The 57,024-nt window shown below is 71.5% G+C and carries 49 protein-coding genes, 5 tRNA genes and 1 pseudogene (2 of these 55 only partly in view); 15 read left to right on the plus strand and 40 right to left on the minus strand.

The window, feature by feature from the left end:
• Positions 1 to 964 carry the 5' portion of a proline--tRNA ligase gene (gene proS, locus OOK31_RS09345; protein WP_267011967.1) on the minus strand. 449 nt of this gene lie to the left of the window's left edge, so the window shows 964 of its 1,413 coding nt (coding positions 1-964); its start codon is at positions 962 to 964; its stop codon lies off the left edge, out of view.
• A gap of 131 nt (positions 965 to 1,095) precedes the next feature.
• Between proS and OOK31_RS09350 the strand changes: the two genes are divergently transcribed.
• The gene (locus OOK31_RS09350) at positions 1,096 to 1,776 is read left to right on the plus strand and encodes a methyltransferase type 11 (protein ID WP_267011968.1); all 681 of its coding nucleotides are present in this window, start codon (positions 1,096 to 1,098) and stop codon (positions 1,774 to 1,776) included.
• A gap of 25 nt (positions 1,777 to 1,801) precedes the next feature.
• On the opposite strand, the gene ftsH is transcribed toward OOK31_RS09350, so the two are convergent.
• From ftsH to OOK31_RS09380, 6 genes are all read right to left on the minus strand, one after another.
• Positions 1,802 to 3,721, minus strand: a complete 1,920-nt coding sequence (gene ftsH, locus OOK31_RS09355; RefSeq protein WP_267011969.1) for an ATP-dependent zinc metalloprotease FtsH — start codon at positions 3,719 to 3,721, stop codon at positions 1,802 to 1,804.
• A gap of 136 nt (positions 3,722 to 3,857) precedes the next feature.
• A complete protein-coding gene (ffh, locus tag OOK31_RS09360; RefSeq protein ID WP_267011970.1) occupies positions 3,858 to 5,432 on the minus strand; it encodes a signal recognition particle protein in 1,575 nt (524 codons plus the stop codon).
• Between the two features lie 225 nt (positions 5,433 to 5,657).
• Positions 5,658 to 8,096, minus strand: a complete 2,439-nt coding sequence (locus tag OOK31_RS09365; RefSeq protein ID WP_267011971.1) for a [protein-PII] uridylyltransferase — start codon at positions 8,094 to 8,096, stop codon at positions 5,658 to 5,660.
• A 17-nt stretch (positions 8,097 to 8,113) separates the two neighbouring features.
• Entirely contained in the window at positions 8,114 to 8,452 is a 339-nt protein-coding gene (locus OOK31_RS09370) for a P-II family nitrogen regulator (protein ID WP_267011972.1), read from the minus strand.
• Positions 8,449 to 9,795: an ammonium transporter gene (locus OOK31_RS09375; RefSeq protein ID WP_267011973.1), complete on the minus strand. Its 1,347-nt coding sequence runs from the start codon at positions 9,793 to 9,795 to the stop codon at positions 8,449 to 8,451. Before OOK31_RS09375 ends, OOK31_RS09370 begins: the two co-directional genes overlap by 4 nt.
• 229 nt (positions 9,796 to 10,024) lie before the next feature.
• Positions 10,025 to 11,518 (minus strand): hypothetical protein, encoded by a 1,494-nt coding sequence (locus OOK31_RS09380; RefSeq protein ID WP_267011974.1) that lies wholly within the window; start codon positions 11,516 to 11,518, stop codon positions 10,025 to 10,027.
• A 408-nt stretch (positions 11,519 to 11,926) separates the two neighbouring features.
• On the opposite strand from OOK31_RS09380, the gene OOK31_RS09385 reads away from it, so the two are divergent.
• Positions 11,927 to 12,595, plus strand: coding sequence for a bifunctional DNA primase/polymerase (locus tag OOK31_RS09385; RefSeq protein WP_267011975.1), 669 nt, complete (start codon positions 11,927 to 11,929; stop codon positions 12,593 to 12,595).
• Between the two features lie 83 nt (positions 12,596 to 12,678).
• Here the strand turns inward: OOK31_RS09385 and ftsY are convergent, their stop codons facing one another.
• Positions 12,679 to 13,884: a signal recognition particle-docking protein FtsY gene (ftsY, locus tag OOK31_RS09390; RefSeq protein ID WP_267011976.1), complete on the minus strand. Its 1,206-nt coding sequence runs from the start codon at positions 13,882 to 13,884 to the stop codon at positions 12,679 to 12,681.
• 132 nt (positions 13,885 to 14,016) lie between these two features.
• Between ftsY and OOK31_RS09395 the strand changes: the two genes are divergently transcribed.
• Both OOK31_RS09395 and OOK31_RS09400 read left to right on the plus strand, forming a co-directional pair.
• Positions 14,017 to 15,486: a cytosine permease gene (locus OOK31_RS09395; RefSeq protein WP_267011977.1), complete on the plus strand. Its 1,470-nt coding sequence runs from the start codon at positions 14,017 to 14,019 to the stop codon at positions 15,484 to 15,486.
• A 62-nt stretch (positions 15,487 to 15,548) separates the two neighbouring features.
• On the plus strand, positions 15,549 to 16,535 hold the full coding sequence (locus OOK31_RS09400; RefSeq protein ID WP_267011978.1) for an LLM class flavin-dependent oxidoreductase: 987 nt from the start codon (positions 15,549 to 15,551) through the stop codon (positions 16,533 to 16,535).
• A gap of 46 nt (positions 16,536 to 16,581) precedes the next feature.
• Here the strand turns inward: OOK31_RS09400 and OOK31_RS09405 are convergent, their stop codons facing one another.
• The 4 genes from OOK31_RS09405 to OOK31_RS09420 form a co-directional block, all read right to left on the minus strand.
• Positions 16,582 to 18,015 carry a sugar porter family MFS transporter gene (locus OOK31_RS09405; RefSeq protein ID WP_267011979.1) on the minus strand — a complete coding sequence of 478 codons (1,434 nt, stop codon included), beginning with the start codon at positions 18,013 to 18,015 and terminating at the stop codon, positions 16,582 to 16,584.
• 185 nt (positions 18,016 to 18,200) lie between these two features.
• Positions 18,201 to 22,067, minus strand: a complete 3,867-nt coding sequence (locus tag OOK31_RS09410; protein WP_267011980.1) for an AAA family ATPase — start codon at positions 22,065 to 22,067, stop codon at positions 18,201 to 18,203.
• Between the two features lie 227 nt (positions 22,068 to 22,294).
• A complete protein-coding gene (locus tag OOK31_RS09415; protein ID WP_030227372.1) occupies positions 22,295 to 22,510 on the minus strand; it encodes a hypothetical protein in 216 nt (71 codons plus the stop codon).
• Between the two features lie 349 nt (positions 22,511 to 22,859).
• On the minus strand, positions 22,860 to 23,141 hold the full coding sequence (locus OOK31_RS09420; RefSeq protein ID WP_267011981.1) for an acylphosphatase: 282 nt from the start codon (positions 23,139 to 23,141) through the stop codon (positions 22,860 to 22,862).
• 128 nt (positions 23,142 to 23,269) lie between these two features.
• On the opposite strand from OOK31_RS09420, the gene OOK31_RS09425 reads away from it, so the two are divergent.
• Entirely contained in the window at positions 23,270 to 24,133 is an 864-nt protein-coding gene (locus OOK31_RS09425; protein WP_267011982.1) for a CAP domain-containing protein, read from the plus strand.
• An 82-nt stretch (positions 24,134 to 24,215) separates the two neighbouring features.
• Complete coding sequence (locus tag OOK31_RS09430; RefSeq protein WP_267011983.1) at positions 24,216 to 24,620, plus strand: helix-turn-helix domain-containing protein; 405 nt, start codon at positions 24,216 to 24,218, stop codon at positions 24,618 to 24,620.
• Here the strand turns inward: OOK31_RS09430 and mutM are convergent.
• The 9 genes from mutM to OOK31_RS09475 all read right to left on the minus strand — a co-directional run bounded on the left by mutM (position 24,593) and on the right by OOK31_RS09475 (position 34,633).
• Positions 24,593 to 25,462, minus strand: a complete 870-nt coding sequence (gene mutM, locus OOK31_RS09435) for a bifunctional DNA-formamidopyrimidine glycosylase/DNA-(apurinic or apyrimidinic site) lyase (protein ID WP_267011984.1) — start codon at positions 25,460 to 25,462, stop codon at positions 24,593 to 24,595. The genes OOK31_RS09430 and mutM overlap by 28 nt on opposite strands.
• A gap of 84 nt (positions 25,463 to 25,546) precedes the next feature.
• A complete protein-coding gene (gene rnc / locus OOK31_RS09440; RefSeq protein ID WP_267011985.1) occupies positions 25,547 to 26,371 on the minus strand; it encodes a ribonuclease III in 825 nt (274 codons plus the stop codon).
• Positions 26,372 to 26,390: 19 nt separating this feature from the next.
• Complete coding sequence (gene rpmF, locus OOK31_RS09445) at positions 26,391 to 26,564, minus strand: 50S ribosomal protein L32 (protein ID WP_053675094.1); 174 nt, start codon at positions 26,562 to 26,564, stop codon at positions 26,391 to 26,393.
• A gap of 2 nt (positions 26,565 to 26,566) precedes the next feature.
• Complete coding sequence (locus OOK31_RS09450; RefSeq protein WP_267012825.1) at positions 26,567 to 27,211, minus strand: DUF177 domain-containing protein; 645 nt, start codon at positions 27,209 to 27,211, stop codon at positions 26,567 to 26,569.
• A gap of 142 nt (positions 27,212 to 27,353) precedes the next feature.
• Positions 27,354 to 28,415, minus strand: coding sequence for an ATP synthase F0 subunit B (locus OOK31_RS09455; protein WP_267011986.1), 1,062 nt, complete (start codon positions 28,413 to 28,415; stop codon positions 27,354 to 27,356).
• Between the two features lie 126 nt (positions 28,416 to 28,541).
• Positions 28,542 to 29,021, minus strand: coding sequence for a pantetheine-phosphate adenylyltransferase (coaD, locus tag OOK31_RS09460; RefSeq protein ID WP_267011987.1), 480 nt, complete (start codon positions 29,019 to 29,021; stop codon positions 28,542 to 28,544).
• A 29-nt stretch (positions 29,022 to 29,050) separates the two neighbouring features.
• A complete protein-coding gene (gene rsmD / locus OOK31_RS09465; RefSeq protein ID WP_267011988.1) occupies positions 29,051 to 29,629 on the minus strand; it encodes a 16S rRNA (guanine(966)-N(2))-methyltransferase RsmD in 579 nt (192 codons plus the stop codon).
• Positions 29,630 to 29,714: 85 nt separating this feature from the next.
• On the minus strand, positions 29,715 to 32,927 hold the full coding sequence (locus OOK31_RS09470) for a helicase-related protein (protein WP_267011989.1): 3,213 nt from the start codon (positions 32,925 to 32,927) through the stop codon (positions 29,715 to 29,717).
• A 26-nt stretch (positions 32,928 to 32,953) separates the two neighbouring features.
• Positions 32,954 to 34,633: a DAK2 domain-containing protein gene (locus OOK31_RS09475; protein ID WP_267011990.1), complete on the minus strand. Its 1,680-nt coding sequence runs from the start codon at positions 34,631 to 34,633 to the stop codon at positions 32,954 to 32,956.
• 242 nt (positions 34,634 to 34,875) lie between these two features.
• Here OOK31_RS09475 and rpmB point away from each other — a divergent pair, with 242 nt between their 5' ends.
• On the plus strand, positions 34,876 to 35,061 hold the full coding sequence (gene rpmB, locus OOK31_RS09480; RefSeq protein ID WP_007266795.1) for a 50S ribosomal protein L28: 186 nt from the start codon (positions 34,876 to 34,878) through the stop codon (positions 35,059 to 35,061).
• Between the two features lie 143 nt (positions 35,062 to 35,204).
• Here the strand turns inward: rpmB and thiD are convergent, their stop codons facing one another.
• Positions 35,205 to 36,014: a bifunctional hydroxymethylpyrimidine kinase/phosphomethylpyrimidine kinase gene (thiD, locus tag OOK31_RS09485; RefSeq protein WP_267011991.1), complete on the minus strand. Its 810-nt coding sequence runs from the start codon at positions 36,012 to 36,014 to the stop codon at positions 35,205 to 35,207.
• Positions 36,011 to 36,994, minus strand: a complete 984-nt coding sequence (locus OOK31_RS09490) for a thiamine-phosphate kinase (RefSeq protein ID WP_267011992.1) — start codon at positions 36,992 to 36,994, stop codon at positions 36,011 to 36,013. The genes thiD and OOK31_RS09490 overlap by 4 nt, the downstream gene beginning before the upstream one ends.
• A gap of 245 nt (positions 36,995 to 37,239) precedes the next feature.
• Between OOK31_RS09490 and OOK31_RS09495 the strand changes: the two genes are divergently transcribed.
• Positions 37,240 to 37,473 carry an Lrp/AsnC ligand binding domain-containing protein gene (locus OOK31_RS09495; protein ID WP_267011993.1) on the plus strand — a complete coding sequence of 78 codons (234 nt, stop codon included), beginning with the start codon at positions 37,240 to 37,242 and terminating at the stop codon, positions 37,471 to 37,473.
• Between the two features lie 23 nt (positions 37,474 to 37,496).
• Entirely contained in the window at positions 37,497 to 37,988 is a 492-nt protein-coding gene (locus OOK31_RS09500) for a DUF3515 domain-containing protein (protein ID WP_267011994.1), read from the plus strand.
• 116 nt (positions 37,989 to 38,104) lie between these two features.
• Here the strand turns inward: OOK31_RS09500 and OOK31_RS09505 are convergent, their stop codons facing one another.
• The 3 genes from OOK31_RS09505 to OOK31_RS09515 are packed head-to-tail and all read right to left on the minus strand — an operon-like array spanning position 38,105 to position 41,061.
• The gene (locus OOK31_RS09505; RefSeq protein ID WP_267011995.1) at positions 38,105 to 39,262 is read right to left on the minus strand and encodes a D-alanine--D-alanine ligase family protein; all 1,158 of its coding nucleotides are present in this window, start codon (positions 39,260 to 39,262) and stop codon (positions 38,105 to 38,107) included.
• A gap of 39 nt (positions 39,263 to 39,301) precedes the next feature.
• Positions 39,302 to 40,312, minus strand: a complete 1,011-nt coding sequence (locus OOK31_RS09510; RefSeq protein WP_267011996.1) for an NAD(P)H-dependent glycerol-3-phosphate dehydrogenase — start codon at positions 40,310 to 40,312, stop codon at positions 39,302 to 39,304.
• Positions 40,309 to 41,061 carry a 1-acyl-sn-glycerol-3-phosphate acyltransferase gene (locus tag OOK31_RS09515; RefSeq protein ID WP_267011997.1) on the minus strand — a complete coding sequence of 251 codons (753 nt, stop codon included), beginning with the start codon at positions 41,059 to 41,061 and terminating at the stop codon, positions 40,309 to 40,311. Before OOK31_RS09515 ends, OOK31_RS09510 begins: the two co-directional genes overlap by 4 nt.
• Before the next feature lie 189 nt (positions 41,062 to 41,250).
• On the opposite strand from OOK31_RS09515, the pseudogene cofC reads away from it, so the two are divergent.
• Positions 41,251 to 41,907 (plus strand): annotated as a pseudogene (cofC, locus tag OOK31_RS09520) (2-phospho-L-lactate guanylyltransferase); the annotation flags it as partial.
• Positions 41,908 to 42,206: 299 nt separating this feature from the next.
• Here the strand turns inward: cofC and OOK31_RS09525 are convergent.
• The 4 genes from OOK31_RS09525 to leuC form a co-directional block, all read right to left on the minus strand.
• The gene (locus OOK31_RS09525; protein ID WP_267011998.1) at positions 42,207 to 42,899 is read right to left on the minus strand and encodes an HU family DNA-binding protein; all 693 of its coding nucleotides are present in this window, start codon (positions 42,897 to 42,899) and stop codon (positions 42,207 to 42,209) included.
• A gap of 144 nt (positions 42,900 to 43,043) precedes the next feature.
• Positions 43,044 to 43,271: a hypothetical protein gene (locus OOK31_RS09530; protein ID WP_267011999.1), complete on the minus strand. Its 228-nt coding sequence runs from the start codon at positions 43,269 to 43,271 to the stop codon at positions 43,044 to 43,046.
• Positions 43,272 to 43,408: 137 nt separating this feature from the next.
• On the minus strand, positions 43,409 to 44,002 hold the full coding sequence (gene leuD, locus OOK31_RS09535; protein ID WP_267012000.1) for a 3-isopropylmalate dehydratase small subunit: 594 nt from the start codon (positions 44,000 to 44,002) through the stop codon (positions 43,409 to 43,411).
• Positions 44,003 to 44,005: 3 nt separating this feature from the next.
• The gene (gene leuC, locus OOK31_RS09540; protein WP_267012001.1) at positions 44,006 to 45,430 is read right to left on the minus strand and encodes a 3-isopropylmalate dehydratase large subunit; all 1,425 of its coding nucleotides are present in this window, start codon (positions 45,428 to 45,430) and stop codon (positions 44,006 to 44,008) included.
• A 184-nt stretch (positions 45,431 to 45,614) separates the two neighbouring features.
• Here leuC and ndgR point away from each other — a divergent pair, with 184 nt between their 5' ends.
• Positions 45,615 to 46,331 (plus strand): IclR family transcriptional regulator NdgR, encoded by a 717-nt coding sequence (gene ndgR / locus OOK31_RS09545; protein ID WP_007266782.1) that lies wholly within the window; start codon positions 45,615 to 45,617, stop codon positions 46,329 to 46,331.
• Between the two features lie 183 nt (positions 46,332 to 46,514).
• On the opposite strand, the gene OOK31_RS09550 is transcribed toward ndgR, so the two are convergent.
• From OOK31_RS09550 to OOK31_RS09595, 10 genes are all read right to left on the minus strand, one after another.
• Positions 46,515 to 46,587 (minus strand) — tRNA-Glu (locus OOK31_RS09550).
• Between the two features lie 21 nt (positions 46,588 to 46,608).
• Positions 46,609 to 46,680: transfer RNA gene (locus tag OOK31_RS09555), tRNA-Gln, on the minus strand.
• Positions 46,681 to 46,704: 24 nt separating this feature from the next.
• Positions 46,705 to 46,777 (minus strand) — tRNA-Glu (locus OOK31_RS09560).
• 63 nt (positions 46,778 to 46,840) lie between these two features.
• A tRNA-Glu gene (locus OOK31_RS09565) sits at positions 46,841 to 46,913 on the minus strand.
• Positions 46,914 to 46,940: 27 nt separating this feature from the next.
• Positions 46,941 to 47,012 (minus strand) — tRNA-Gln (locus tag OOK31_RS09570).
• Positions 47,013 to 47,099: 87 nt separating this feature from the next.
• Positions 47,100 to 47,828, minus strand: coding sequence for an HAD family hydrolase (locus tag OOK31_RS09575; protein WP_267012002.1), 729 nt, complete (start codon positions 47,826 to 47,828; stop codon positions 47,100 to 47,102).
• Positions 47,829 to 47,838: 10 nt separating this feature from the next.
• Positions 47,839 to 48,510, minus strand: coding sequence for a DUF4241 domain-containing protein (locus tag OOK31_RS09580; protein ID WP_267012003.1), 672 nt, complete (start codon positions 48,508 to 48,510; stop codon positions 47,839 to 47,841).
• A 111-nt stretch (positions 48,511 to 48,621) separates the two neighbouring features.
• A complete protein-coding gene (gene gltX / locus OOK31_RS09585; protein ID WP_267012004.1) occupies positions 48,622 to 50,097 on the minus strand; it encodes a glutamate--tRNA ligase in 1,476 nt (491 codons plus the stop codon).
• Entirely contained in the window at positions 50,090 to 50,878 is a 789-nt protein-coding gene (locus tag OOK31_RS09590; protein ID WP_267012005.1) for a fumarylacetoacetate hydrolase family protein, read from the minus strand. Before OOK31_RS09590 ends, gltX begins: the two co-directional genes overlap by 8 nt.
• Before the next feature lie 100 nt (positions 50,879 to 50,978).
• Positions 50,979 to 51,164 carry a hypothetical protein gene (locus OOK31_RS09595; RefSeq protein WP_267012006.1) on the minus strand — a complete coding sequence of 62 codons (186 nt, stop codon included), beginning with the start codon at positions 51,162 to 51,164 and terminating at the stop codon, positions 50,979 to 50,981.
• 592 nt (positions 51,165 to 51,756) lie between these two features.
• On the opposite strand from OOK31_RS09595, the gene OOK31_RS09600 reads away from it, so the two are divergent.
• The 4 genes from OOK31_RS09600 to OOK31_RS09615 form a co-directional block, all read left to right on the plus strand.
• The gene (locus OOK31_RS09600) at positions 51,757 to 55,524 is read left to right on the plus strand and encodes a nitrate- and nitrite sensing domain-containing protein (protein ID WP_267012007.1); all 3,768 of its coding nucleotides are present in this window, start codon (positions 51,757 to 51,759) and stop codon (positions 55,522 to 55,524) included.
• Between the two features lie 9 nt (positions 55,525 to 55,533).
• Positions 55,534 to 55,947 (plus strand): roadblock/LC7 domain-containing protein, encoded by a 414-nt coding sequence (locus OOK31_RS09605; protein ID WP_008739864.1) that lies wholly within the window; start codon positions 55,534 to 55,536, stop codon positions 55,945 to 55,947.
• A 151-nt stretch (positions 55,948 to 56,098) separates the two neighbouring features.
• Entirely contained in the window at positions 56,099 to 56,491 is a 393-nt protein-coding gene (locus OOK31_RS09610) for a DUF742 domain-containing protein (RefSeq protein ID WP_267012008.1), read from the plus strand.
• A protein-coding gene (locus OOK31_RS09615; RefSeq protein ID WP_266573764.1) for an ATP/GTP-binding protein crosses the window boundary here: on the plus strand, positions 56,472 to 57,024 show its 5' portion. It continues 32 nt past the right edge of the window; the window shows 553 of its 585 coding nt (coding positions 1-553); its start codon is at positions 56,472 to 56,474; its stop codon lies beyond the right edge, outside the window. The genes OOK31_RS09610 and OOK31_RS09615 overlap by 20 nt, the downstream gene beginning before the upstream one ends.

Here is a 57,024-nt window from a genome sequence, read left to right on the forward strand (position 1 = left end):
CGACGTGCACGCGGATGCCGGCGGCCTTGAGCTGGGCGCCCAGCTCGCGGACCTTCGCCACGGCCTCGTCGCCCTTGATCGCCATGACGACGACCTGGACGTGGGCCAGGCGCGGCGGGACGCGCAGGCCGTTGTCGTCGCCGTGGGACATGATCAGGCCGCCGACCATGCGGGTCGAGACGCCCCACGAGGTCTGCCAGACCAGCTCCTGCTTGCCTTCCTTCGACAGGTACTGCGTGTTGAAGGCCTTGGCGAAGTTGGTGCCGAGCTCGTGGCTCGTGCCCAGCTGGAGGGCCTTGCCGTCGCCCATCATGCCCTCGAGGGTGAGGGTGTTGATGGCGCCGGCGAAGCGCTCCTTGGCGGTCTTGCGGCCGAGCACGACGTCGATGCCGAGCACGTTCGTCATGAAGTCGCCGTAGACCTCGGTGTGGATGCGCGCCGCGTAGTCACGGGCGTCCTCGTACGTGGCGTGGGCGGTGTGGCCCTCCTGCCAGAGGAACTCGCTCGTACGGAGGAACACGCGCGGGCGCATCTCCCAGCGGACCACGTTCGCCCACTGGTTGATCAGCAGGGGCAGGTCGCGGTAGCTCTGGACCCACTTGGAGAAGTAGTCGTTGATGATCGTCTCGGACGTGGGCCGGACGACGACCGGCTCCTCCAGCTCCTTGCCGCCGCCGTGCGTGACGACCGCGAGCTCGGGGGCGAAGCCCTCGACGTGCTCCGCCTCCCTCGTCAGGTACGACTGCGGGATGAACAGCGGGAAGTACGCGTTCTGGGCGCCCACGTCCTTGATGCGGGCGTCCATCTCCTGCTGCATCCGCTCCCACAGCCCGTAGCCGTACGGTCGGATGACCATCGTGCCGCGCACCGGGCCGTTGTCGGCCAGCTCGGCCTTGTTGATCAGATCCTGGTACCAGCGGGGGAAATCCTCCGCCTGCGGGGTGAGAACGGGTGCCTTTGCCATGGCGCGAATGGTACGGCGCCGCGCGCGCCGAGCGTGAATCGGGTGGCGCGCTCCTCTGGACGCGGGGGCGAATGGGGAGTTCTCTGGCAACGGGGGCCAGGGGGCGAGACGGAATCAGGAGCGCTCTTTCGATGACACCGACGCCGACGGCGACGCTCGTCGCCCGGGACTGGGCGGAGATCCAGGAACGGATGCTGGTACCGCTGTACGAGGCGGTGTACGACCGGCTGGAGATCGGGCCGGGCGACCGGCTGCTGGGCCTCGACTGCGGGGCCGGGCTGGCCCTGCTGCTGGCCGAGGCGCGGGGAGCCGCCGCCACCGGCGTGGAGGCGGATCCGGCGCGCCGCGCGCTGGCCCGCGAACGGCTGCTGGAGGTGGTGGCGGGGCCCCCGGCGCCCACCGCGCGGCCCTACGACGTCCTGCTGGCCTTCTCGCCCGCCCCGGGCGCCCTGGACGCCGCCCTGCCGGCGGTCCGGCGGGGCGGGGCGGTGGTGCTGGCCGACTGGGGCCCGGCGGAGCGGTGCACGGTACCGGCGGTGCTGGGCGGCGGCCCGGTGGCGCGGGACCTGGACGCGGTGGTGGCGCGGGCCGGGCTGCTGCCGGACGGGTCGGGGCGGGTGTTCTGCCCCTTCGGGTACGCCGACGCGGACAGCGCCGTACGGGGCCTGCTGTCGACGGGGCTCTACGAGGCGGCCGCCGATCCGGCGCTCGCGGAGAAGGAGCTGTCGGAGGCGCTTCACCCGTACGAGCGGACCGACGGCGCCGTCTGGCTGCCGAACATCTTCCGGTACGTGGTGGCCCGGGTGGCCTGAGGCCGGCGCGGCCGGGCGGGGGCCGCTACTTCACCAGGCGGGTGATGCCCGCCGCCCGGTACGCGGCCTGCTCGTCCAGGGTCTCGTTGGCCAGGAGGGCCTCCGCCAGGGCGTCGAGCTTCGGGCGGTGCTCGCGCAGCAGGCGGCAGGCCTCCTCGTAGCACTCGTCGACGATCCGCCGCATCTCGTGGTCGACGGCGTCGAGGGTGGCGGGGGCGGCGGACAGTCCGTAGGGGCTCTGGCCGTCGGAGGGGATGGCGGTCAGGCGGCCGACGCGTTCGCTCATGCCCCAGCGGCCGACCATCCCGCGGACGATGCCGGTGACCTGTTCGAGGTCGCTCTCCGCGCCCGTGGTGATCACCCCGTAGACGGTGTGCTCGGCCGCCATGCCGCCGAGGGCCCCGATGACACGTCCGCGCAGGTACTCCTCGGTGTACGCGTACCGGTCCGCGTCCGGGGTCGACAGGGTGACGCCGAGCGCCCGGCCGCGGGGCACGATGGTGATCTTGCGGACCGGGTCGGCGCCCGGCTGGACCATGCCCAGCAGGGCGTGCCCGCCCTCGTGGTAGGCGGTGCGGCGGCGTTCCTCCTCGGACATCACCAGGGGGCGTTCCGCGCCCAGCTGGACCTTCTCCAGGGCGTCGGAGAGGTCGGCCTGGGTGACGGTGTCCTGCTTGCGCTTGACGGCCAGCAAGGCGGCCTCGTTGGCGAGGTTGGCGAGCTCGGCGCCCGTCATCCCGGGGGTCGTACGGGCCACCTGGGCCAGGTCGACGCCCGGGGCGAGGGGGATGTCCCGGGTGTGGATGCGCAGGATCGCCTCTCGGCCGCCCTTGTCGGGCGGGGAGACGGAGACGGTGCGGTCGAAGCGGCCGGGGCGGGTGAGGGCGGGGTCCAGGACGTCGGCGCGGTTGGTGGCGGCCAGGACGACCACGCCCTCGGAGCCGGAGAAGCCGTCCATCTCGGTGAGGATCTGGTTGAGGGTCTGTTCGCGTTCGTCGTGGCCGCCCATGGCGTTGCCGCCGGCGCGGGCCCGGCCGATGGTGTCGATCTCGTCGATGAAGATGATCGCCGGGGCCACCTTGCGGGCCTCGGAGAAGAGCTCGCGCACCCGGGAGGCTCCGACGCCGACGATCATCTCGATGAACTCGGAGGCGGACGCCGAGAAGAAGGGCACCCCGGCCTCGCCCGCGACGGCGCGGGCCAGCAGGGTCTTGCCGGTGCCGGGAGGGCCGGCCAGCAGGACGCCGCCGGGCATCCGGGCGCCCATGCGGTGGTAGTCCTCGGGGTTCTTGAGGAAGTCGACGACCTCGCTCAGCTCGCCCTCCACCTCGTCGATGCCCGCGACGTCGTCGAAGGTGGTGCGCTTGGCGCCCTCCAGCTCGACCGGCTTGGGCGGCGTCTTGCGTCCGAGCCCGCCGACGCCGCCGCCCATCGCGGATCCCATCCGGCGGGCGATGAGCAGCCAGAGGCCGACGAGGAGCAGCATCGGGGCGAGGGAGAGCAGCAGGTTGGCGAGGAAGCTGCGCTGTTCGACCACCGGGGAGGCGGTGACGGTGACACCCTTGGAGGTGAGGCCGGTCCACAGCTGGTCGTCGGCGAAGGCGGGCCGCTGGGTGACGAACTTGGTGTAGTCGCCCTTGCCTCCGGGGACGGGCTGCCCGGTCTTCAGCTCGCCCTGGATGGCGTCGCCCTTGGAGTAGATCTTGGAGACGTTGCCGTCGGAGACCTGCTTGCTGAACTCCGTGTAGGAGATCGTCGGCTCGTCGCCGTCGTTGAAGAACGACAGGACGACGTTGGTGATCAGGTAGACGATCAGGGCGGCGAGGATCAGGCTCCGCCAGCCGCCGGGCATCTTCTTCTTCGGCGGCGGTGCGGGCGGTGCGCCCTCGGAGCGCCAGGGGGTGTCGGCCCGGTCGCGTGGCGGTGCGGGGGTGGGGCTGGGCACGGGTGCCTCCTTATGCCGTCCTCCCGGCCGACCATAGGCGACAAATCCACCCATTGCCCCCGCAGGTGCGGGCGGGGACGCGGAAGGGCCCCCGCCGGACGTGTCCGGCGGGGGCCCTTCCTTCGGCGCTCGCGCGCTACTTCATGAACTTCTTGAACTCGTCCGGCAGGTCGAAGTCCTGGCCGCTCTGGCCGCCGCCCGCGGGGAGGCCGAACGGGTTGCCGCCCGCCGCCGGCTCGACCGCCTGCGGGCCCGCCTCGCGCCGGGCCGCGGCCGCGGCCTCCTCTTCCCTGCGCTTCATCGGGTTGCCGCTCTTGCGCTTGCCCTTGGCCTGCTTGACCTGCTTCTTCTGCCGGCCGGGGCCGCCGCCCATCCCGGGGATGCCGGGCATGCCCGGCATGCCGCCGCCCTGGGCCATGCGGGACATCATCTTGCGGGCCTCGAAGAAGCGCTCGACGAGCGCCTTCACGGCGCTGACCTCGGTGCCGGAGCCCTTGGCGATACGGGCGCGGCGCGAGCCGTTGATGAGGTGCGGGTCCTGGCGCTCGGCCGGGGTCATCGACTTGATGATCGCGGCGGTGCGGTCGACGTCGCGCTCGTCGATGTTGTTGATCTGGTCCTTGATCTGGCCCATGCCCGGCAGCATGCCGAGGAGCTTGGAGATGGAGCCCATCTTGCGGACCTGCTCCATCTGGGCCAGGAAGTCGTCGAGCGTGAACTCCTTGGGGCCCTTGGCGAGCTTGGCCGCCATCTTCTCGGCCTCGGCCTGCGAGAAGGTCTTCTCGGCCTGCTCGATGAGGGTGAGCATGTCACCCATGTCGAGGATCCGGCCCGCCATGCGGTCCGGGTGGAAGGCGTCGAACTCGTCGAGCTTCTCGCCGTTCGAGGCGAACATGATCTGCTTGCCGGTGACGTGCGCGATGGAGAGCGCGGCACCGCCGCGGGCGTCGCCGTCGAGCTTGGAGAGCACGACGCCGTCGAAGCCGACGCCGTCGCGGAAGGCCTCGGCGGTGTTGACCGCGTCCTGGCCGATCATGGCGTCGACGACGAAAAGGATCTCGTTCGGCGAAATCGCGTCACGGATGTCCGCCGCCTGCTGCATCAGCTCCTGGTCGATGCCCAGACGGCCGGCCGTGTCCACCACTACGACGTCGAACTGCTTGGTGCGCGCGTACTCGATGGAGTCCTTGGCCACCTGGACCGGGTCGCCGACGCCGTTGCCGGGCTGGGGCGCGTAGACCGCGACACCGGCGCGCTCCGCGACCACGGAGAGCTGGTTGACGGCGTTGGGGCGCTGGAGGTCGCAGGCGACGAGCAGCGGGGAATGCCCCTGCCCCTTCAGCCAGAGGCCGAGCTTTCCGGCGAGGGTGGTCTTACCGGCACCCTGGAGGCCGGCCAGCATGATCACGGTGGGCGCGGTCTTGGCGAAGCGCAGCCGGCGGGTCTCGCCGCCGAGGATCGTGACGAGCTCGTCGTTCACGATCTTGAGCACCTGTTGGCCCGGATTCAGCGCCTTGCTGACCTCTTCCCCGCGCGCGCGTTCCTTGACGTTCGCGATGAAGGAGCGGACGACCGGCAGGGCGACGTCCGCCTCAAGGAGAGCGATACGGATTTCCCGGGCCGCCGAGTCGATGTCAGCCTCGGACAGCCGGCCTTTGCCGCGCAGGCCCTTGAAGGTATTCGCCAGGCGGTCGGAGAGAGTATCGAACACGGCGCTCGTTGGTCCTTGGGGTCGGGGGCGGTGGATCGCCCTCCAGAGTATCCGGCCCCGCAAACGAATCGACCTCGCCTGCCGGATCCGGCAGGCGAGGTCGTATCCCCGCAGTGGCGGGGAGCATCATCGGCGACGCCGTCAACCCTGACGACATCCTCGGGTCATCCCCGGATCAGCGGGGAGCACGTCGTGCTCAACGACCTGCTGAGGCGATGGTTACGGTCATCCCAGCGCCACCTGGACCGAGGCCGCCAGCGCCGCCGCGTCCGCCTGCGGCAGGGGTTTGCCGTTGTTGTCGACCACGTACACGGTGTCGACGGCGTTGGCGCCCAGGGTCGAGACGTGCGCGCTGCGCACCCGGACCCCGGCCGATTCCAGGGCGCGGCCGATGCGGTGGAGCAGGCCCACGGCGTCGGGGGCGCGGACCTCCAGGACGGTGGCCAGGGAGGAGACCTCCGGGACGACCGTGACGCGCGGCGGCGGGGGGACGACCCCGCGCCGGCGCGGGTACGCCGCCTCGCGGCCGGCCAGCTTCGCCGGTACGTCGAGCGACCCGTCCAGCGCCCGGATCAGGTCGGTCCGCAGCCGGGCGGCCTGGGGCAGCGCCCCGAACTCGGCGGCCACCCGCCAGCGCAGCACGAGCACCTCCCCGGGCAGGTCGGGCAGCTCCAGGGAGCGCAGGTCGGCCGCCCGTACGGTCAGCCGGTGCAGGGCGAGCACCCCGGCGGCGGCCGGGAGCACCCCGGGCTGGTCGGGTACGGCGACGACGAGCTCGACCCCGACGGCGTCGTCCTCCTCCTGGCGGGCGTGCAGCGCGAGGACGGGTTCCCCGGTGCGCAGCGCCTCCACCGCCAGGCGTTCCTGTTCCGTGGTCGGGATCTCCAGCTCTGCGGCGGGGTGCGGGGCGCCGCGCAGCAGGGCGGCGGCGCGGGCGACGAGGTCGGCGACGAGGGAGGCCCGCCAGGTGCTCCAGGCGGCGGGGCCGGTGGCCAGGGCGTCGGCCTCGGTGAGGGCGTGCAGGAGTTCCAGCGTGCCGGTGGAGCCGACCGCTTCGGCGACCGCTTTGACGGTGGCGGGGTCGTCGAGGTCGCGGCGGGTCGCGGTCTCGACGAGCAGCAGGTGGTGGCGTACGAGCACGCCCAGGACGGTGGTGTCCTGCGCGTCGAAGCCCAGCCGGGCGGCGACGTCGCGGGCGATGGTCTCCCCGGCCACCGAGTGGTCGCCGGGCCAGCCCTTGCCGATGTCGTGCAGCAGGGCCGCCATCAGGAGCAGGTCGGGGCGGCTCACCCGGCGGGTCAGCGCGGAGGCCCGTACGGCCGTCTCGATGAGGTGCCGGTCCACGGTCCAGGTGTGCACGGGGTTGCGCTGCGGCCGGCACCGCACCCGTTCCCAGTCGGGCAGGAGGCGGCTGATCAGGCCTTCGGCCTCCAGGGCCTCCCACACCGCGACGGTCGGCTCGCCCGCGCCGAGCAGGGTGACCAGCTGTTCCCGCGCCTGCGCCGGCCAGGGCACGGGCAGCGGCCCGGCCTGCGCGGCGAGGCGGCGGACGGCGTGCGGGGAGACGGGCAGCCCGGCCTGCGCGGCGGCGGCGGCGAACCGCAGGGGCAGTACGGGGTCCCGGTCGGGCCGGGCGGCCAGGGCGAGGACGGCCTCCCCGTCGGACTCCACCACTCCGTCGGCGAGCGGCGCCCGCTCGGCCGCCGGGGCCCCCCGTGTCCCCAGCAGCCCGCGCAGCCTGGGCCGGGCGGCCCTCGCCCGCAGCACCCGGCCGACCTCGCGCCAGGTGACGTCCCCGGCGTAGGCGACGACGCGCGCGGCCTCGTACACCTCCCGCAGCAGGGCGTCGGCGTCGAGCAGCCCGAGCCGGGCAGCGACCTGGGGCTGTTCCTGGAGGGCGAGCCGGTCGGTCGCCCGGCCCGTGACCAGGTGCAGCGCGTCCCGCGCGTCCAGCAGCCGCCGCCGGGCCTCGGCCAGTCCCTCGCGCGGGGCGTCGGCCAGCCAGGACGCGGCGACGGCCCGCAGGGCGGTGGTGTCGCGGAGCCCGCCGCGGGCCTCCTTGAGGTCGGGCTCCAGCAGGAAGCGCAGTTCCCCGGCGCGCTCGGCGCGCTCCCGGCACAGGGAGTGCAGCTGCGGCAGCCGTTTCACGGCCTGGTTGCGCCAGTCGGCCAGGACGGAGGTGCGCAGTCCGGCGAGCAGTCCGGCGTCGCCGGCGACGAGCCGGGCGTCGAGCAGCCCGAGGTGCGCCTTGAGGTCCTCGGCGGCGGTCCTGCGGGCTTCGCCGGGGGTGCGTACCGAGTGGTCGAGGGCCAGTCCGAGGTCCCAGACGGGGTACCAGAGGCGGTCTGCGAGCGCGGCCAGCGCCTCGGGTTCGGCCCTGCCGTCGTGGAGCAGCAGCAGGTCGAGGTCGCTGCGCGGGGAGAGTTCGCCGCGCCCGTAGCCGCCGACGGCGACGAGGGCGGCGCCGCGGACGCCGGTGTCGCGGGCGGCCTGCCCGTACAGGCCGGCGAGCCACTGGTCGGTCAGTGCGGACAGCGCGGAACGCCGCGAGGGCCCGGACCGCGACTCCTCCTGGAGGAGTCGCAGCCGGGCCGCGGCGTATCCGCTGGGTCCCGGGTCGGCGGGCTCGTGCCCGCCGTCCTTGGTCTCTTCGACGCTCGTCACCCAGCAGCTCCCTTCGCCTAGAGCGCGTCAGCGCCGCGCTCGCCGGTGCGGACCCGGACGGCCGAGTCCACGGGGACGCTCCACACCTTGCCGTCGCCGATCTTGCCGGTGCGGGCGGCCTGCACGATGACGTCGATCAGCTGCTCGGCGTCGTCGTCGTCGACGAGCACCTCGATGCGGATCTTCGGTACGAGGTCCACGGTGTACTCGGCGCCGCGGTAGACCTCGGTGTGGCCGCGCTGGCGTCCGTAGCCGCTGGCCTCGGAGACGGTGAGCCCGTGGACGCCGAAGGCGTGGAGGGCTTCCTTGATCTCGTCCAGCTTGTACGGCTTGACGATCGCGGTGATCAGCTTCATGCGTCGACCTTCTTGCTCGCGGCGGCAACGGGGGCGGTTACGGCGGTGCTGCGCGGGGCGGCGCCGCCGCCGGCCCCGCTGAAGTCGTAGGCGGTCTCGGCGTGCTCGTTCTGGTCGATGCCGGAGACCTCCGCGTCCTCGGTGACGCGCATCCCGATGGTCTTGTCGAGGAGGAGGGCCAGGACGGCGGAGACGACGAGGGAGTAGGCGAGGACGGCGAAGACGCCGATGGCCTGCTTGCCGAGCTGTTCGAGTCCGCCGCCGTAGAAGAGGCCCGCGGCGTCGGACTGGACTCCGCCGGTGGCGAAGAGGCCGACGAGGAGGGAGCCGGCGACGCCGCCGACGAGGTGGACCCCGACGACGTCGAGGGAGTCGTCGTAGCCGAACTTGTACTTGAGGCCGACGGCCATGGCGCACAGCACACCGGCGATGGCACCGACCGCGATGGCGCCGAGCGGGCTGACGCTGCCGCCGGCGGGGGTGATGGCGACGAGGCCGGCGACGGCTCCGGAGGCGGCGCCGAGGGTGGTGAAGGAGCCGTGGCGCAGCTTCTCGTAGCCGAGCCAGGCGAGCATGGCGGCGGCGGTGGCGACCTGGGTGTTGACGAACATGACGGCGCCGACGCCGTCGTCGTTGCCGAGCCAGGATCCGGCGTTGAAGCCGAACCAGCCGAACCACAGCAGGCCGGCGCCGAGCATCACGAGCGGGAGGCTGTGGGGGCGCATCGGGTCCTTCTTGAAGCCGACGCGCTTGCCGATGACGAGGATGACGCCGAGGGCGGCGGCGCCCGCGTTGATGTGGACGGCGGTGCCGCCCGCGAAGTCGATGACGCCGAGCTCGAAGAGCCAGCCGCCGGCGCCCCAGACCCAGTGGGCGACGGGGAAGTAGACGACGGTGACCCACAGGCCGGTGAACAGGACCCAGGCGCTGAACTTGACGCGGTCGGCGAGGGCGCCGCTGATCAGGGCGGGGGTGATGACGGCGAACATCAGCTGGAAGACGGCGAAGACGTAGACGGGGATGGTGTAGCCGTCCCACAGCTCGGTGATCCCGATGCCGCTGAGGCCGACGTAGTCGGAGTTCCAGCCGATGACGGAGCCGGAGTCGGTGCCGAAGGCGAGGCTGAAGCCGTAGAGCACCCACAGGATCGTGACGATCCCGAGGCTGACGAAGCTCATCATCAGCATGTTGAGGCTGCTCTTGACGCGGACCATGCCTCCGTAGAAGAAGGCGAGTCCCGGGGTCATCAGCATGACCAGGGCGGAGCAGATGAGCATGAACCCGGTGTTCGCGGCAGACAGTGTCGGGGCGTCTGCCGCGAGGGTCGTGATGGCTGATGCCATCGGCGTCTCCTCGTCGTCGGTACGTTCGCGTGCGGGCGACCGTGAAAACCTGAGCGGCGCAAGGCGTAGGCCTGGGGGGCGGGCCTGGGGGCTGGCCGGTTATTGGCCCTGAGATTCGCGCAGGCCGGTTTCCGGCGGCGCCGCTGGGTGTTTCGCGCCGATGACGAAGAGGTCGGACGTGTTACGCGTCCATGAACGGGCCGGGTACGGGTCCGGGCCCGGGGGCGCCTCAGACCGCTTCGGCGGCCTCGGGGAGGCGGGAGGCGAGGAGGTCGGTGAGGCGGACCACCTCGGCGACGTCGCCGTACTCGCGGGCGGCGGTGTCGACGGTCTTGCGGAGCCGGGTGTTCACCCGTTCGGAGCGTACTTTTCGCGCCACGTCGAGGGCCTGGTCGACGAGGACGGTGGCCTGCTCGGGCTCGCGCTGGAGGAGGTGGACGGTGGCCATGCCGATGAGGTTCAGGGCGTACGAGCGCTGGTGTTCCTCGTCCTTGGCGAAGAGCTCGACGGCGCGTTCCATGACCGGTTCGGCGAGGGAGGCGTAGGTGGGGCTGCGGCCGGCGACGTAGGCCAGATCCCGGTAGGAGTGGGAGTTCTCGCCGTTGAGTTCCGCCTCGGAGAAGAAGCGGATCCAGTCGGGTTCGGGCTCGCCGCCGAAGCCGACGTCGGAGAAGGTGTCCTCGGCCATCCGTACGGCGCGCTTGCAGCGGCTGGGCTGGCCCATGTTGGCGTAGGCGCGGGCCTCCATCGCATACAGCATGGCCTGGGTGCGCGGTCCGGCGCAGTCGCGGCTGCCGTACTGGGCGAGGTGGATGAGTTCCAGGGCGTCCTCGGGGCGGCCGAGGTGGATCATCTGGCGGCTCATGCTGGAGAGGATGTACGAGCCGAGGGGTTTGTCGCCGCCCTCCTTCGCGGCGTGCAGCGCGAGGACGAAGTACTTCTGGGCGGTGGGGTGCAGGCCGATGTCGTAGCTCATCCAGCCGGCGAGTTCGGCGAGCTCGGCGGCCACCTTGAAGAGCCGTTTCATGACGGGGGCCGGGTGGTTCTCCTGGAGCAGGTCGGTGACCTCGTGGAGCTGTCCGACGACGGCCTTGCGGCGCAGGCCGCCGCCGCACTGGGCGTCCCACTGGCGGAACATCACGGTGGTGGCTTCGAGGAGGTCGAGCTCGGGCTCGGAGAGCCGGGGCGGCCGGTGTCCGCCGAGCGCGCCCGCCGGCCCGCCCTCGGTGCGCGGTCCCGGGTCGGCGGCCGGGACCGGTACGAGCCAGCGCTGCATGGGCTCGATGAGGGCGGGGCCGGCGGAGAGGGCGAGCGAGGTCCCGAGGAAGCCGCGGCGGGCCAGCATGAGGTCGCTGCGGGAGAACTCGCTGAGCAGTTCCACTGTCTGCGGGCCGGCCCAGGGCAGGTCGACGCCGGAGACGGAGGGGGTCTGGTGGGCGGTGCGCAGGCCGAGCTGTTCGATGGCGACGACGGAGCCGAAGCGTTCGGAGAACAGCTCGGAGAGGATGCGGGGCACGGGTTCGCGGGGCTGTTCGCCGTCGAGCCAGCGGCGTACGCGCGAGGTGTCGGTGCTGATGTGGTGGGCGCCCATCTGGCGGGCCCGGCGGTTGACCTGGCGGGCGAGTTCGCCCTTGGACCAGCCACTGCGGACGAACCACGAGGTCAGCTGGTCGTTGCGGTCGGCCGCATCACCGCTCGTTCCGCTTGCGCCACTGCCGCTCACTGGGAACGCCCCCATCCGCATCGCCTCTTCACACGAAACCCTGGCCGGGGTGGCGACCGCGGCCGGGGACCTTCACAGGTCCTCCACGGATTGCCTCCGGCATACCCACGGTCGGGCGCACCTTCCAGGTTCGTGCACCGAAAGTAATCCTACGATCACCCCGTCGGCGAGGTCGATTCCAGAAACGCCACCATTCGCCACCCCTTCGAATGAACTCGCCACCTGCCAGGCGCGATTCACTTGACACGAAGGCGGAACGGAACGGTTGGACGGGAGTGCGCCAGGGGCGCGCGCGGCGAGGAGTGCGCCGGGCGGCCCCGGTGGACGAGGCTCCGCACCCGGCCCCGCGACCGGTCTCGCCGACGTCGTAACCACCGGCGCGTCCGACCCGTTGGAGGGGGCATGGGCATGGGCTTCACGATCGGCGGCAGCCGCAGCACCAAGGAGTTCCGTTCCGGCGTCCGGCGCCGCGGCCGGACCTCGGAGTGCACGGCGGTGGCGGAGTACACCGGACTCTGGGGCTGGGACGCGGTCCCCGGCGCCCGCGCCGCGGCTCCGGCCCGCGACTGCTCCTGCGGTCATACGAACTGCGGTGCGCCGGGGGCGCATCCACTGGACTTCGCTCCGACCGTCCCGGGCGGCGCCACCCTCGACGAGGTCTCCGAGATCTGGGGCGAGTACCCGGGCGCCTCGATCCTCCTCCCCGTCGGCCGCTCCTTCGACGTCATCGAGGTCTCCGAGGAGGCCGGGCGCCGGGCCCTGGTCCGCATGGAGCGGATGGGCCTGCCGCTGGGGCCGGTGACGGCGACCCCGGACGGCCGCGCGCAGTTCTTCGTGGCCCCGGGGGCGGCGGCCGAGCTGCCGCAGCTGCTGTACCGGATGGGCTGGGACGACGCCGATCTGGACCTGCGCGCCCTGGGTCACGGCGCCTTCCTGACGGCCCCGCCCTGCGACCACGCGGGCCTCGGCCCGGCCGGCTGGCTGCGCCGGCCCGCGCTGGACAGTGCCGGCGGCCCCCCGCAGGCCCGGCTGCTGCTCGGCACCCTCGCCTACACCTGCCACCGCTTCCGCCGCTGAGCCCTCCGGACACGGCCGTGCCCCCGGGTCCTGGACGGACGCGGGGGCACGGGTACGCGTAGGGCCTGCTCGGCCGGAGCGTGTCAGTCGCCGATGAGGGCGTCCACGAACGCCTCCGGCTCGAAGGGGGCCAGGTCGTCCGGGCCCTCGCCGAGGCCGACGAGCTTGACCGGGACGCCCAGCTCGCGCTGGACGGCGATGACGATGCCGCCCTTGGCGGTGCCGTCGAGCTTGGTCAGCACGATGCCGGTGATGTCCACGACCTCGGCGAAGACGCGGGCCTGCGTCAGGCCGTTCTGGCCGGTGGTGGCGTCGAGGACGAGCAGGATCTCGTCCAGCGGGCCGTGCTTCTCGACGACGCGCTTGACCTTGCCGAGCTCGTCCATGAGGCCGGTCTTGGTGTGCAGCCGGCCGGCGGTGTCGATGAGGACGACGTCCGCGCCCTCGGCGATGCCCTCCTTGACCGCGTCGTAGGCGATCGAGGCGGGGTCCCCGCCCTCGGGGCCGCGCACGGTGCGGGCGCCGACGCGCTCGCCCCAGGTCTGGAGCTGGTCGGCGGCCGCCGCGCGGAAGGTGTCGGCGGCGCCGAGGACCACGCTGCGGCCGTCGGCGACGAGCACCCGGGCGAGCTTGCCGGTGGTGGTGGTCTTGCCGGTGCCGTTGACGCCGACGACCATCACGACGGCCGGGGTGTCGACGCCGCTCTCGGTCTTCACCGCACGGTCGAAGTCGGTGCCGAGGAGGGCGACCAGCTCCTCCTTCAGCAGGGCGCGCAGATCTGCGGGGGTGCGGGTGCCGAGCACCTTGACCCGCTCGCGGAGGCGGTCCACGAGCTCCTGGGTCGGTGCAACACCGACGTCGGCGATGAGGAGGGTCTCCTCGATCTCCTCCCAGGTGTCCTCGTCGAGGTGCTCGCGCGAGAGCAGCGTGAGCAGCCCCTTGCCGAGCGAGTTCTGGGAACGGGCGAGCCGCGCGCGCAGCCGGACCAGGCGGCCGGCGGTGGGCTCGGGCACCTCGATCTCGGGTGCGGCCGGGGCCTCGGTGACGGGCTCGGCGGCCGGGGCCTGCGCGTCGGGGAGGGTGACCTCCTCGATCGTGCGGCGCGGCTCTTCGACCGTCGGAGCGGCGTCCTCCCCCACCTGCGGTTCGGCGGGCGGGGCAGTGATGGTCGGCGTGCTCGGCGGCGCCGTGGGGGGCAGCTGCTTCTTCTTGCGGCTGCTGACCACGAGCCCGCTGATCGCGCCGACCGCGACCAGGGCGATGACTACAGCAAGGATGAGGATTTCCATAACGCTCCCAGTATCGGCCACCTCCGGGAACCTTTCGGAGGTTGCGGGAGGGCATTAGTCCTCTATTTGTGGTTTTCGGGGCGAATCTACGATGATGGGCGACTCCCCCTCCCCCAGCCCCCGGAGTAGCTCATGCCTGCCGAGCCCGCCGACGGCGCGATAGCCGCCCCGGCCGAGAAAGCCGTCGAGACCCGCGGGCTGGAGCCCGTGCCCGACGGGGAGCGCGGGGGGCGGGTGCGCGAGCTGGTCCCCACGTGGGTGGCCGCGAACATCAGCGTGCTGCTGCTCACCATGGGCGCCGGACTGGTGATCTTCAACAAGCTCAACATCTGGCAGGTGCTCGTCGTCGCGGTGGCCGCGCCGGTGCTCTCGTACGGGATGGTCGGCCTGATCTCCCTCGCGGGCAAGCGCGGCGGGGCGCCCGGCATGGCGCTCTCGCGGGCCGTCTTCGGCCAGCGCGGCAACCTCTTCCCCGGCGCCCTGATCTGGGTGGCCCGCTGGGGCTGGGAGACCATCAACGCGGTCAGCGGGGCCTACGCCGTCCTGACCGTGCTCGACCTGCTCTTCGGGGTGAAGAGCAACACCGCCCTGATCGTGGTCACCCTGCTCTTCTTCGTGGGCTGCACCTTCGTGGTCTCGGGGCTGGGCATCAACGCGCTGCGCGTCTGCTCGAAGTGGTCGACGTACCTCTTCGGCGGCTTCAGCGTGCTGGTCCTGGGCTACCTGGTCCTCACCACCGACTGGTCGGCGGTCCTCGACAAGCCGGCCGGCTCCACGGCGATGATGATCGCGGGCATCGGCACCATCGCGGCGGGCGGCATCAGCTGGGTGCCCTCGGGCCCGGACTTCACCCGCTACCTGCCCCGTACGGCCTCCTCCCGGGGCGTGGTCGGCGCGACGATCGGCGGCGCCGGCGTGGTGGTCCTGCCGATGGTGCTGATGGGCGCCGTGATGGCGGTCGGCACCCCGGACCTGGCGACCGCGCAGGACCCGGTCTCCTTCATCGGCGAGCTGCTGCCGACCTGGATCGCGGTCCCGTACCTGCTCGTCGCGCTCGTCGGCATGCTGCTGATCAACTCGATGTCCATGTACTCCGCCGGCTTCACCGCGCAGACCCTGGGCATCAAGGTGCCGCGCGCCTGGGCGGTCAGCGTCAACGCCGTCATCAGCCTGGTCTTCGGCTTCCTGCTGATGGTGGTGGCGACCAGCTTCTTCGGATCGTTCATCTCCTTCCTGACGCTGCTGGCCGTGGCCTTCTCCGCCTGGATCGGTGTCTTCGGCGTGGACATGCTGCGCCGTGAGACCTACGACGGCCCCGCGCTGCTGGACGCCACGCCGAGCAGCGCCTACTGGTACCGGGGCGGCTTCGCCTGGCAGGCGATGACGGCCTGGGGCGCGGCCCTGGTGGTGGGCACGCTGTTCACCGAGGTGGACTGGTTCAGCGGGCCGCTCGCCTCCACCTGGATCGGGCGCAACGGCCTGGGCTGGGTGGCGGGCATCCTCACCTCCGGCCTGCTGTACGCCGTACTGCCGCGCACGGCGGCGGCGGACGCGCCCGCCCCGGCCCCGGAGCGCGAGACCGCCGGATCCCTGTCCAACTGACGCTGCGTCAGCTAACGTCCCCCTCCGCCCGCCCACCCCATCCGGCGAAGGGGGACTTCTCCATGCCCATCACCGTGGCCCGGTTCAATCTCGTCGACCCGAACGGCACGCCCGAGTCGCTGTCCGCCCGCTACAAGGCGGCGCTGGAGATGGCGAGGTACGCGGACGAGCACGGGGTCGACACCGTCCAGACGGAGGAGCACCACGGCACCGCGAACAACTGGATGCCCTCCCCCTTCGCCTTCGCGGGCGCGGTCTTCGGCGCCACCCGGCGGATCGCGGTCACCGTCTCGGCGATCATCGGCCCGCTCCACGACCCGCTGAAGATCGCCGAGGACATCGCGGTGCTGGACCTGCTGAGCGGCGGCCGGCTGGTCACGGTCGCGGGCATCGGCTACCGGCCCGAGGAGTACGAGCAGCACGGCGTGGAGTGGGGCCGGCGCGGCCGGCTCCAGGACGAGCTGCTGGAGACCCTGCTGAAGGCGTGGACCGGCGAGCCCTTCACCTTCCGCGGCCGGACGGTACGGGTCACCCCGCGCCCCTTCACCCGGCCGCACCCGCTGCTGCTCGTCGGCGGCAGCTCCGAGGCGGCGGCGCGGCGCGCGGCCCGGCTCGGGCTGCCGTTCTTCCCGAGCGCGCACCTGCCGGAGCTGGAGGCGTACTACCAGGCGCGGCTGGCGGAGTACGGGACGGAGGGCTTCTGCATGATGCCCGCCGCGCAGACCCCGCTCCTGCACATCGCCGAGGACCCGGACCGGGCCTGGGCGGAGTACGGCGGGCACTTCCTGCACGAGGCGGGCACGTACGCCTCCTGGCAGTCCAAGGACATCCGCAGCGCGGTGCGCTCGGGCGCCCGCACCGTGGAGGAGCTGCGCGCGGAGGGCGTGTACCGGATCCTGTCCCCGGAGCAGGCGGTGGAGTACGCCCGGGGCGCGGGCGAGGCGGGGAACCTGGTGCTGCACCCGCTGTGCGGGGGGATGCCGTTGGACGAGGGCTGGCGGAGCCTGCGGCTGCTGTGCGAAAAGGTGCTGCCCCGGCTCAGGGACTGAGCCGGGGCAGCACCCGCGGAGGAGAGGGGGTGGTGGCGGGGGATGGTTACCCCATCTCCTCCAACGCCTTGCCCTTGGTCTCCGGCACCCACTTGAGGATGAACGGGATCGAGAGCATGGCGAAGACCGCGTAGATGACGTACGTGCCGGACAGGTTCCAGTCCGACAGCGTCGGGAACGAGACCGTGATGACCCAGTTGGCGATCCACTGGGCCGCGGCGGCCACACCGAGGGCGGCGGCGCGGATGCGGCCCGGGAACATCTCCCCGAGGAGCACCCAGACCACGACGCCCCAGGACAGGGCGAAGAAGAGGACGAAGCAGTTGGCCGCGATCAGGGCCACGAGTCCCTGGGTGTGCGGCAGGGCGATGTCCCCGGCGGCATCGGACTTGTAGGAGAAGGCCCAGGCGGCGAGCGCGAGGGAGATCGTCATGCCGACGGAGCCGATGAGGGCCAGCGGCTTGCGGCCGATCCGGTCCACGAACAGCATCGCGATCACCGTGCCGATGATGTTCACGACGGAGGTCTCGAAGGAGTACAGGAAGGACGAGCTCGGGTCGACGCCGACGGACTGCCACAGCGAGGAGCTGTAGTAGAAGATCACGTTGATGCCGACGAGCTGCTGGAAGACGGAGAGTCCGATGCCGATCCAGACGATCGGCAGGAAGCCGAAGCGGCCGCCGAGCAGGTCCTTGAAGGTGGACTTCTGCTCCGAGTGGATGGCGCTGTCGATCTCGCGGACGCGGGCGTCGGCGTCGATGCCCTCGCCCTCGACCTCGCGCAGGACCGTCTTGGCCTTGTCCATGCGGCCGGCGGAGACCAGGAAGCGCGGGGACTCGGGGATGGCGAGGGTCAGCAGGCCGTAGAGCACGGCCGGGACGACCATGACGCCGAGCATCCACTGCCAGGCTTCCAGGCCGCCGATCTCGCCGCGCTGGTCTCCGTCGGCGAGGTTGAGGATGCCCCAGTTGACCAGCTGCGAGATGGCGATGCCGATGACGATGGCGGCCTGCTGGAAGGAGGCGAGCCGGCCTCGGTAGGCGGGCGGGGAGACCTCGGCGATGTAGGCGGGGCCGATCACCGAGGCCATGCCGATGCCGAAGCCGCCGATGACGCGCCACATGGCGAGGTCCCAGAGGGCGAAGGGCAGGGCCGAGCCGATCGCGCTCGCCGCGAAGAGGACGGCGGCGATCTGCATGCAGCGGATGCGGCCGATCCGGTCGGCGATGCGGCCGGCGGTGGCGGCGCCGAGGGCGCAGCCGATCAGGGCGGCGGCGATCACCTGGGCGAGGGCGGCGGAGCCGACGTCGAAGCGGTCACGGACGGCCTCGACGGCGCCGTTGATGACCGAGCTGTCGTATCCGAAGAGGAAGCCGCCCATCGCTGCGGCCGCGGTGATGAAGATGACGTGCCCGAGGTGGTCGGGCTGCGACGCGCTCGCGCCGCCGGGCGTCGGTGCCTTCGCTGTGCTGCTGGTCAAGGTGTGCTCCGTGGGGGGTTTTGTCCGTTCTCCTAGTGGCGCACAGGTCAAGATCGGGCACCACCTGGAGGCGGGAGACAGCGGAGCGAGCCTATTCGTTCATTTCTTGAAGTCAATAGATGAGACGAAGGTGAGATCAAGCGCCGATCCGACGGCATGAATTCAGGTGTTGAATACCCGAAGCTTCAGCGGAGCCGCTGACTGATGACCTTCGAGACCCCGTCGCCCTGCATGGAGACCCCGTAGAGGGCGTCCGCGACCTCCATCGTCCGCTTCTGGTGCGTGATCACGATCAGCTGCGAGCTCTCCTGGAGCTCCTCCATGATCCGGATCAGCCGCTGGAGGTTGGTGTCGTCCAGCGCCGCCTCGACCTCGTCCATCACATAGAACGGGCTGGGCCGCGCCTTGAAGATGGAGACCAGCAGCGCCACGGCCGTCAGCGAGCGCTCGCCGCCCGACAGCAGCGAGAGCCGCTTGACCTTCTTGCCCGGCGGGCGGGCCTCGACGTCCACCCCGGTCGCCAGCATGTTGTCCGGGTCGGTGAGTACGAGCCGGCCCTCGCCGCCGGGGAACAGCCGCGAGAACACCCCCTCGAACTCGCGGGCGGTGTCCCGGTAGGCCTCGGTGAACACCTGCTCCACCCGCCGGTCCACCTCCTTCACCACTTGAAGGAGATCGGCCCGGGTCTTGCGCAGATCGTCCAGCTGTTCGCCGAGGAACTGGTGCCGCTCCTCCAGCGCCGCGAACTCCTCCAGCGCGAGCGGGTTGACCTTGCCGAGCTGCTGGTAGGCCCGCTCGGCCGCCTTGAGCCGCTTCTCCTGCTGCGCGCGTACGAAGGGGCCCGGCCGGTTGCGGGGGTGCTCCGGGTCCTGCGGCAGCTCCTCCCCCTCGGCCGGCGGGGACGGCGGAACCGGCTGGTCGGGGCCGTACTCCGCGACCAGCGCCGCCGGCTCCACGCCCAGCTCCTCCAGGGTCCGGGTCTCCAACTGCTCGATCCGCAGCCGCTTCTCCGCGCCGAGGACCTCGCCCCGGTGCACCGAGTCCGTCAGCTTGTCCAGCTCGCCCTTCAGGTCGCGCCCCCGGCCGCGGGCCTCGCCGAGCTCGCGCTCGCGCAGCCCCTTGGCGTGCTCGGCCGCCGCCCGCTCCTGCTCGGCCCGGCCGAGCGACACCTCCAGGTGCGCCAGCAGCTGCCGCGCCCCGTCGGCGACGGCCCGGCCCACCTCGGCCTCGTGGCGCAGCCGCTGCCGGCGCCGCTGCGCGCGCGCCCGGGCCTCGCGCTCGGCCCGGGCGGCCCGGTCCAGGCCGTCGGCGCGCCCGGCCAGCCCCTTGACCCGTTCCTCATGGGTCCGCAGCTGGAGCCGGGCCTCCATCTCGGTCTGCCGGGCGTTCGCCCCGTCGGCGGCGAGCCGGTCCCGGGCGGAGGTGTCGGGCTCCGCCTCGACGGGCATGTCCTCCACCGCCGCGAGCCGCTCCGCGCACTCCTCTACGTCGACCCGTGCCCGTTCCAGCGCCTCCCCGGCCTTGGCTGCGGCCAGGGCACTGCGCTCGGCTTCGCCCAGGGCCCCCTTCGCCTGCCCGGCAAGCCGCCCGAGCTGCTGCGCGACCCCGGCCCGGGCCTGCTCACCGGCCCGGCGCCGCCCGTCCAGCTCCTCGGCGAGGGCCGCGGCGTCGGCCCGGCGGACCTGGGCGGCTTCCGCGGCCCCGGCCAGCTCGCGGCACTCACCGTCCAGCCGCTCCAGCTCCGCGGCGGCCTCGTCGACGGCGGCCTGCACCTCGATCAGGCTGGGCGCGCCCGCCGAGCCGCCGGACGCGAAGTGCGCCCCGAGCACGTCCCCGTCGGCGGTCACCGCGACCAGGTCGGGCCGCCCGGCGACCACCACCTCGGCCTCCTCCAGCCCCCCGACCACGACATACCCCCGCAGCACCCACGCCACGGCCCGACACACCGCGTCGTCCCCCACGACGAGCGAACCCACGTCCCGCCACCCCACGACCCCTGCCGCAGCCACACCGCCCGGGCCGGCAGCCGACCCACCCGGCCCCGCCCCGTCCAGCCCCGCCGGCGTTTGAGGCGCGGGGGTCCGGGGGCGGAGCCCACGGTTTCGGGAAGGGGCGGGGTGGGGGAAATCCTCCGGCCCCTGCGCCTGCCCGGGCAGCCCGGCACCACCCGGGGCGGCGCCCGAGGCCGGAACGGGTCCGGGCAGCGGTGCCGGGGCCTGGCCCGGAACCGAGGCCGGGGCCGGAACCGGGGCCGAGGCCGGGGCCGAGGCCGAGGCCGGAACCGAGGCCGGAACCGAGGCCGGAACCGAGGCCGGGGCCGAGGCCGAGGCCGGAACCGGAACCGGGGCCACCAGGAAGGTGGCTCGGCCCGCGTCCGCGTCCCGCAGGTACCGGATCGCCCCGGCCGCCGCCACCGGCGAGGCCACCGCCACCGCATCGGCGGCAGCCCCGAGCGCCGCCGCCACCGCGACCTCGTACCCCGGGGTCACCGTCAGCCGCTCCGCCGCCGGCCCGAGCAGCCCGCCGAGCCGCTCGCGCGCGGCGAGCAGCGCCCCCGTTCCGTCCTTGCGCCGCAGCCCCAGCGCGAGCGCGTCCCGCCGTGCGGCGACGGCCGCGCGGGATCGTTCCGCCGAGGTCAGCGCTTCCCGGGCGGCGCCCAGCGCGGCCTCCGCCTCCTTCAGCCCGGCCCGCGCCGCCTCGTACTCCCCCTCCACCCCGGGGTCGTCGAGCCCGTCGACCTCCTCGGCGAGCGCCTCGTACTCCTCGCGCGCCCCCACAGCCCGGCCCTGCGCCTCGTCCCGGGCCACCACGAGCCGGTCGATCTCCGCCTGCGCGGCGCCCGCCCGCGACCGGGCCGCGCCGAGCCGCCCCGTCAGCCGGGCCAGCTCCTCGCGCCGGTCGGCGATGGCCCGGGCCGCGTCCCGTAGCCGCCGTTCCTCCTCCGCGAGGGCCCGTTCCAGTTCGGCCCGGTGTTCGGCGGTGTCCTCCAGGGCCCGCCCGGCGGCCTCCAGGGCGGCCGTCAGCTCCGCTTCCTGTTCCCGGATCCGGGCGGCCTCGCGCTCCAGGTCCTCGGGGTCGCGGCCGCGCCGCTCCTCCTCGGCGGGCGCGGACGCGCTCCTGACCCGGGCCTCGGCCAGCGACGCCGTCCCACGGACCCGCTCGGCCAGCTGCGAGAGCTCGTACCAGGTCTGCTGCGCCTGCTGGAGCCGCGGCGCGAGCCGCCGTACGGCTTCCTCCAGTTCGGCTTCGCTGCGCATCGCCTCCGCCAGCCGGCGTTCGGCGGACTCCTTGCGCTCCTTCAGGGCGGCTTCGTCCGCGATCTCCGCGTCCAGCGCGGTCCGCAGCGTCACCAGGTCGTCGGCGAGGAGCCGGAGTTTCGCGTCGCGCAGGTCGGCCTGGATGACGGCGGCCCGCCGGGCGACGGCGGCCTGCCGTCCGAGGGGCTTGAGCTGGCGGCGCAGCTCGTCGGTGAGGTCCTGCACCCGCGCGAGGTTGGCCTGCATCGCGTCGAGTTTGCGCAGGGCCTTTTCTTTGCGCTTGCGGTGCTTGAGGACTCCGGCGGCCTCCTCGATGAAGGCGCGGCGGCCCATCGGGTCGGCGTGCAGGACGGAGTCGAGCTGGCCCTGTCCGACGATGACGTGCATCTCGCGGCCGATGCCGGAGTCGGACAGCAGCTCCTGGATGTCGAGGAGCCGGCAGGTGTCCCCGTTGATCTGGTACTCGCTGCTGCCGCCGCGGAACATGATCCGCGTGATGGTGACCTCGGCGTACTCGATCGGCAGGGCGCCGTCGGAGTTGTCGATGGTGAGGGAGACCTCGGCCCGGCCGAGCGGCGGGCGGCCCGTGGTGCCCGCGAAGATGACGTCCTCCATCTTCCCGCCGCGCAGGGATTTGGCTCCCTGTTCCCCCATGACCCACGAGAGCGCGTCCACCACGTTGGACTTGCCCGATCCGTTCGGGCCGACGACGCAGGTGATCCCCGGCTCGAAGCGCAGGGTGGTCGCGGAGGCGAAGGATTTGAAGCCGCGCAGGGTCAGGGACTTGAGGTGCACGCCGCCGCACTCTACCTTTCACGTTCGGTTTCACCCATGAAGGTGCAGGGCACATCAGACGTTAAACGGCGTGGCGGGCGGCACGTGAGACAGACACGTGCGGAAGCGGCATCGCGGGCTCGGGCTCACGACGCCGCAAGGAAAGGCCGAGCGGCAAGAAAGAAGGGACGCCGGAGCGTCCCTTGCAGATCAAGCGGGGCTGGAGTCGAGTGACGAGTGAGCGCGGATCAGGTGAGCGCAGGCTCCGCCTGGGGTACGTCGAGGTCGATGCTGTCCAGCAGCGAGTCTCCGTGCTGAGCGGCGGCCGCGTTCAGTGCGTCGTTCTCGGACTGGATCCGTCCGAGCTCGGACTCGAGGTCCTGGACGCGCTGCTGAAGCCGTCGCATCTCGGCGAGGAGTCGCGGGTCGGAACCGCCGACGTAACCGAGAAGCGCCTTTGCCATGATGGATGGTCCTCCACACTGAGTGACCGACCGAAGCGGTGTGGGTCGTGAGGGAATCGCACCCGCGGATGTCCGGCAGCGACTGACAGTCACTGCGCTTACTACGTCCAACACTGCCAAACAGCTCAGGTGCGCGGGGCTTCCAGCGTCTCACCAAAAAGTTTGACGGTCAACACGATCACGCCCTGTATCGGCGGGCATCCCGGTCCGCACAAGGGGCGCGGAGATCATCCTCGTCTCCGAGCCTTCCACGAATCGAGCGGGACGGCAACGCGTCGGCGATGAATGCGCAGTTCCGACCACGTGCGGGCCGCCTCCCGATCTGATCAGTGCATGATCAGTCGATCGGTCACCGGATCTCGAAGCTCTCGTAGCCACCGCGCGGTGTCCCCCAGATCTCTGTCACCCCGTCCACCCTGCCGGGCGTGTCGGCGGACCGGAGCCAGTCGAGCAGCCGGTGGCAATTCTCACGTTGACCTTCGGCGACCACCTGCACTCGGCCGTCGTCGAGATTGAGCGCGAAGCCGACCACTCCACCGATCTCCAGAGCATTGGCCCTGGTGAACCAGCGGAAGCCCACTCCCTGTACACGACCGCGTACCCACGCGGTCAGGCGGACATCTTCATTCATGCGTGAACGCTAACCGGGCAAACACTTTCCGGGCACATCGCCCCCTTGCATCTTGGGCTACAGTCCCCCACCAGCGACTCACCCGTTCGGGTGAGCAAAGGTCGATCTTGCAAGGAAGGCGAGCCGCGATGGGACGCCACCGACTCCACGCCACGCCGCGCAGCGGCGGCAGGCGACGCACCGCCGTGCGCACCGGCCTGCTGGGCGCGTCCGTGGCCGTGGCTCTCGGCACAGCGGCCGTCACGACCGGTTTCGTGCCGGTCGGGGGCTCCTTCCCCTACGTCGGCACGGGCGCCGGCAGCGACACGCAGACCCAGGCGAAGCCCTCGGCGAGCCCGCGCCCGGTGCCGGAGCAGCAGGGCGGCCTGGCCAACCTGTCCGGCCGCGCCTCCGACGGCCCCTCCGGGAGCGCAGCCACCCCCTCGGCCTCCCCCAGCCCTTCGGCCTCGGCGTCCCCGTCGACCTCGACCTCCCCCTCCCCGTCGACCTCCCCTTCTCCCTCCCCCTCCACGAAGGAGCCGGAGAAGAGTCCGACCACGCAGGCCCCGAAGCCGGCCTCCCCGAAGCCGCCCGCGCCCAAGCCCACCACCGCGCCGCCGGCCCCGGCCGACGGGCACTCCGCCGAGGAGGCGGCCGTGCTCACCCTGGTCAACCAGGAGCGCGCGCAGGCGGGCTGCGTCCCGGTCCGGGCGAACCCGCCGCTGGCCGCGCTGGCCGGAGCCTTCAGCAAGGACATGGCCGTACGGGGCTTCTTCGACCACAGCGACCCGGACGGGAACACCCCGTGGCAGCGGGCCGACAAGGCCGGGATCTCGGGCCTCGGCGGCGAGAACATCGCCCGCGGCCAGGGTGACGCCGCCTCGGTGATGCAGGCCTGGATGAACAGCCCGGGCCACAAGGCGAACATCCTCAACTGCGAGTTCCGCACCCTGGGCGTCGGCATGTACGCCGCTGCGGGCGGCCCCTGGTGGACCCAGGACTTCGGCTTCTGATCCCCTCGCCGCCCCGCCGAAGCACTGACTTTTCGAAAGCGCAAGCAGACAGTTAGCGCTGTCCAGGAGTACGCTCTTCCGCATGGAGACCCCTGTCCGCACCGAAGCACCCGCGTCCGAACTACCGTTCGACGTCTTCGCGCGCGCCTGTCCCTCGCGGGAAACCCTGGAGCACGTCACCGGCCGCTGGGGCAGCCTGACGGTCGGCGCCCTGCGCGAGGGACCCTGCCGCTTCAACGAGCTGCGCCGCCGCGTCGAGGGCGTGAGCGAGAAGATGCTCTCCCAGACCCTGCACGCCCTGGAGCGCGACGGCATCGTCAACCGCGAGGCGCAGCCGACCAACCCGCCGCGCGTCGACTACGAGCTGACCCCCCTCGGCCGCGAGGTCGCCGAGCGCCTGATCGGCCTGATCCACTTCCTGGAGGGCAGCATGGACGAGGTCCTCACCGCCCGGCGGTCCTACGACGCCACGCGCGGCGGCCGCTGACAGCGCGGGCAGAAGTAGCTGGACCGGTTCATCCACGCCCGCCGCCGCATCGGGGTACCGCAGCGGCGGCAGGGCTCGCCCTCGCGCCCGTAGGCGTCGAGGGAGCGGTCGAAGTAGCCCGACTCGCCGTTCACGTTGACGTAGAGGCTGTCGAAGCTGGTGCCGCCGACGGCGAGCGCGGCGTTCATGACCTCCCGGACATGGGTGAGGAGTTCCGCGCTCCGGGGGCGCGTGAGGGTGCCGGTGGGGCGCTCGTAGTGCAGTTTCGCGCGCCACAGCGCCTCGTCGGCGTAGATGTTGCCGACCCCGCTGATCAGCGACTGGTCGAGCAGGGCCCGCTTGACGGTGGTGCGCTTGGCCCGCAGCGCGAGGTGGTAGGCCCCCTCGTCGAACAGGGGGTCCAGGGGGTCGCGGGCGATGTGCGCGATGACGTCGGGCAGTGACTCGGCGCTGCCGGGGACGGTCTCGTGCAGCGAGAGCCCGCCGAAGGTCCGCTGGTCGACGAAGCGCAGCTCGGTCCCGGTCGTGTCGTCGAAGCGCACGCGGATGCGCAGGTGCTTCTCGTCGGGGGCGTCGGCCGGCTGCACCAGCAGTTGCCCGCTCATCCCGAGGTGCCCGAGGACGGAGAGGTCGCGCCCTTCCAGCGGCAGCCACAGGTACTTGCCGCGCCGCATCGGTGTGCCGACGGTCTGCCCGGCCAGGCGGGCCGCGAAGTCGGCGCCTCCCGCCAGGTGGCGGCGTACGGCGCGCGGGTGGAGCACCTCCACCGCCTCGACGGTCCGGCCGGCCACCCAGCGTTCCAGACCGCGCCGCACCACTTCGACTTCGGGCAGCTCGGGCACGGTGTACCTCCGGGTGTGGGACGCGACGTCAACAGGAAACCCCGCCGCACCGGGGTGCGACGGGGTCACTGTAAAAGAAAGCGGTCAGGCGTCCGGCGCCGGGTCGGCGGGCGTCGGTGCCCCGTCGGCCTCGGCCGCGGCGGTGTCGGACGCCGCGGCTGCTGCCGCGATCCGCTCGTCCGCTGCGGCGCGGATCCCGCGCCATGCGGATTCCGCCGCCTGCTGTTCCGCTTCCTTCTTGCTGCGGCCGGTGCCGGTGCCGTACGAGACACCACCGACGCGAGCAGCAGCTGTGAAGGTTTTCTCGTGGTCCGGACCGGTCTCGGTGACCAGATATTCCGGTACACCGAGGCCTTCGGCCGCCGTGAGCTCCTGGAGACTGGTCTTCCAGTCCAGGCCGGCCCCGAGGTTGGAGGACTTCTCGATGAGCGGGTCGAAGAGCCGGTGGACCAGCTCCGAGGCCGCGTCGAGGCCCTGGTCGAGGTAGACCGCGCCGATCACCGCTTCAAGGGTGTCGGCGAGGATGGAGGCCTTGTCCCGGCCGCCCGTGCCCTCTTCGCCCCGGCCGAGCCGGATGAAGGAGCCGAGTTCGAGGCCACGCCCGACCTCCGCCAGCGCACGCGAGTTGACCACCGCGGCCCGCAGTTTGGCCAGCTGGCCTTCCGGCAGATCGGGGTGGGTGGTGTACAGCGTGTCCGTGACCACCAAACCCAGCACGGAGTCCCCGAGGAACTCCAGGCGTTCGTTGGTGGGCAGACCGCCGTTCTCGTACGCGTACGAACGGTGGGTCAGCGCACGCACCAGAAGGGCGGACTCGAGTTGATACCCGAGCCGCCCTTCCAGAAGCGTGTGGGACGAGGCCGCGTTGTTACTGTCTGCCTGCTTCTCAGCGTTGGACAGCTCAGACATTGCGCCTCTCACCAGCCGCTCAGACCTCGAGGACCTGGCGCTTGTTGTAGGTGCCGCAGCTCGGGCACGCAATGTGCTGGAGCTTCGGCTCCTGGCAACGCTCGCACGAAACCAGGTTGGGGACCGCAGCCTTCCACTGCGACCGGCGGTGGCGCGTGTTGCTGCGCGACATCTTCCGCTTCGGAACAGCCACGGCTACTTCTCCTGCTTCTCGGCGGCGCCCTGAACTCCGTCAGAGGCAGTGCCGCTCATGTTGTCCTTCTCGACGCCCTGATCGGTGACGAGTCCCTGCAGTGCCGCCCAACGGATGTCGACGGCGTCATGGTGGTGGTCCGGGTCGTCGTTCAGGCTGAGCCCGCAATCGGGGCACAGTCCGAGACAGTCCTCCCGGCACACCGGCTGCATGGGCAGTGCGAGCACCACCACATCGCGCAGCACGGGTTCGAGGTCGAACAAACCGTCCTCGAGGAAGAGCGTGTCCTCGTCGTCCTCGGCGTCGTCGGCCGGCTCCGCGGAGCGGCTCCGGTCGTCGGCGTCAGGGTACGAGAACATCTCCTGGAAGTCCGCCTTGAGCTCACGCTCGACGGCCTCCAGACACCTTACGCACTCTCCGGCGGCCGATCCACGGACGGTGCCTGTGACAAGCACCCCTTCCATGACCGACTCCAGACGGAGCTTGAGCCTCAGCGGGGTGCCTTCCGGCACTCCGATGACGCCGGCGATACCGAGGTCCGCCGGTGCCGAGATCTCGCGGGACAGCCGCTGCATGGCACCAGGACGCCGACCCAGCTCGTGCGTGTCGAACACGAGGGGGTTGTGGTGGTCGAGGCGGGTGTTCAGGGCCGTTCCTGCTTTCACAGATCGCTGAAGATCGAAGACCTGCCGCGTGAGCGATGACCGCTTACGGGCAGCATGGATCGCGGTGCATACGCGCGACCGAACAGCCAGGATACCCGGCGACGCGCCCTGCGCCCAATCCGGGCTAACGCCCCTGCTCGTACTGGCGCAGCTGGTCCAGATTGATCATGCTCGTGTCGAAGAAGCTCGTCTCGTCGAGCGCGGGCTGCTGCGGCTGGTGCTGGTGGTGAACCTGCTGGTGGGCCTGCTGCTGGTACGCGGCGTACGGGTCGGGCTGCTGCTGGTACACCGCGTAGGGGTCGGGCTGCTGCTGGGCGCCGTAGGGCTGCTGGGCGTACGGGTCCTGGTAGCCGTAGGCGCCCTGCTGGTCGGCGGCGGGCTGCTGGTAGGCGTACGCCTCGTACTGCGGCTCGGGCTGCGCCTGCGCGGGGATCGGGGCGCGCACCGGGGCGGGGCCGGGGTCGGCGAGGCCGGCCAGGAAGTCGGCGTCGGTCGACGGGCGGACGCCCTGGGCTCCGGCGGCGTCCTGGGCGGCCATGTGCGCGCCGAGGTCGTCGGTGGGGACCCGGCCCAGCAGCTTCTGCCGGCCCCGGCCGACGGCCTCCAGGGTCTTGGCGAGCACCGCCTCGAAGGTCGCCAGCTTCGTGTCCACGTACGCGTCGGCCTGCTCGCGCTGGGTCCGCGGGTCGTCGCTGCGCTCGGGGGCGTCGGTGTCGGCGTAGCCCTGCTCGTCCAGGCCCGGTCCGCGGCCCAGCAGTTTCTCGCGGCCGCGGTCCACGGAGCCGATGGTCTTGCTGAGCACGACCTCGAAGTTGGCGAGCTTGCTGTCGACGTAGTCGTCCGCCTCGGCCCGGATCTCCTCGGCCTCCCGGCGGGCGTCCGCCAGGATCCGGTCCGCCTCGGCCTGCGACCGGCGGGCGATCTCGGTGTCGGAGATGAGGGAGCCGCGCTGGGCGTGCGCGGTCTCGATGATCCGGTCCGCCTCCCGGCGGGCCTCCTCGACGAGCTGCTCACGGCCTCCGATGAGCTCGCGCGCCTGGGCGAGGGAGCCGGGCAGTGCCTGGCGCACGTCGTCGAGCTGGGCGAGCAGCTCCGCGCGGTTGATCACGCAGGAGGCCGACATGGGCATCGACCGGGCACCGCCGACGGCCGCCACGATCTCGTCGAGCTTCTTCTGTACGTCCATGGGGGCTCGCGCTCTCTTTGCCTCGGACGGCTGCCGAGACGGACGGGAGGAATGACGAGACGACTGTAGGGCCACCGGGCGGACGGGCGGCGCGGACCGGGTGAACCCGGTCCGGCCGCCGTCGGCTCACTTCGCGCGCAGCCGTTCGACCAGCGCCGCGTGCACGTGTGCAGGCAGCAGGTGGGCGACGTCCCCGCCCCAGGCCGCGACTTCCTTGACCAGGGAGGACGACAGGAAGCTGTAGGTGGGGTTGGTCGGTACGAACAGGGTCTCGACCCCGGACAGTCCCATGTTCATCTGGGCCATCTGGAGCTCGTAGTCGAAGTCGCTGACGGCGCGCAGGCCCTTGACGATGGCCGGGATGTCGCGCTGCTTGCAGAAGTCGACGAGCAGGCCGTGGAAGGACTCCACCTCGACGTTGCCGTAGTCGGCGGTCGCCTCGCGGATCAGCTCGATCCGCTCCTCGACGGTGAACAGGCCCTGCTTGGACTGGTTGATCATCACGGCGACGTGGACGACGTCGTAGAGCCTGGAGGCCCGGCCGATGATGTCCAGGTGTCCGTTGGTGATGGGGTCGAACGACCCCGGACAGACGGCGCGGCGCAACTGAACTCCCTCGCTCTCCCGTGCGGGAATCATGATTCTTCGCGGTCTCGGGCGGCGCGACCGTACCAAAGGGTGCCTTCGCCGTACTTGCGCGAACGCAACGGCTCGAACCCCTCCGGCCACGGGAACGCACCGCTCCTCGTGCTCCGCTCCACGGTGACGAGCGCATCGTCCGTGAGCCAGCCGTTGGACCGGAGTGTGAGCAGGATCTCGCCCAGCTCGGCGTGCTCGACGGCGTACGGCGGGTCCAGGAAGACGATGTCGTACGGGTCCCCGAGCGCGGCGGCGGCCACGATCTGCTCGGCCTTGCCGGCCCGGAACTCGGCGCCGGGCAGGCCCACCGCCTTGATGTTGTCGCGGATCGCCTTGGCGGCCTTCGCGTCGGGCTCGACCAGCAGGGTGTGGCCCGCGCCCCGGGACAGGGACTCCAGGCCGACGGCGCCGGACCCGGCGTACAGGTCGAGCACCCGGGAGCCTTCGACTCCGTGCAGGGACTCCCAGGTGGAGAAGAGCCCTTCGCGCATCCGGTCGGAGGTCGGGCGGGTACCGGTGCCGGGCGGCACGGCCAGCCGCCGCCCGCCGGCGGTGCCGGCGATCACGCGGGTCATCTGGGGTCCTTCTGCTGGGGAGCGGGACGGGGCTGAGGTTCGGTCCCGGGGCCAACGATAGGTCGTCCCGGACGGGGTCCACCGGTCAGCCCTTCTCCAGGTACTGCTCCCGCTCGGTGTCCAGCAGGGCGTCGAGGGCGGTGCGCAGCCCGGGGAGGTGCTCCAGTTCCGGGTCGGCGGCGACCACGCGGGTGGCCTCCTCGCGGGCCTGGGCGATGACCTCCTCGTCCTCGATGACGGCGAGCATGCGCAGCGAGGAGCGGACGCCGGACTGGGCCTGGCCGAGGACGTCGCCCTCGCGCCGCTGTTCGAGGTCGATCCGGGAGAGTTCGAAGCCGTCGAGGGTGGCGGCGACGGCCGCGAGGCGGGCGCGGGCGGGGCTGGCCTCGTGCATCTCGCTGACCAGCAGGCACAGCCCGGGGGCGGAGCCCCGGCCGACGCGGCCGCGGAGCTGGTGGAGCTGGGAGACCCCGAAGCGGTCGGCGTCCATGATCACCATGACGGTGGAGTTGGGGACGTTCACCCCGACCTCGATGACGGTGGTGGCGACCAGCACCTTGACCTCGCCGGTGGCGAAGCGGCGCATGACGTCGTCCTTGTCGGCGGGGTCCATCCGGCCGTGGAGCACCTCGACGGACAGTCCGGCGAGGGGTCCGCGCGTGAGCTGCTCGGCGATCTCCAGGACCGCGAGCGGGGGCCGCTTGTCGCCGTCCTCCTCGGCGGCCTTCTTCTTCTTGGGTTCGTCGTCGCCGTCTCCGATGCGCGGGCAGACGACGTACGCCTGGTGGCCGTTCTCGACCTCCTCGCGGACCCGCTCCCAGGCGCGGGTGAGGAAGTGCGGCTTGTCCTTGGCGGGGACGACGTGGGTGGCGATCGGGGAGCGGCCGGCGGGCAGCTGGTCGAGGACGGAGGTCTCCAGGTCGCCGAAGACGGTCATGGCGACGGTGCGCGGGATGGGGGTGGCCGTCATGACGAGGAGGTGCGGGGGCTGCTTGCCCTTGGACCTGAGCGCGTCGCGCTGTTCGACGCCGAAGCGGTGCTGTTCGTCGACGACGACCAGGCCGAGGTCGTGGAACTGCACCTTGTCCTCGATCAGGGCGTGGGTGCCGATGACGATCCCGCCCTCGCCGGTGACCAGGTCGAGGAGGGCCTGGCGGCGGGCGGGGGTGCCCATGGAGCCGGTGAGCAGCACCACCTTGGTGCCCTGGTCGGAGCCGCCGAGCATGCCTCCTTCGGCGAGCTCGCCCATCATCTCGGTGATCGAGCGGTGGTGCTGCTGGGCGAGGACCTCGGTGGGGGCGAGCATCGCGGCCTGCCCTCCGGAGTCGACGACGGCGAGCATCGCGCGCAGCGCCACCATCGTGTTGTGGGTGACGGTGAAATTGTCGGTCACGTAGGCGTGGCTCGGGTGCTCGACGCTGATGCACTGGACCGGCTTGGCGCCAACGTGCTCCACAGACCGGATGCCGCGCCGGAAGGTGTTGTACTTCGGCCTCGGCCGCATTCGTGCCGCCTTGCGCGACAGCCGGAACGGCTCGAACTCCTCAGGCAAGGCAACGGAGACGTTGAAGGCAGTCCTCTTGGGCAGCACACGAGCACGTCCGCCGAGCGACCGCACGAGCCAGGCCACGTCCTCCGCCAACCGGAGGGAGGCGGAGCAGAAGGAAATGCTCATTCCGTTCGCGTCAAGCGTCCCGTCCGTGTCCATGAGCCCTTGAAGGACCGCCAGACGGTCCTTGACCGATGCGTTCTTGTAGACGTCCGGGACGAACTTGTCGTGTGAGGACGCACCCCACAGCCCCAGGTCGCGCACCGCCTGGATGACGGGATTCCGCCGGGTACCGCCCCTCGGCCCGCTCATCCGGATCGTGTAGTCGCAGCGGGATCCGGGAACCGCGGCCATCTCACGGTCCGGAGCCACTACAGCCTCGACCGCAGCCAGGATCTCCTCGTCCGCGGTGGACAGTCCCAGGTTGTGCCGAAAGGAGCCGTCACCGATGAGGACGCCCATCAGGTAGGGATCAAGTGGTTGTTGGTCACCGTTCCCCAGGTCCACGGGGACTGCTACCGGCAGGTACCACTTGGAAGATCCATTGGCCTCGTGCAAGTCCGATCGGATCTCCCTCGTGGTCATCACCTTGGGCTCCTGGCCCCGGTGCCATCCACAACTGGTGCCGACGATCCACAGGTGTTCGTCGTCGCACTCGACCGCGCTGCCGTCCGAGAGCACCACCCGCCACACATCGCGTACTCCTTGGGGGAAGACGCCCCCGACGAGTGCGATCTCGCCGGTCGGCACCACCACCTCGTCCCCGGCGGCGATGTCTCCCATGGGCCGGAAACCCGCAGGTGTCAGCACCAACGAGTCGAGAGGCTGGGCCTTGCCGGAGCCGACTTCGCCCTGGAGGAGGCGGTGCATGGGGTGGCTGGTGGCGAGGTCGTCGAAGATCTCCTTCGAGACGGTCTGCTGGCCTTCGGTGAGGGTGAAGGGCAGTTTGGCGTCGAAGGAGTCGAGGAGCCCGCCGGGGGTGGGGAGGCGGGGGACGGCCGGGAGCTGGGAGTCGGCGTGCCGGCGGCGGGCCAGGGCCACCTGGAGGACGAAGGCCTCGTCCCACTTGAGGCGCTGGCGGGCGTCCTCGATGTCGGCCTTGGTGGCGGGGCGGTGGATCTTGAGCAGGGCCTCGGTGAGGGGGATCAGGCCCCGGCCCTCGCGCAGGGCGGGCGGCAGCGGGTCCACGGTGTCCTGGGCGCTGGGCAGGACCGCGTCGACGGCCTTGGAGATCTTCCAGGACTCCAGCTTGGCGCAGGCCGGGTAGATCGGGATGAGCTGGCTCGCGAAGGCGGCGGCCGCGTCCCGGTCGGAGGCGTCCGCGCCGAGGAGTTCGTAGGCGGGGTGGGAGAGCTGGAGCTTGCGGTTGAAGATGCCGACCTTGCCCGCGAACATCGCGCGGGTGCCGGGCAGCAGGTCCTTGTGCGGTTTGTGGACCCCGGCGCCGAAGAAGACCAGCTGGAGACGGCCGCTGCCGTCGGTGATGGTGACCTCCAGGCGTTTGCCGCGCCCTCCGTTGAAGGTCAGGACCCGGGCGTCGGCGACCTGGGCGACGACGGTCACGTGCTCGTCGAGCTGGTCGGCGAGCTCGGCCAGCGGGGTCAGCTCGCCGCGCTCCGCGTACCGGCGGGGGTAGTGGTGGAGCAGGTCCAGGGCCGTGTGCAGGCCGAGCTGTTCGGCCAGCACCTTGGCGGTGGCGGGGCCGAGGGTCTTCTTGAGGTCTTCGTCGAGCGCGGGCACGTGTTCCATTGCACACCATGGCGCCGACAAGCCCGCTATTCCACCCCGATGAGCAGCGGCGCGGACCAGCGCCCGCCTCGGTAGGTGACGGTGTCGACGGCCAGGTGCGCCTGCTGGACGTACGCCTCCAGGCGCGCGGCGAGGGTGTCGGGGACCTCGGGGCCGAGGACGAGGGTGACCAGTTCGCCGCCGGAGCCGAGCATCCGCTCCAGGACGGCTTCGGCGGTCTCGGGCAGGCCCGCGCCGATGACGGCGACGTCCCCGTCGATGAGGCCGAGGACGTCCCCGGCCTGGCAGATGCCGGCGGAGGTGAAGGACTGCCGTTCGGCGACGGCGAGTTCCCCGTAGCGGGTGGCTCCGGCGGCGGCGGTCATGGCGACGACGTCCTCGTCGAAGCTGCCCTCGGGGTCGTGCACGGCGAGGGCGGCCAGGCTCTGGACGGCGGAGCGGGTGGGGATGACGGCCACGCGTACGCCGTCGGCGCGGGCGTGTTCGGCGGCGGTGGCCGCGGCGGCGCGCAGTTCGGCGGTGCCGGGCAGCAGGACGACCTCGCGGGCGTGCGCCCGGTGCACGGCGTCGACGAGTTCCGCGCTGGTGGGGGGCTCCCCGGGGCGGGCCAGGACGGTGGTGGCCCCGGCTTCCCCGCAGAGTCCGGCGAGCCCCTCGCCCGGGACGACGGCGACGACGGCCCGCTGGACGCGGGGGGCGCGGGCCCGGCGGCGTTCGTCGCCGAAGTGGGTGATGCGGATCCGGTACGGCCGGCCGGCGACCACTCCGGCCTCGACGGCCGCGCCGGGGTCGTCGACGTGCACGTGGACGTTCCACAGCCCGTCCCCGCCGACGACCACCAGGGAGTCGCCGAGGCCGTCGAGGCCCGCGCGCAGCCCGGCGACGGCCTCGTCCCCGGCCTCCAGCAGGTAGACCACCTCGTAGGCGGGCCCGCCCTGCTCCTCGGCGCAGGGGTCGGAGGCCGACGGCAGGGAGGCGGTCCGGCCGGGTACCGGTCCTTCGGCGGGCTCCTGCCCGGACAGGGCCTGCCACAGGGCCCCGAGTACGGCGACCAGCCCGCAGCCCCCTGCGTCGACGACCCCGGCCCGGTCCAGCACGGCGAGCTGCCCGGGGGTCTCGGCGAGGGCGGCGCGGGCGCCCTCGTAGGCGGCGCGGGCCACCTCGGCGGCGCTGTCGGCGACGGCTCCCGCTGCGGCTCCGGCGAGGGCTCCGGCCCGGGCGGCGGCTCCGGCGACGGTGAGCATGGTGCCCTCGACGGGGTGCGCGACGGCCTGGTAGGCCTCCTCGGCGGCCCGGGTCAGGGCCTGGGCCAGCAGGGGTCCGGCGGCCCGGTCGCGGGGTTCGGCGCCGAGGACGTCGGCGACGCCGCGCAGCAGCTGGGCCAGGATCGTCCCGGAGTTGCCGCGGGCGCCTATGAGCGCGCCGTGCGCGTAGGCCCGTACGGCTTCGGAGAGCGAGGGCGCCGCGGCTGTGCCTTCGGTCACGTCGGCGGTGGCCTCGGGGGTGTCCCCGAAGGCGGCGGCCAGGGCGCGGTCGGCGGACTCGGCGGTCAGGTAGAGGTTGGTGCCGGTGTCGGCGTCGGCGACCGGGTAGACGTTGATCGCGTCGATGTCCTCGCGGGCCCGGCCCAGTGCGGCCAGGGCCAGCGAGCTCCAGGTGCGCACCGCTTCGGCGTCGAGGGTGTGCGGGCCAGGCTCGTGCGCCACCGGGCGTTCCTCCTTGTGCGGGCCAGGGTTCACCGCAGGGTAACGAAGGACGGCCCGCTACCCGGGACCCCGGGGCGGGGCCCGGTCCGGTCATGGTAGTTTTCTTGGACCGAAGCAGTCGTTGTATGCTGCTCAGGTTGCCCGTCGAGAGTCGGGTCATTCGTCCGGCAAGCCACTTCAGATCTCTGATTCCGGTGCGCCGGATTTCACTGTAATTGCATCTGAAGTCTTTGGAGTGACCTGTGGCTGCCAACTGCGACGTTTGCGCCAAGGGGCCGAGCTTCGGCAACAACATCTCCCACTCGCACCGCCGCACCTCGCGTCGCTGGAACCCGAACATCCAGCGCGTCCGTGCCGTGGTCAATGGGACGCCGAAGCGCCTCAACGCCTGCACCTCGTGCATCAAGGCCGGCAAGGTCTCGCGCTGACGCCTCCCGTCGTCGTAGCGCAGCCCTTTCCGGTTGCCAAGAAGGCCGGTTCACCTCTGGTGAACCGGCCTTTTGCCTTGTCCGGTACCGATGGCCGGAGGGCCACCTCCTGACGTCAGGAGGTGGCCCTCCGGCCATCGGTGTCAGCGCCACTGCCAGGCGTGGTCCACCGGGCCGATGCCCCCGCCGAGCGCGAAGCCGGCGGCGATGGCGCCCGTGACGTACGCCTTGGCCCGGGTGACGGCCTCCGGGACGGTCAGGCCCTGGGCCAGGCCCGCCGCGACGGCGCTGGCCAGGGTGCAGCCGGTGCCGTGCGTGTGCCGGTTGTCGTGGCGGGGGGCCCGCAGCCACAGCTCCTCGGAGCCGTCGGTCAGCAGGTCCACGGCCTCGTCCCCGTGGGCGTGGAGGTGGCCGCCCTTGATGAGGGCCCAGCGCGGTCCGTAGCCGAGTACGGCGTCGGCGGCCCGCCGCATGTCGTCCTCGTTCTCCACGCTCACGCCCGTGAGCTGGGCCACCTCGTCGAGGTTGGGCGTGGCGACGGTGGCCCGGGGCAGCAGTTCCCGGCGTACGGCGTCCAGCGCGGAGGCGGCGAGCAGCGCGTCCCCGTGCTTGGAGACTCCTACGGGGTCCACCACGGCCGGGGCGTCGGTGCCGGCCAGCAGGGCGGCCACCGTCTCCACGAGCACGGCGGAGGAGAGCATGCCCGTCTTCACGGCCTGGACGCCGATGTCGTCGACGACGGCGCGGTACTGGGCGGTGACGGCCTCGGCGGGCAGCTCCCAGGCCCCCCGCACGCCGAGGGAGTTCTGGGCGGTCACCGCGGTGATCACGCTCATGCCGTGCACGCCGAGGGCGAGCATGGTCTTGAGGTCCGCCTGGATGCCCGCGCCGCCGCCGGAGTCGGATCCGGCGACGGTCAGGCACAGGGGCGGGTGGTCGGGCGCAGCCGTCACTGCGACGGTCCCTCGGCGGCCGGGTCGGCGCCGAAGTGGTCCCAGCCGCCGGTGCTGGTCCACGGGGCTCCGTCCACGGTGACCTGAGGCAGCGCGGAGCGGTGCTGGACCTCCCCGATGACCTTCCAGCGGGCCGGGAGCTTCACGTCGGGCGGGAACGTCGCCACGATGGCGTGGTCCTCTCCCCCGGTGAGCACCCACTGGAGCGGGTCGACGCCGACGGCCTGGCCGATGTCGTGCATCTGGGTCGGGATGTCCACGGCCCCCGAGCGCACGTCGATGCGTACCTTGCTGGCCTCGGCGATGTGCCCGAGGTCGGCGATCAGGCCGTCGCTGACGTCGGTCATGGCGGTGGCGCCGAGTCCGGCGGCCGCGGGGCCCGCGTGGTACGGGGGCTCGGGGCGGCGGTGCGCCTCGACGAAGGCGCGCGGGGAGCGGAAGCCGCGCGAGAGCACCGCGAAGCCGGCCGCGGACCAGCCGAGCCAGCCGGTGACGGCGACGACGTCGCCGGGCTGGGCGCCGGAGCGCAGCACGGGCTCGTGGTTGCGGAGGTCCCCGAGGGCGGTGATGGCGACGGTGATGGTGTCACCGCGCACGACGTCCCCGCCGACCACGGCGGCCCCCGCGACCTGGCATTCGTCGCGGATGCCGTCCATCAGCTCGGTGGGCCAGGTCACCGGCAGCTCGGCCGGGACGACGAGGCCGAGCAGCAGTGCGGTCGGCACGGCGCCCATGGCGGCGATGTCGGCCAGGTTCTGCGCGGCGGCCTTGCGGCCGACGTCGTAGGCCGTGGACCAGTCGCGCCGGAAGTGCCTGCCTTCCAGCAGGATGTCGGTGCTCGCCACGACCCGCCGGTCGGGGGCCGACACCACCGCGGCGTCGTCGCCCGGCCCGAGCCGGACCGCCGGTGTGGTGGTGAGCCGTGAGGTGAGCTCCCGAATGAGCCCGAACTCCCCCAGCTCGCCCACAGTGCCCTTCATCGCTGTGCCCCTTCTCGGCAAGTCCGCTTGCGGTCGCGAGCCGTCACAGCTCTGGGTACCGTCAACAGATACGTCAACTTCTGCTCTGCGTACGCCCCGCTGTGCGTGGCGCCGGGCCGGGGGGTCTCCCCGCGGCGCACGGCGACGCGGTACCGTGGCGTCCCTTCTTCCCCGGGCCCACCCGTTGTCCCCGGGCCCACCCGAAGATTAGGGGAAATGATCCTCGTGGCCGCCCTGGAGGTTCTGTGGTACAGGCGTACATCCTCATCCAGACAGAGGTGGGCAAGGCGTCGTTCGTCGCCGAGTCCATCAGCAAGATCGCGGGGGTGATCCAGGCCGAGGACGTGACGGGCCCGTACGACGTGATCGTGCGCGCCCAGGCCGACACCGTGGACGACCTCGGCCGCATGGTCGTCGCCAAGGTCCAGCAGGTGGAGGGCATCACCCGCACCTTGACCTGCCCGGTGGTCCATCTGTAGCCCCCGTCTACTCTTGGCCGGTGATGTCACTGCACCGTCGGCCGTTCCGTCTGCTGGCCATGTCCGCCGTCTCGGCCCTCGTGGCCCTCGTGGGCTGCGCTCCGGGGGATTCCGGTGCGCGGGTGGATCCGCCGCCCGCTCCGCCCGCCGACGTCGCGGGGCTCTGTGCGGCACTGCACAAGGAGCTCCCGGAGACGGTGGCAGGGCTGGCGCGGACCACCACCGAACCGGTGTCGGATCTGACCGCCGCGTGGGGCGGCTCGGCGATCGTACTGCGGTGCGGTATCCCCAAGCCCCCCAAGATGGCGGATCCGAAGCAGGAGGGCGTGGAGGTGAACGGCGTCGGCTGGCTGCTGGAGAAGACGTCCGACGGCGGCTTCCGCTTCACCACCGGGTCCCGCCTGGCGTACACGGAGGTGCAGGTCGACAAGGAGCATGCCACGGACGCGGGGATGCTGGTCGGTCTGTCCGCCGCGGTGGCCGAGGCCGTCCCCGTCGGCATCTCGTCCTACTGATCTCCGCGGGCCCCCTGCCGGGGTCCCGCGGAGCTCGCCTCGCTCACACCGCCGCCCGTCGGCCGCGCCCCTGGGGGCGGGCCGGCGGGCGGTCGGCTGTACGGGGCCGGGCTGCTCTAGCGCAGCCCGGTGGAGCGGCGCAGGGCCGCCTGGATCAGGAGGTCCACCAGCTCCTGGTACTCGATGCCCGACTCCTGCCACATGCGCGGGTACATGGAGATGGGGGTGAAGCCCGGCATGGTGTTGATCTCGTTGATCACGAACTCGCCGTCCTCCGTGAGGAAGAAGTCGGCGCGCACCAGACCCTCGCAGGAGGCGGCCTCGAAGGCCTCGACCGCGAGCTTCTGGACCTCGGCGGTCTGCTCCGCGGTGAGCGGGGCGGGCACGAGTCCGGCGGCGGAGTCGATGTACTTCGCCTCGAAGTCGTAGAAGTCGTGGCTGGAGACCGGGGGGATCTCGGCGGGCGCGCTGGCGCGCGGTCCGTCCTCGAACTCCAGGACGCCGCACTCGATCTCGCGGCCGCGCAGCAGCGCCTCCACGATGATCTTCGGGTCGTGGCGGCGGGCCTCGCGGACCGCGGCCTCCAGGCCGGAGGCGTCGTCCACCTTGGTGATGCCGATGGAGGAGCCGGCCCGGGCGGGCTTGATGAACAGCGGCCAGCCGTGCTCGCCGGCGAAGTCCAGGATCTTCGCGGTGGCGGCGGCCTGGTCGGCCTCCCACTCGCGGGGGCGGATGGTCACGTACGGGCCGACCTTCAGCCCGAAGGAGGTGAACACCCGCTTCATGTAGTCCTTGTCCTGGCCGACGGCCGAGGCGAGGACGCCCGAGCCGACGTACGGGATCCCGGACAGCTCCAGGAGGCCCTGGAGGGTGCCGTCCTCGCCGTAGGGGCCGTGCAGCACGGGGAAGACGACGTCGACCTCGCCCAGGGCCTTGGGAACGGCGCCCGGTTCGGTGTAGACGACCTCGCGGCTGGCGGGGTCCACGGACAGGACGACGCTGCCTTCCGGGGAGTCCGTGAGGGACTCCACGTCGGGCAGGGACCGGTCGCTGATGGCCATGCGCTCGGGCTCGTCGGCCGTCAGGGCCCACCGGCCGTCCGTGGTGATGCCGATGGGCAGCACCTCGTACTTGGCGCGGTCGATGGAGCGCAGCACGGCGCCCGCGGTGACGACCGAGATGGCGTGTTCCGAGCTGCGGCCGCCGAACACGACGGCCACGCGGGGCTTGCGGCCCTGCTGCTCAGGGGTCTGGGGGAGGTTCTCGCTGCTCATATCGCCACGAGGGTACCCGCTCAAGCGTCCGGAAAGGACTCAGCGGCGTTCCGGTTTGGCGCTGCGCCCCATCAGTTCCTTCAGGGCGACCAGCGTGGGCTTGCCGTGGTGGACGATGTCGACGACCGTGTCGGTGATCGGCATGTCCACGCCGTGGCGGCGCGCCAGATCCGCCACGGACTGGCAGGACTTGACGCCCTCGGCGGTCTGCTTGGTGACCGCGATGGTCTCCTCCAGGGTCATCCCGCGGCCCAGGTTCGTGCCGAACGTGTGGTTGCGGGAGAGCGGCGAGGAGCAGGTGGCGACCAGGTCGCCGAGGCCCGCGAGGCCGGAGAAGGTGAGCGGGTCGGCGCCCATCGCGAGGCCCAGGCGGGTGGCTTCGGCCAGGCCCCGGGTGATGAGCGAGCCCTTGGTGTTGTCGCCCAGTCCCATGCCGTCCGCGATGCCGACGGCGAGGCCGATGACGTTCTTGACGGCGCCGCCGAGCTCGCAGCCGATGACGTCGGTGCTCGTGTACGGGCGGAAGTACGGGGTGTGGCAGGCGGCCTGGAGGCGCTGGGCCACGGCCTCGTCCACGCAGGCGACGACGGACGCGGCGGGCTGGCGGGCGACGATCTCACGGGCCAGGTTGGGGCCGGTGACCACGGCGACGCGCTCGGCGGGGACCTTGGCCACCTCCTCGATGACCTCGCTCATCCGCTTGGCGGTGCCGAGTTCGATGCCCTTCATCAGGGAGACGAGCACGGCGTCGGCGGGCAGCAGCGGGGCCCACTCCGCCAGGTTGGCGCGCAGGGTCTGCGAGGGGATGGCGAGGACCGCGAAGTCGGCTCCGCGGGCGGCCTCGGCCGCGTCCGTGGTGGCCCGGATGTTCGCGGGCAGTTCGACGTCGGGGAAGTAGTCCGGGTTGGTCCGGCCGGTGTTGATGGCGTCGACCAGCTCCTGGCGGCGGCCCCACAGGGTCACCTCGCAGCCGGCGTCGGCGAGCACCATCCCGAAGGCGGTGCCCCACGATCCGGTTCCGAAGACGACGGCCTTCACGGGACGTGTCACTTCTTGCCCTCCCCCGCGGCGTTGCGCCGCTGCTGCGCCCTGGCCTTGCGGTGGTCGTACGGCTGCGCGGGAGCACTCTCGCCGCGCAGTTCCTCCAGGAGCCCGGTGATGGCCGCCATGATGACCTCCGTGGCCTCCTTGAGGACCTCCGGAGTGGGTTCGCGGTCGTAGTACGCCGAGAGGTCCACGGGCGGTCCTGCGAGCACCTGGAGGGTCTTGCGGGGGAACAGGCTGACCTTGTTCTCCTTGGCATAGGGCGGCATCGCGAGATTCGCGCCCCACTGGGCCACCGGAATGACGGGCGCCTTGGTGATCAGTGCCACGCGCGCGGCGCCGGTCTTGCCCGCCATCGGCCACATCTCCGGGTCACGGGTCAGCGTGCCTTCCGGGTAAAAGGCGACGCATTCACCGCGCTCGATCGCGTCCACGGCGGCCCGGAATGCGTCCAGGGCGTTGGTGGTCTCGCGGTAGACGGGGATCTGGCCGGATCCGCGCAGGATCATGCCGACGAATGGCACCTTGAAGAGTCCGGCCTTGGCGAGCAATCGGGGCACCCGGCCGGTGTTGTACTGGAAGTGCGCGTAGGACAGCGGGTCCAGATACGAGTTGTGATTGACCGCGGTGATAAATCCGCCGTCGGCCGGAATGTGCTCCATTCCCCGCCAGTCCCGCTTGAAGAGCACTACCAGCGGCGGTTTCGCGATGACCGCGGCCAAGCGGTACCAGAAGCCGATTCTGCGGCGGGACACTCGGACACCTTCCTCTAGGACCGGTGCGCGGCTTGGGCACCTCGTCGGCCGGACAAGTGTCGCCCCAGGTCCGGTCTCTGTCGAGGACACCGTACGCCCCGCTCGGACCACCGGTGCCCCCTGCGGGCGGCAGGAGGCGACAATGGGCCGACTGATGACCGGGCCATGACCTTCTGATGGCCGGGGCGGGTGCGGGAGCGCACCGGAGGGAAGGGGCCCGTCACGAACGCCGTCTGGAGTCTGGTGGTCCCCCTGAAGCCCTTGGCGCTGGCCAAGAGCCGGCTGGCGGCGGCCGTCGGCGCCTCCCGTCCCGGGCTCGCACTGGCATTCGCGCTGGACACCGTGGCGGGGGCCCTGGCCTGCTCTTCCGTCGCGGATGTGGTGGTCGTCACGGACGACGCCCGGGCGGGCGCGGAGCTGGCCAGGCTGGGGGCGCGGATCCTTCCCGACGCCCCGGGCGCGGGGCTGAACGCGGCGCTGGACCACGGGGCGCGGGCGGTACGGGCGGGGCGTCCCGGTTCCCCGGTGGCCGCGATGAACGCGGACCTGCCCGCACTGCGGCCGCCGGAATTGCTACGCGTGCTCGATACCGCCTCGGTATTTCCCCGGGCATTTCTGGCGGATGCGGCAAGAATCGGGACGACCCTGCTTTCCGCCGGCCCGGACATGGAATTGGCACCTGCGTTCGGCGGTCCGTCGCGGGCCCGGCATTCGGCGTCGGGAGCGGTGGAAATCGCCCTGCCGGACGTGGAGAGCGTGCGCCGGGACGTGGACACGGGCGCGGACCTGCGTACGGCCCTCACCCTCGGTGTGGGCCGTCACACGGCCCGATACAGTGCCCGTATGCAGGCGACCGCGTACACGTACGACTCCCAGACCCGCAGCGGCAGTGTGCTGCTCGACGACGGCACCCCGGTGCCCTTCGAGGCGGCGGCCTTCGATGCGGGCGGCCTGCGGCTGCTGCGGCCGGGTCAGCGGGTCCGCATCGAGACCGACGGCGAGGGCGCGGCCCTGCGCGTCACCCTGGTCACCCTCCAGACCTTCTGACCCGCAGGCCGGCCACACCCCGCGCGACCTGCGCGGAACGCACCGCGGGCCGGCTTCCCCCAGGGAAGAAGCCGGCCCGGCGTGTGTGACTCGTGCCCCTACTTCTTGCGGGCGGTGGTCTTCTTCGCGGTGGCCTTGCGCACAGCCGTCTTCTTGGCGGGCGCCTTCGTCGCGGTGGCCTTCTTGGCCGCCGGGGCGGTCTTCTTCGCGGTGGCGGTGGCCTTCTTGGCCGTCGCCGCGACCTTCTTGGCCGGGGCCGCCTTCTTCGCCGTCGTCGCGGCCTTCTTCGCGACGGTGGTCTTCGCGGCGGTCTTCTTCACGGTCGCCGTGGTCTTGCGCGCCGTGGTCTTCTTCACCGTGGCCGTGGCCTTCTTCGCGACCGCCGTCTTCGCGGCGGCCTTCTTGGCCGTGGTGGCCTTCTTCGCGGCGGCCTTCTTGACGGTGGCGGAAGCGCCACCGGTCAGGCTGCCCTTGGGGGCCTTCTTCACGGCGACCTCGTCGCCCTTGGGGAGCTTCTTGGTACCGCTGACCAGGTCCTTGAAGCCCTGGCCCGCGCGGAAACGGGGGACGGAGGTCTTCTTGACCCGGACGCGCTCACCCGTCTGCGGGTTGCGGGCGTAGCGGGCCGGCCGGTCGACCTTCTCGAACGAGCCGAAGCCCGTGACCGAGACCCGGTCGCCCGCGACGACCGCGCGGACCATGGCGTCCAGTACCGCGTCGACAGCGTCCGCGGCCTGCTGACGGCCGCCCAGCTTGTCGGCAATCGCTTCTACGAGCTGCGCCTTGTTCACGTCTTCCCCTTCGGAGACTTCGCCAGAACGAATGTGTTCAAGCTTATTTCGCACGTTAGGCGGATATATACCGCAAATCAAACACGAAACGGGCTAATCACCCTAGTGCCGCAACGATGTAGGCCGTTACGGAGTTCCTTCGCATCAGTCGCCTTCAGGGAATCGACCCTCGTCGAGGTCCTTCATCAACCTGTCCAGGCGCCTTGCCGCATCGGCGAGATCATGCTTCGCCGTGGCAGTGGCGACCAACAGCTTCCGGGACAGCGCCATCCTTACGCCCTCCGGGACTTGCAGTGTGCGCACCCTTGTGTGTGCTTCTTTCAACCGGTCCGCGACGAGTTCGTAGAGCTCGAGTTGACTGTCGCGTTCCATGCACAGATTGTGCCATCTGGGGCGAGTTGTCGCCTCACGGGGCCTCAACATACGGCTGTGCCCCCCGCCGGAAGGCGGGGGGCACAGTGTTGCCGATGTGATCACCCGGGGGTGAATAAGCGCTGATCAGGCTGGAATCAAGCCCGAATCGTACGCGGCTTGAAGGCCGGGCGAGTGCTTTCGTAGGTGTCGATGTCCCCTTCGTTCTGAAGGGTGAGCGAGATGTCGTCCAGACCCTCCAGCAGACGCCAGCGGGCGTTGTCGTCGAGTTCGAACTCGGCCTCGACGCCTTCCGCTCGGACCTTGCGGTCGACCAGGTCCACGGTGATCTCGGCCGTGGGGTCGGCCTCGGTGATCTCCCACAGCCTGTCGACGGTCTCCTGCGGCAGGACCACCGTCAGCAGACCGTTCTTCAGCGAGTTGCCGCGGAAGATGTCGGCGAAGCGGGAGGAGATGACCGTCTTGAAGCCGAAGTTCTGCAGGGCCCAGACGGCGTGTTCGCGCGAGGAACCGGTGCCGAAGTCGGGACCGGCGACCAGGACGGTCGCACCGGCGCGCTCCGGGCGGTTCGTGATGAACTCGGGGTCCTTGCGCCAGGCCTCGAAGAGCCCGTCCTCGAACCCGTCACGGGTGATCTTCTTCAGCCAGTGGGCCGGGATGATCTGGTCGGTGTCGACGTTGCTGCGGCGCAGCGGGACGGCCCGGCCGGTGTGGGTGGTGAAGGCTTCCATGGTTCAGACTCCGGCGGTCGCGGTGGCGTCGGACAGGTCGGCGGGCGAGGCCAGATGGCCCAGCACCGCGGTGGCGGCGGCCACCTGCGGGGAGACCAGGTGGGTCCGCCCGCCCTTGCCCTGCCGGCCCTCGAAGTTGCGGTTGGAGGTGGACGCGGAGCGCTCACCGGGCGCCAACTGGTCGGGGTTCATGCCCAGGCACATCGAGCAGCCCGCGTGCCGCCATTCGGCGCCGGCCTCCTTGAAGACCTTGTCCAGGCCCTCCTCCACGGCCTGCAGCGCGACCCGCACCGAGCCGGGGACGACCAGCATCCGTACGCCGTCGGCGACTTTGCGGCCCTCGATGATCCCGGCGACGGCGCGCAGGTCCTCGATGCGGCCGTTGGTGCAGGAACCTACGAAGACGGTGTCGACGCGGATCTCGCGCAGCGGCTGTCCCGCGGTCAACCCCATGTACTCCAGGGCCTTTTCGGCCGCGTGGCGCTCCGAAGCGTCCTCGTACGAAGCCGGGTCGGGGACGTTGGCCGACAGCGGCGCGCCCTGGCCCGGGTTGGTGCCCCAGGTGACGAACGGGGACAGCGTGGCACCGTCGATGACGACCTCGGCGTCGAAGACCGCGTCCTCGTCGGTGCGCAGGGTCTTCCAGTACGCGACCGCCGCGTCCCAGTCCTCGCCCACGGGGGCGTGGTCGCGGCCCTCGAGGTAGTCGAAGGTGGTCTGGTCGGGGGCGATCATGCCCGCGCGGGCGCCGGCCTCGATCGACATGTTGCAGATGGTCATGCGGGCTTCCATCGAGAGCTTCTCGACGGCCTCGCCGCGGTATTCCAGGATGTACCCCTGGCCGCCGCCGGTGCCGATCTTGGCGATGATCGCCAGGATCAGGTCCTTGGCGGTGACGCCCTCGGCCAGCTCGCCGGTGACGGTGATCGCCATCGTCTTGGGGCGGGCCAGCGGCAGCGTCTGGGTGGCCAGCACGTGCTCGACCTGGCTGGTACCGATGCCGAAGGCCAGCGCGCCGAAGGCGCCGTGGGTGGAGGTGTGGGAGTCGCCGCAGACCACCGTGGTGCCCGGCTGGGTCAGGCCCAGCTGCGGTCCCACGACGTGGACGACGCCCTGCTCGACGTCACCCAGCGAGTGCAGGCGGACACCGAACTCGGCGCAGTTCTTGCGCAGCGTCTCCAGCTGGGCCCGGGAGACCGGGTCCGCGATCGGCTTGTCGATGTCGATGGTGGGGGTGTTGTGGTCCTCGGTCGCGATGGTGAGGTCGAGGCGTCGGACCTTGCGGCCGGCCTGGCGCAGGCCGTCGAAGGCCTGCGGGCTGGTCACCTCGTGCAGCAGGTGCAGATCGATGAAGAGGAGATCGGGCTCGCCCTCGGCGCGCCGGACGACATGGTCGTCCCAGACCTTCTCCGCGAGTGTCCTACCCATCGCTTTCCCTCCGGCCGGCCGGTTGTGCCGGCGCTTATTAGAGATCTGTTGCGCCTGATCGCCCGCTTCCCCCGTGCGGAACGACGGCTCGGACCCAGTGGTTCGTGGACCCGCACATACAGACTCGCTGGTTCTTGGAAAAATTGAACTTGCGTTTCACAGTGTGAGACGTGAATATCGTTTCATGGACAACTCTAGCGGCGTCGGCGTTCTCGACAAGGCAGCTCTGGTACTGAGCGCACTGGAGTCCGGTCCGGCCACCCTCGCCGGGCTGGTCGCGGCGACAGGGCTCGCACGACCCACGGCACATCGCCTTGCCGTGGCACTGGAACACCACCGGATGGTGGCGAGGGACATGCAGGGCCGGTTCATCCTCGGTCCGCGGCTGGCAGAGCTTGCCGCCGCGGCCGGCGAGGACCGCCTGCTGGCCACGGCCGGACCGGTGCTCACGCACCTCCGTGACGTGACGGGCGAGAGCGCGCAGCTCTACCGCCGTCAGGGCGACATGCGTATCTGCGTGGCGGCCGCCGAGCGGCTGTCGGGCCTGCGGGACACCGTCCCCGTGGGCTCCACGCTCCCGATGAAGGCGGGCTCGGCCGCGCAGATCCTGATGGCCTGGGAGGAGCCCGAGCGGCTCCACCGCGGGCTCCAGGGCGCGCGCTTCACGGCCACGGCCCTGTCCGGCGTACGACGCCGCGGCTGGGCGCAGTCGATCGGCGAGCGGGAGCCCGGCGTGGCCTCCGTGTCGGCGCCCGTACGCGGGCCGTCGAACCGCGTGGTGGCCTCCGTGTCGGTCTCCGGGCCGATCGAGCGGCTGACCCGCCACCCGGGCCGCATGCACGCCCAGGCCGTCATCGACGCGGCCGCCCGTCTGACGGAGGCCCTGCGCCGCTCCGGCTGACACCTCCCCGGCCGAAGACCTCTCCCACCACAACCCCCGGGCCCGGGGGCGCGTACGACGCCGCACACGTCCGAACACGCGCCTCCGGGCCCACACTTGTACCCGGGGTCCGGCACCCCGGCGAGCGCGCCGGAAACGCGGAAGAGGCCCTCCGCGATGATCGCGGAGGGCCTCTCCTGTGCGTACCCCCGACCGGATTCGAACCGGCGCTACCGCCTTGAGAGGGCGGCGTGCTAGGCCGCTACACAACGGGGGCTAGCTTTACTGCGGTACTACGCTGGGCTACCAGGACTCGAACCTAGAATAAGGGAACCAGAAACCCTCGTGTTGCCAATTACACTATAGCCCAAAGGTCTAGACCAGCTAGACACAGTACCCCCGACCGGATTCGAACCGGCGCTACCGCCTTGAGAGGGCGGCGTGCTAGGCCGCTACACAACGGGGGCCCTAGCGATCCTGCATCAAGACGTCCGGGAGCTACCCAATGGAGATCTTGCGGGAAGGATCTGTACCCCCGACCGGATTCGAACCGGCGCTACCGCCTTGAGAGGGCGGCGTGCTAGGCCGCTACACAACGGGGGCAAAGCACTGCGTTACTTCTGCACTGCGCTGGGCTACCAGGACTCGAACCTAGAATAAGGGAACCAGAAACCCTCGTGTTGCCAATTACACTATAGCCCACCAAAACTCAAGACCCTTGGGGACTTTCGTTTGGTTAGCGCCTCCGTGTCCGGCCTTTCGGCCCGCTCCGGCGGCGCAGAAAGAACATTACCGGATGCCTGACCGTGCTCCAAAACGGGTATCCGCAGCCAGCAGCTCCGGCAGCCGGTCGAGTCCCGCGATCCGGTGCACGCCCGCCGGAGCCGGGCCGCGCCCTCCGTCGCGGTCCAGCCAGACCGCCGCCAGGCCCGCGTCACGGGCGCCCCGGGCGTCGATGTCCGGCTCGTTGCCCACGTAGACCACCTCGCCCGGGGGCAGTCCGAGCGCCTCGCACGCGGCGAGGAAGGCGGCGGCCTCCGGTTTGCTCACGCCCAGCTCGACGGCGCAGACCAGCACTTCGAAGCGGTCGCGCACGCCGAGGGTGCGCAGCTTGGGCTCCTGGATGGTGGCGGAGGCGTTGGAGAGCACCCCGTGCCGGTAGGTGGCGGCGAGGGCGTCCAGTACGGGCAGGGCGTCCGGGAACAGGGCCCAGGCGGCCTTGTAGTGCTCCACGTAGCGGCCGAACCAGGCGGTGGCCTCGGCCGCCGTCATCGCGGGTGCCCCGAGGAACTCCCGTACGCGGTCCTGGCGCTGTCCCTCGAAGGTGACCTCGCCCGCGGAGAAGCGCTCCCAGTTGCGGTCCGTGAGGCGGCGCCACAGGGCGAGGGCCTCGGCGGGGGTGCCGTAGCGCCCGGCGAGGCCCTCCTCGACGAGGTGGCGGGCGAGTCCGGCCGTGTCGGCGCCGGTGTAGTCGAAGAGGGTGTCGTCGATGTCCCACAGCACGGCGCGGATCGGCATGGGGCCGAGCCTACGCCGCGCCGTCCTGCGGGGTGGGCACGACGAAGAAGTCCGTCAGGAAGCAGGTGACGGCGCCGGTGCGGTCCCGGCCGACCCAGGTCGGGTAGGAGCCGTCGCCCCATCCGGAGGTGAAGGCGGCGAGGTTGTGACCCTCCTCACCGCTGACCAGGTAGGGGCCGGGGCCGTGGCCGTTCTCCTCGAAGGCGTCCCAGAGCGGGCCCTCGTCGCCCTCGCACTCCGGGAAGGACTCGTCGGCGGCCGCGTCGTAGAAGCAGCCCGCGCCGGCGTCCACGCCGTAGCCGAAGTACTCGTCGTCCCCGAGTTCCGCCGGATCCTGGCCCGCGACCAGGGCCTGCTCCCAGGTCACCGTCTCCGTGTCGGAAATCACCAGCCGGGCCGCGGCCGTGCGCAGGTGCGGGGTGTCCTCGGCCGGCTCCCCCGGCGTGACGAGGGTGGCTATGGCCGTCTCGACGCGGTAGCGGCCCGGTGCCACGGCGACGGTGAAGGGCTCGGCCTCCCCGGCGCCGAGGCCGATGAAGGGGTCGCAGGCGGTGATCCGGCCGCTGGGGAGCCAGAGCTCGCCGGCGACGGCCACGTGGAGGGTGCCGGTCTGCCCGCTCTCGTAGGCGAAGTAGTGGCCCGGGGTGAAGTACCGGGAGTAGTCGGGGGCGGTCATCGGCATGGCAGGGCCTTCCACGGGGTGGTGATCAACAGCACGCACCTTAGGGCCCCGCGCCGACAACGCCGAAGGGGCGGCAGCCGGATCGACTGCCGCCCCTTCGTGGAACGCGGGTCAGGCGGAGAGCTTCGCCAGGGTCGCGTCGATGCGCTCCAGGGAGCGCTCCTTGCCGAGGATCTCCAGCGACTCGAAGAGCGGCAGGCCCACCGTGCGGCCGGTGACGGCGACGCGGACCGGGGCCTGGGCCTTGCCGAGCTTGAGGCCGTGGGCCTCACCGGCGGTCAGGACGGCCTGCTTGAGGGACTCGGGGTCCGACCAGTCGGCGCCGGCCAGGTTCTCGCGGGCCGTGGTCAGCAGGGCCGCGGGCTCGCCCTTCATGGCCTTGTCCCAGGACGCCTGGTCCTCGACGGGCTGCTTGAGGAAGAGGAAGTCCACGTTCGCGGTGATGTCCGACAGGACGGTCACGCGGGTCTGGGCGTGGGGCGCGATGCGGTCCCAGGCCTCGGCGTCGAAGTCCTCGGGCGCCCAGTTGGCGTGCGGGGCCGTGAGCCACGGGGCGCAGGCGTCCGCGAAGGCCTTGGGGTCCAGCTGCCGGATGTGGTCGGCGTTGATCGCCTCGGCCTTCTTGAGGTCGAAGCGGGCCGGGTTGGCGTTGACGTCCGGGATGTCGAACTTCGCCACCATCTCCTCGATCGAGAAGATGTCCTGGTCCTTGGAGAAGGACCAGCCGAGGAGCGAGAGGTAGTTCAGCAGGCCCTCGGGCAGGAAGCCGCGCTCGCGGTAGAGGTTGAGCGAGGACTCGGGGTCGCGCTTGGAGAGCTTCTTGTTGCCCTCGCCCATGACGTACGGCAGGTGGCCGAAGTCGGGGACGCCCTTGGCGATGCCCAGCTCGATCAGCGCCCGGTAGAGCGCGATCTGGCGCGGGGTGGAGGACAGCAGGTCCTCGCCGCGCAGCACGTGCGTGATCTCCATCAGCGCGTCGTCGACCGGGTTGACGAGCGTGTACAGCGGGGCGCCGTTCGCGCGGACGATGCCGAAGTCGGGCACGTTCTCCGGGGTCACGGAGATCTCGCCGCGGACCAGGTCCGTGAAGGTGATGGTCTCGTCGGGCATCCGGAAGCGGACGATCGAGGCGCGGCCCTCGGCCTCGTACGCGGACTTCTGCTCGGCGGTGAGGTCGCGGCACTGGCCGTCGTAGCCGGAGGGCTTGCCGGCGGCGCGGGCGGCGTCGCGGCGGGCGTCGAGCTCCTCGGTGGTGCAGTAGCAGTGGTAGGCGTAGCCGCCGTCCTGGAGCTTCTGCGCGACGTCCTTGTAGATGTCCATGCGCTGGGACTGGCGGTAGGGGGCGTGGGGGCCGCCGACCTCGGGGCCCTCGTCCCAGGTGAAGCCGAGCCAGCGCAGCGAGTCGAGGAGCTGCTCGTAGGACTCCTCGGAGTCGCGGGCCGCGTCGGTGTCCTCGATGCGGAAGACGAACGTACCGCCGTGGTGGCGCGCGAACGCCCAGTTGAAGAGGGCGGTGCGGACCAGGCCCACGTGGGGGTTGCCGGTCGGGGAGGGACAGAAACGTACGCGGACTGGTCCGTTAACCACGCTTGATCACCTTGTTGGTGAGAGTGCCGATGCCTTCGATGGTGACGGCGACCTCGTCGCCGACGTTCAGGGGGCCGACTCCGGCCGGGGTCCCCGTGAGGATGACGTCGCCCGGGAGCAGGGTCATGGCCTCGCTGATGTGTACGACCAGGTCCTCGATGGAGCGGACCATGTCGCTGGTGCGGCCGAGCTGGCGCTGTTCGCCGTTGACGGTGCACTGGATGGTCAGGTCGCTCGGGTCGAGGTCCGTCTCGATCCAGGGGCCGAGGGGGCAGGCGCTGTCGAAGCCCTTCGCGCGCGCCCACTGCTTCTCGCGCTGCTGGACGTCGCGGGCGGTGACGTCGTTGGCGCAGGTGTAGCCGAGGATCACGTCCTTGACGCGCTCCTTCGGGACCTCGCGGCACATGCGGCCGATGACCACGGCGAGCTCCGCCTCGTGGTGGAGGTCCTGGGAGAAGGAGGGGTAGGTGATCGGGTCACCCGGGCCGACCACCGAGGTGGAGGGCTTGAAGAAGGTGATCGGCGCGTCGGGGACCTCATTGCCGAGCTCCGCCGCGTGCTCCGCGTAGTTGCGGCCCACGGCCACGACCTTGTTCGGGAGCACGGGCGGCAGCAGCCGGACCTTGTCCAGCGGGACCTTCGTGCCCGAGAGCTCGAAGTCCGCGAAGGGGATGCCCTTGATGATGTCGAGCACGAGGCCCGTGGTGTCGCCGGGGGCGGCTTCGCCCTCGACCGCGCCGAACGCGACGTTGCCGTCGATCGAGAACCTGGCGATGCGCACGTGTTGCGTCTGCCCCTCTGGTGTTTCCGCTGGCTGGAGTCTGCGGACTCCAGGCTAACGCGGTGGGCGGCGGCGCTTCGCGCTCATTCCCCGCGAGGGGTTACTGCGCGGCGGCGACCGGCGCGTCCATCAGGACGGTGCGGCGGGGGTTCGCGGTCTGGGTCGGCAGCTCGACGGAGTGCTCCGGGGTGGCCGGCGCCGCCTGCAGCTCCTCGGCGTCCTTCAGGTGCGCGAGGGTGGTGCGGCGGGGGTTGGCTATGTTGCGGAACATCGTCGTCGTCTTCATCGGAGTTTCGGGCCCTCGGCTCGGTCGTGGGGAATGGGGGTCGTCGGACGCGCCGGCCGCTCGGGGCTCGGACGCTTCAACCCTTCAAGGGGCAAGGCTAAACATCTGAATCCCCGACTGAACCGGGAAGTAATGGCCACGGCCGTGTGAGTTTGCTCACCAATGACCGGGCATTCCAGGCATAATGGACGGTCAATTCCGCCCGCCTAAACGGACATTGCGCCACTGAATGCGCCATTCCGCTCCTGATCATCTCGACTGGGACACCTTGCCAGGCGCAAGCTTTGATTGGCGTAAGTCCGATTCCTCCCGATAGGGCTTCCACATCCCGTAGCCCGTCCATCACAAGCCGTAACCGGCTCGCCGGGCCGACACGCGCACCTTGTTGGAGATCCCCCACTGTGCTGGAATTCGCGGGACCGCCGCGGGAATCAGCCGGCGCGCAGGTGGCGCGAGACAGCGCCGAGCGCGGTGGCACGGAGAGGGAGACGCGCCGGTCACCGACGACCACCATGGGGCCGTCAGTGCCCCACGACTCGACACCGTCCAGCCGGTCAACGGCGGGACGCCTGGTCCAGAGGTTGCGACGCTAGTGCAGGGACGATTCAAGAGGGATGGCAAGGGTTCCCCCCAGGCCCGCCAGGGCCGTGGGGAAGCTGCGACGGAGCAGGAGCCGCGCGGCGGGACCGAGCGTGGCTCCTCACCCCAGCACGCCCAGAACCGCGGGCCGGCTGTCGAAGGAGCGGGCCCCGACGCCGCCGCTCCGGTGAAGGCGAAGGGCCGCGGCAAAGCCGGCAAGGCCGTGAAGCCGAGCCGGGGCAAGGGCAAGACCGAGTCGGCCGAGCTTGCCGAGGCGATACCGAAGGCCCCCAGTGGGCCCGGTTCCCGCCTCGCCATGCAGAACTGGCGCATCAGCACGCGACTGGTGTCGCTGCTGACCCTGCCCGTCGTCGCCGCCACCACGCTCGGTGGCTTCCGCATCAACGACTCCATGAACGACATCGAGCAGCTGGAGCACATGCAGCTGCTGACGACGATGACCCGGCAGGCCACCAACCTGGCCGCCATGCTCCAGGAGGAGCGGGACAAGTCGGCCGGTCCGATGTCGCAGGTCAAGGACGGCAAGACCAACAGCCTCGTCCAGGGCGTCCGCGACCAGACCGACACCGCCGCCAAGGCCTTCGCCAACGCGACCGACAAGGTCGACAGCGCGGAGGACAAGGACGAGACCCTCAAGTCGATCCGCAACAACATCCTGCAGATCGGCCGCCAGCTCACCGGCATCGAGGACATCCGCAAGAAGGCGTACGTCAACGGCGCCCAGCAGACCGTCACCGAGTACAACGCCCTGATCGTCTCGCTGCTCTCGCTGTCGCAGGACATGGCCCAGGCCACCTCCAGCCCCGAGATGATCAAGCGCACCCGTGCCCTGGCGGCGTTCTCCTCCGCCAAGGAGTACGCCTCCATCCAGCGCGCGATCATCGCCGCCTCGCTCCCCGAGAGCGGCGACAAGCCGGGCAAGCTGGAGGAGAACGACCGCCTCTACGCCCTCTCCGCGCTGCGCGGCGAGAGCCAGTCGAAGAAGACCTTCGAACTCGTCTACCAGGGCAAGCCCGAGGAACTCCTCGCGGCGCTCGGCGACGGCAACACGGAGATCGGCAGCGCCGACCACTACGCCCGCCGCGTGCTCAGCACCCAGGGACAGTTCGGCAAGGAGAAGAACCGGTCCTGGATGGACTGGTACGACGCCGACGACACCAAGCTCCAGGCCATGAAGGTCATCGAGCTGACCCTGCTCGAGGACATGGAGCAGAAGGCCCGCGAGCTCAAGAGCGAGTCGCAGCAGGACGCCATCATCAACGGTGCCCTGATCCTCCTCGTCCTCGGTGTCTCGCTCGTCGGCGCCTTCGTCATGGCCCGGTCCATGATCCGTTCGCTGCGCCGCCTGCAGGACACCGCGACGCGCGTCGCCCAGGACCGTCTGCCCGAGCTCGTCAAGCAGCTCTCCGAGTCGGACCCGCAGGACGTCGACACCTCCGTGGAGTCCGTCGGTCTGCACACCCGCGACGAGATCGGCCAGGTGGCCGCGGCCTTCGACGACGTGCACCGCGAGGCCGTCCGCCTCGCCGCCGAGCAGGCCCTCCTCCGGGGCAACGTCAACGCGATGTTCACCAACCTCTCGCGCCGCTCCCAGGGCCTCATCCAGCGTCAGCTCTCGCTCATCTCCGAACTGGAGTCGCGCGAGGCCGACCCGGACCAGCTCTCCTCCCTCTTCAAGCTCGACCACCTCGCGACCCGCATGCGCCGTAACGGCGAAAACCTCCTCGTCCTCGCGGGCGAGGAGCCGGGCCGCCGGTGGACCCGCCCCGTCCCGCTCGTCGACGTGCTCCGTGCCGCGGCGTCCGAGGTGGAGCAGTACGAGCGCATCGAACTCTCCTCGGTGCCCGGCACCGAGGTCGCCGGCCGCGTCGTCAACGACCTCGTGCACCTCCTCGCCGAGCTGCTGGAGAACGCCACCTCGTTCTCCTCCCCGCAGACCAAGGTCAAGGTCACCGGTCACGCGCTGCCCGACGGCCGGGTGCTGGTCGAGATCCACGACACCGGCATCGGCCTCTCCCCCGAGGACCTCGCCGCGATCAACGAGCGGCTCGCGTCGCCGCCGACCGTGGACGTCTCCGTCTCCCGCCGCATGGGCCTGTTCGTGGTCGGCCGCCTGTCCCTGCGACACGGCATCCGCATCCAGCTGCGTCCGTCCGACTCGGGCGGTACCACCGCGCTCGTCATGCTGCCGGTGGACGTCGCCCAGGGCGGCAAGAAGCCGGCTCCGATGGCGGGCCAGGGCGGTCAGGGCGGCCCCGGGGGCGGCCAGGGCGGTCCCGGTGGACAGGGCGGTCCCGGCGGCCAGGCCTCCGTGCCCGGCGCCGGCGCACGTCCCCCCGTGGGCGCGGGCCAGCAGCGCGGCCAGGTCACCGGCGGGGCCCAGCGTCCCGCGCTGCCGGGCCAGAGCGGTCAGGGCGGTCCCGGTGGCCCCGGCGGCCCCGGCGGGCAGCAGCGTCCGCAGGGCGGTCCCGGTGCTCCGACGGGCCAGGCCCAGGGCCAGGGTGCCTTCGGCTCCGGCGGCCCGCTCCCGGCGCGCGGCCAGCAGCCCGGCGGCCCCCTCGGTGGCCAGCAGGGCCGGCAGGCGTCCGCGCCGTCCGCGTCCGGTCCGGCCGGGTTCCCGCAGGGCAACGGCTTCGAGCGTCCGCAGCAGCCGCAGCAGGGCCAGCAGCAGCCGGGCCAGCACCCGCAGCAGGGCCAGCCGCAGCAGCCCGTCAAGCGCCGGCGGCCGCAGCTGCCGCCGCAGGGCGGCGCGCCCCGACCGGAGCTTCCGGGTGCGGGCGCCACGCCCACCGGGCTCCCGCAGGGCACCAGCTGGGGCGGCGGCCAGGGCGGCCACGAGGTCCCGCGCGGGCACGACGAGCTGTCGGGCCCCGGCTCCACGGCCGAGTTCGCCCGCCCTGACTACAACGCCCCGCTCCCGCAGGGCGCCGGCGGCAACCCGGCCAACAGCACGACCGGCCAGTTCCAGCGCCCCGACCAGCACGGTTTCCAGGACCCGTCCAGCACCGGGCAGTTCGAGCGCCCGCAGCTGGGCGGCGGCCCGATGGACCCGGCTTCCACCGGCCAGTTCGCCCGCCCGGGCGGCCCCGGTGTCGGCGGCTACGCCCCGCAGCAGCCCCAGCAGCAGGCCCCGGCCCCGCAGCAGCAGCAGCACGGCGGTTACGCCCCCGCGCCGCTCCCGCCGCGCGCCGAGGCTCCGCGACTGCCGCAGGCGTACCAGCCGGAGGCCCTGCCGCCGGCGCAGGGACCGGCCGAGGTGCGCAGCCCGATCTTCGACACCCTGGAGTCCAACTGGACCCCGCAGGGTGGCCCGCAGCCCGCCGTGCAGGCACCGGCCGTCCCCCAGCAGCCGCAGCGCCCGCAGCCCCAGCAGCAGGCGCAGCAGCAGACACAGCAGCGCGGTCAGGAACTCGCGGCCGAGCCCGCCACGGCGGTCACCGGCAGCACTCCGACGGTCAGCTGGAAGTCCTCCCCGAACGACGAGCTGATGCGGCAGGCCGAGCGCGTGCGCCAGCCCGCCGCCGGCGGGATCACCACCTCGGGCCTGCCCCGCCGGGTACCGCGGGCGAACCTCGTGGCCGGCACCGCGCAGCAGCAGGCCGAGGCCCAGGCGGGCCCGCAGGTATCGCGTGCCCCGGACGACGTCCGCGGCCGTCTCACCAACCTCCGACGCGGTATCCAGCAGGGGCGCCAGGCCGGCACCACCGGCCCCGCGACCGGCAGTTACCACATCGACCCCACTTACCAGCAGGAGCGATAGTTGAGTTCGATGAGCCAGGCGGCACAAAACCTGAACTGGTTGATCACCAACTTCGTGGACAACACCCCCGGGGTGTCCCACACGGTGGTGGTCTCCGCCGACGGACTCCTTCTGGCGATGTCCGAAGGATTCCCCCGTGACCGCGCCGACCAGCTGGCGGCCGTGGCCTCCGGTCTGACCTCGCTGACCGCCGGGGCCTCCCGGATCTTCGAGGGCGGCGCCGTCAACCAGACCGTGGTCGAGATGGACCGGGGATTCCTCTTCCTCATGTCCGTCTCCGACGGATCCTCGCTGGCCGTACTGGCGCACCCCGAGTGCGACATCGGCCTCGTGGGCTACGAGATGGCCCTCCTCGTGGACCGCGCCGGAAGCGTCCTCACCCCGGACCTCCGCGCGGAGCTGCAGGGAAGCCTGCTCATCTGACTTCCACTCTCCCGGCCGGACGGTACTTCCGGCCGGGGGACCGGGACTCCGCACCCGGAACCCAGTACACCCGCCAGGCCGTCATCACGTCCCCCCACCGGCCGCCCCGTCAGACGGCAAGCTGACCAATGCTGTCCAGCCCGGAGGATCAATGACCCCGCCCCCCGCCTATCCCGATGCGTACGGAGACTCGTACTCGGAAGGCGATCAGCCGCTGGTGCGTCCGTACGCGATGACCGGTGGCCGGACCCGGCCGCGTTACCAGCTCGCCATCGAGGCGCTGGTCAGCACCACGGCCGACCCGATGCACCTCTCGAACCTGCTTCCCGAGCACCAGCGCATCTGCACGCTGTGCCGTGAGGTGAAGTCGGTCGCCGAGGTCTCCGCACTTCTGTCGATGCCGCTCGGTGTCGCCCGGATCCTCGTGGCCGACCTGGCCGAGGCCGGAATGGTGGCCATCCACCAGCCGGGCAATGGAGAGGCCGGCGGAACGCCGGACGTAACGCTGCTCGAGAGGGTTCTCAGTGGACTTCGCAAGCTCTGACGGCGGAGCGGCTCCTCGCTCCACCACCTCCGCGAAGATCGTGGTGGCCGGCGGCTTCGGCGTGGGCAAGACCACGTTCGTCGGCGCGGTCTCCGAGATCAACCCGCTGCGCACCGAAGCCGTCATGACCAGCGCCTCCGCCGGAATCGACGACCTCACCCACACCGGTGACAAGACGACCACCACGGTCGCCATGGACTTCGGCCGCATCACCCTGGACCAGGACCTGATCCTGTACCTCTTCGGTACCCCCGGACAGGACCGCTTCTGGTTCATGTGGGACGACCTCGTACGCGGCGCCATCGGCGCGATCGTGCTCGTGGACACCCGCCGGCTGGCCGACTGCTTCCCCGCCGTGGACTACTTCGAGAACAGCGGCCTGCCGTTCGTCGTGGCGCTCAACGGCTTCGAGGGGCACCAGCCGTACACGCCGGAGGAGGTCCGCGAGGCCCTCCAGATCGGCCCCGACGCCCCCATCATCACCACCGACGCCCGCCACCGCGCGGACGCCAAGAGCGCGCTCATCACGCTCG

This window comes from Streptomyces sp. NBC_00249 (genome assembly GCF_026342355.1).
Taxonomy (GTDB): Bacteria; Actinomycetota; Actinomycetes; order Streptomycetales; family Streptomycetaceae; genus Streptomyces.

Bases quoted from the DNA above. Each gene is read 5' to 3' on its own strand.
- OOK31_RS09400 (WP_267011978.1), top strand. From the start codon at position 15,549: ATGCCCATCACCGTGGCCCGGTTCAATCTCGTCGACCCGAACGGCACG.
- OOK31_RS09610 (WP_267012008.1), top strand. From the start codon at position 56,099: ATGACCCCGCCCCCCGCCTATCCCGATGCGTACGGAGACTCGTACTCG.
- leuC (WP_267012001.1), bottom strand. From the start codon at position 45,430: ATGGGTAGGACACTCGCGGAGAAGGTCTGGGACGACCATGTCGTCCGG.
- OOK31_RS09455 (WP_267011986.1), bottom strand. From the start codon at position 28,415: ATGGACGTACAGAAGAAGCTCGACGAGATCGTGGCGGCCGTCGGCGGT.
- OOK31_RS09530 (WP_267011999.1), bottom strand. From the start codon at position 43,271: ATGGAACGCGACAGTCAACTCGAGCTCTACGAACTCGTCGCGGACCGG.
- OOK31_RS09395 (WP_267011977.1), top strand. From the start codon at position 14,017: ATGCCTGCCGAGCCCGCCGACGGCGCGATAGCCGCCCCGGCCGAGAAA.
- OOK31_RS09385 (WP_267011975.1), top strand. From the start codon at position 11,927: ATGGGCTTCACGATCGGCGGCAGCCGCAGCACCAAGGAGTTCCGTTCC.
- OOK31_RS09375 (WP_267011973.1), bottom strand. From the start codon at position 9,795: ATGGCATCAGCCATCACGACCCTCGCGGCAGACGCCCCGACACTGTCT.
- OOK31_RS09470 (WP_267011989.1), bottom strand. From the start codon at position 32,927: ATGGAACACGTGCCCGCGCTCGACGAAGACCTCAAGAAGACCCTCGGC.
- OOK31_RS09490 (WP_267011992.1), bottom strand. From the start codon at position 36,994: ATGAAGGGCACTGTGGGCGAGCTGGGGGAGTTCGGGCTCATTCGGGAG.
- OOK31_RS09415 (WP_030227372.1), bottom strand. From the start codon at position 22,510: ATGGCAAAGGCGCTTCTCGGTTACGTCGGCGGTTCCGACCCGCGACTC.
- OOK31_RS09580 (WP_267012003.1), bottom strand. From the start codon at position 48,510: ATGCCGATGACCGCCCCCGACTACTCCCGGTACTTCACCCCGGGCCAC.
- ftsY (WP_267011976.1), bottom strand. From the start codon at position 13,884: ATGGAAATCCTCATCCTTGCTGTAGTCATCGCCCTGGTCGCGGTCGGC.
- OOK31_RS09505 (WP_267011995.1), bottom strand. From the start codon at position 39,262: ATGAGCAGCGAGAACCTCCCCCAGACCCCTGAGCAGCAGGGCCGCAAG.
- OOK31_RS09420 (WP_267011981.1), bottom strand. From the start codon at position 23,141: ATGAATGAAGATGTCCGCCTGACCGCGTGGGTACGCGGTCGTGTACAG.
- leuD (WP_267012000.1), bottom strand. From the start codon at position 44,002: ATGGAAGCCTTCACCACCCACACCGGCCGGGCCGTCCCGCTGCGCCGC.
- OOK31_RS09430 (WP_267011983.1), top strand. From the start codon at position 24,216: ATGGAGACCCCTGTCCGCACCGAAGCACCCGCGTCCGAACTACCGTTC.
- rsmD (WP_267011988.1), bottom strand. From the start codon at position 29,629: ATGACCCGCGTGATCGCCGGCACCGCCGGCGGGCGGCGGCTGGCCGTG.
- OOK31_RS09605 (WP_008739864.1), top strand. From the start codon at position 55,534: ATGAGCCAGGCGGCACAAAACCTGAACTGGTTGATCACCAACTTCGTG.
- OOK31_RS09350 (WP_267011968.1), top strand. From the start codon at position 1,096: ATGACACCGACGCCGACGGCGACGCTCGTCGCCCGGGACTGGGCGGAG.
- ndgR (WP_007266782.1), top strand. From the start codon at position 45,615: ATGGACAACTCTAGCGGCGTCGGCGTTCTCGACAAGGCAGCTCTGGTA.
- OOK31_RS09425 (WP_267011982.1), top strand. From the start codon at position 23,270: ATGGGACGCCACCGACTCCACGCCACGCCGCGCAGCGGCGGCAGGCGA.
- OOK31_RS09370 (WP_267011972.1), bottom strand. From the start codon at position 8,452: ATGAAGCTGATCACCGCGATCGTCAAGCCGTACAAGCTGGACGAGATC.
- OOK31_RS09575 (WP_267012002.1), bottom strand. From the start codon at position 47,828: ATGCCGATCCGCGCCGTGCTGTGGGACATCGACGACACCCTCTTCGAC.
- OOK31_RS09500 (WP_267011994.1), top strand. From the start codon at position 37,497: ATGTCACTGCACCGTCGGCCGTTCCGTCTGCTGGCCATGTCCGCCGTC.
- OOK31_RS09595 (WP_267012006.1), bottom strand. From the start codon at position 51,164: ATGAAGACGACGACGATGTTCCGCAACATAGCCAACCCCCGCCGCACC.
- rnc (WP_267011985.1), bottom strand. From the start codon at position 26,371: ATGTCTGAGCTGTCCAACGCTGAGAAGCAGGCAGACAGTAACAACGCG.